General features: G+C 65.8%; 45 protein-coding genes and 1 other RNA gene. 22 read left to right on the plus strand and 24 right to left on the minus strand.

Features of this window, described 5'->3' with window-relative positions; translation table 11 throughout:
• Positions 1-399 precede the first annotated feature (399 nt).
• Positions 400-1,500 (minus strand): glycerophosphodiester phosphodiesterase, encoded by a 1,101-nt coding sequence (locus XcodCFBP4690_RS17640; RefSeq protein WP_146091950.1) that lies wholly within the window; start codon positions 1,498-1,500, stop codon positions 400-402.
• 242 nt (positions 1,501-1,742) lie between these two features.
• Positions 1,743-4,058: a TonB-dependent receptor gene (locus tag XcodCFBP4690_RS17645; RefSeq protein WP_104542969.1), complete on the minus strand. Its 2,316-nt coding sequence runs from the start codon at positions 4,056-4,058 to the stop codon at positions 1,743-1,745.
• A gap of 196 nt (positions 4,059-4,254) precedes the next feature.
• Here XcodCFBP4690_RS17645 and XcodCFBP4690_RS17650 point away from each other — a divergent pair, with 196 nt between their 5' ends.
• Positions 4,255-5,112 (plus strand): acid phosphatase, encoded by an 858-nt coding sequence (locus tag XcodCFBP4690_RS17650; RefSeq protein ID WP_104542971.1) that lies wholly within the window; start codon positions 4,255-4,257, stop codon positions 5,110-5,112.
• A 136-nt stretch (positions 5,113-5,248) separates the two neighbouring features.
• Here the strand turns inward: XcodCFBP4690_RS17650 and mnmE are convergent, their stop codons facing one another.
• The 5 genes from mnmE to rpmH form a co-directional block, all read right to left on the minus strand.
• Positions 5,249-6,589 (minus strand): tRNA uridine-5-carboxymethylaminomethyl(34) synthesis GTPase MnmE, encoded by a 1,341-nt coding sequence (gene mnmE / locus XcodCFBP4690_RS17655; protein ID WP_104542973.1) that lies wholly within the window; start codon positions 6,587-6,589, stop codon positions 5,249-5,251.
• 161 nt (positions 6,590-6,750) lie between these two features.
• On the minus strand, positions 6,751-9,450 hold the full coding sequence (locus tag XcodCFBP4690_RS17660; RefSeq protein WP_104542975.1) for a polysaccharide deacetylase family protein: 2,700 nt from the start codon (positions 9,448-9,450) through the stop codon (positions 6,751-6,753).
• 79 nt (positions 9,451-9,529) lie between these two features.
• The gene (gene yidC / locus XcodCFBP4690_RS17665; RefSeq protein ID WP_104542977.1) at positions 9,530-11,254 is read right to left on the minus strand and encodes a membrane protein insertase YidC; all 1,725 of its coding nucleotides are present in this window, start codon (positions 11,252-11,254) and stop codon (positions 9,530-9,532) included.
• Positions 11,255-11,279: 25 nt separating this feature from the next.
• Entirely contained in the window at positions 11,280-11,714 is a 435-nt protein-coding gene (gene rnpA / locus XcodCFBP4690_RS17670) for a ribonuclease P protein component (protein WP_104542979.1), read from the minus strand.
• A gap of 38 nt (positions 11,715-11,752) precedes the next feature.
• A complete protein-coding gene (rpmH, locus tag XcodCFBP4690_RS17675) occupies positions 11,753-11,893 on the minus strand; it encodes a 50S ribosomal protein L34 (RefSeq protein WP_002805908.1) in 141 nt (46 codons plus the stop codon).
• Positions 11,894-12,133: 240 nt separating this feature from the next.
• Here rpmH and dnaA point away from each other — a divergent pair, with 240 nt between their 5' ends.
• The 13 genes from dnaA to XcodCFBP4690_RS17745 all read left to right on the plus strand — a co-directional run bounded on the left by dnaA (position 12,134) and on the right by XcodCFBP4690_RS17745 (position 26,295).
• On the plus strand, positions 12,134-13,462 hold the full coding sequence (gene dnaA, locus XcodCFBP4690_RS17685) for a chromosomal replication initiator protein DnaA (protein ID WP_104542981.1): 1,329 nt from the start codon (positions 12,134-12,136) through the stop codon (positions 13,460-13,462).
• Between the two features lie 276 nt (positions 13,463-13,738).
• On the plus strand, positions 13,739-14,839 hold the full coding sequence (dnaN, locus tag XcodCFBP4690_RS17690; protein WP_104542983.1) for a DNA polymerase III subunit beta: 1,101 nt from the start codon (positions 13,739-13,741) through the stop codon (positions 14,837-14,839).
• Positions 14,840-15,816: 977 nt separating this feature from the next.
• Positions 15,817-16,923, plus strand: a complete 1,107-nt coding sequence (recF, locus tag XcodCFBP4690_RS17695) for a DNA replication/repair protein RecF (protein WP_104542985.1) — start codon at positions 15,817-15,819, stop codon at positions 16,921-16,923.
• Between the two features lie 114 nt (positions 16,924-17,037).
• On the plus strand, positions 17,038-19,482 hold the full coding sequence (gene gyrB, locus XcodCFBP4690_RS17700) for a DNA topoisomerase (ATP-hydrolyzing) subunit B (RefSeq protein WP_104542987.1): 2,445 nt from the start codon (positions 17,038-17,040) through the stop codon (positions 19,480-19,482).
• A 67-nt stretch (positions 19,483-19,549) separates the two neighbouring features.
• The gene (locus XcodCFBP4690_RS17705; protein ID WP_104542989.1) at positions 19,550-20,386 is read left to right on the plus strand and encodes a CPBP family intramembrane glutamic endopeptidase; all 837 of its coding nucleotides are present in this window, start codon (positions 19,550-19,552) and stop codon (positions 20,384-20,386) included.
• A 60-nt stretch (positions 20,387-20,446) separates the two neighbouring features.
• A non-coding RNA gene (locus XcodCFBP4690_RS17710) (sX9 sRNA) lies at positions 20,447-20,522 on the plus strand.
• A gap of 300 nt (positions 20,523-20,822) precedes the next feature.
• Positions 20,823-21,629 (plus strand): M48 family metallopeptidase, encoded by an 807-nt coding sequence (locus XcodCFBP4690_RS17715; protein ID WP_104542991.1) that lies wholly within the window; start codon positions 20,823-20,825, stop codon positions 21,627-21,629.
• Between the two features lie 277 nt (positions 21,630-21,906).
• The gene (locus tag XcodCFBP4690_RS17720) at positions 21,907-23,103 is read left to right on the plus strand and encodes a tetratricopeptide repeat protein (protein ID WP_104542993.1); all 1,197 of its coding nucleotides are present in this window, start codon (positions 21,907-21,909) and stop codon (positions 23,101-23,103) included.
• A 152-nt stretch (positions 23,104-23,255) separates the two neighbouring features.
• Positions 23,256-23,927, plus strand: coding sequence for an energy transducer TonB (locus XcodCFBP4690_RS17725; protein ID WP_046345197.1), 672 nt, complete (start codon positions 23,256-23,258; stop codon positions 23,925-23,927).
• A gap of 85 nt (positions 23,928-24,012) precedes the next feature.
• A complete protein-coding gene (gene exbB, locus XcodCFBP4690_RS17730; protein WP_029218134.1) occupies positions 24,013-24,774 on the plus strand; it encodes a TonB-system energizer ExbB in 762 nt (253 codons plus the stop codon).
• A 46-nt stretch (positions 24,775-24,820) separates the two neighbouring features.
• Positions 24,821-25,243: an ExbD/TolR family protein gene (locus tag XcodCFBP4690_RS17735; protein WP_005912447.1), complete on the plus strand. Its 423-nt coding sequence runs from the start codon at positions 24,821-24,823 to the stop codon at positions 25,241-25,243.
• A gap of 3 nt (positions 25,244-25,246) precedes the next feature.
• Positions 25,247-25,660 carry an ExbD/TolR family protein gene (locus XcodCFBP4690_RS17740; RefSeq protein ID WP_104542995.1) on the plus strand — a complete coding sequence of 138 codons (414 nt, stop codon included), beginning with the start codon at positions 25,247-25,249 and terminating at the stop codon, positions 25,658-25,660.
• Between the two features lie 227 nt (positions 25,661-25,887).
• Positions 25,888-26,295: an ExbD/TolR family protein gene (locus tag XcodCFBP4690_RS17745; RefSeq protein WP_104542997.1), complete on the plus strand. Its 408-nt coding sequence runs from the start codon at positions 25,888-25,890 to the stop codon at positions 26,293-26,295.
• A gap of 335 nt (positions 26,296-26,630) precedes the next feature.
• Here the strand turns inward: XcodCFBP4690_RS17745 and XcodCFBP4690_RS17750 are convergent, their stop codons facing one another.
• The 6 genes from XcodCFBP4690_RS17750 to XcodCFBP4690_RS17775 form a co-directional block, all read right to left on the minus strand.
• The gene (locus XcodCFBP4690_RS17750; RefSeq protein WP_104542999.1) at positions 26,631-27,398 is read right to left on the minus strand and encodes a pyridoxine 5'-phosphate synthase; all 768 of its coding nucleotides are present in this window, start codon (positions 27,396-27,398) and stop codon (positions 26,631-26,633) included.
• Between the two features lie 8 nt (positions 27,399-27,406).
• Positions 27,407-27,676, minus strand: coding sequence for a hypothetical protein (locus XcodCFBP4690_RS17755; RefSeq protein WP_029218131.1), 270 nt, complete (start codon positions 27,674-27,676; stop codon positions 27,407-27,409).
• Between the two features lie 70 nt (positions 27,677-27,746).
• Entirely contained in the window at positions 27,747-29,207 is a 1,461-nt protein-coding gene (gene cls / locus XcodCFBP4690_RS17760; RefSeq protein WP_104543001.1) for a cardiolipin synthase, read from the minus strand.
• 304 nt (positions 29,208-29,511) lie between these two features.
• A complete protein-coding gene (locus XcodCFBP4690_RS17765) occupies positions 29,512-30,642 on the minus strand; it encodes a PA0069 family radical SAM protein (RefSeq protein ID WP_104543003.1) in 1,131 nt (376 codons plus the stop codon).
• A 187-nt stretch (positions 30,643-30,829) separates the two neighbouring features.
• Positions 30,830-31,534, minus strand: coding sequence for a 2OG-Fe(II) oxygenase (locus tag XcodCFBP4690_RS17770; RefSeq protein WP_104543037.1), 705 nt, complete (start codon positions 31,532-31,534; stop codon positions 30,830-30,832).
• A 169-nt stretch (positions 31,535-31,703) separates the two neighbouring features.
• On the minus strand, positions 31,704-33,044 hold the full coding sequence (locus XcodCFBP4690_RS17775) for an outer membrane protein transport protein (protein ID WP_104543005.1): 1,341 nt from the start codon (positions 33,042-33,044) through the stop codon (positions 31,704-31,706).
• A gap of 218 nt (positions 33,045-33,262) precedes the next feature.
• Here XcodCFBP4690_RS17775 and XcodCFBP4690_RS17780 point away from each other — a divergent pair, with 218 nt between their 5' ends.
• Genes XcodCFBP4690_RS17780 through XcodCFBP4690_RS17790 form a run of 3 tightly spaced genes read left to right on the plus strand, consistent with a single transcriptional unit; the run spans position 33,263 to position 35,315 of the window.
• Positions 33,263-33,955: a rhomboid family intramembrane serine protease gene (locus XcodCFBP4690_RS17780; protein ID WP_024939139.1), complete on the plus strand. Its 693-nt coding sequence runs from the start codon at positions 33,263-33,265 to the stop codon at positions 33,953-33,955.
• 53 nt (positions 33,956-34,008) lie between these two features.
• On the plus strand, positions 34,009-34,329 hold the full coding sequence (locus XcodCFBP4690_RS17785) for a DUF1820 family protein (RefSeq protein WP_047697057.1): 321 nt from the start codon (positions 34,009-34,011) through the stop codon (positions 34,327-34,329).
• The gene (locus XcodCFBP4690_RS17790; RefSeq protein ID WP_104543007.1) at positions 34,329-35,315 is read left to right on the plus strand and encodes a D-2-hydroxyacid dehydrogenase family protein; all 987 of its coding nucleotides are present in this window, start codon (positions 34,329-34,331) and stop codon (positions 35,313-35,315) included. The genes XcodCFBP4690_RS17785 and XcodCFBP4690_RS17790 overlap by 1 nt, the downstream gene beginning before the upstream one ends.
• Before the next feature lie 208 nt (positions 35,316-35,523).
• Here the strand turns inward: XcodCFBP4690_RS17790 and XcodCFBP4690_RS17795 are convergent, their stop codons facing one another.
• Together XcodCFBP4690_RS17795 and XcodCFBP4690_RS17800 are read right to left on the minus strand one after the other, a co-directional pair.
• Positions 35,524-37,038, minus strand: a complete 1,515-nt coding sequence (locus XcodCFBP4690_RS17795) for a S41 family peptidase (protein WP_104543009.1) — start codon at positions 37,036-37,038, stop codon at positions 35,524-35,526.
• A 290-nt stretch (positions 37,039-37,328) separates the two neighbouring features.
• Positions 37,329-38,627 carry a murein hydrolase activator EnvC family protein gene (locus XcodCFBP4690_RS17800; RefSeq protein WP_208622763.1) on the minus strand — a complete coding sequence of 433 codons (1,299 nt, stop codon included), beginning with the start codon at positions 38,625-38,627 and terminating at the stop codon, positions 37,329-37,331.
• A gap of 97 nt (positions 38,628-38,724) precedes the next feature.
• On the opposite strand from XcodCFBP4690_RS17800, the gene XcodCFBP4690_RS17805 reads away from it, so the two are divergent.
• Both XcodCFBP4690_RS17805 and XcodCFBP4690_RS17810 read left to right on the plus strand, forming a co-directional pair.
• A complete protein-coding gene (locus XcodCFBP4690_RS17805) occupies positions 38,725-39,381 on the plus strand; it encodes a DUF4097 family beta strand repeat-containing protein (protein ID WP_104543011.1) in 657 nt (218 codons plus the stop codon).
• A gap of 55 nt (positions 39,382-39,436) precedes the next feature.
• Complete coding sequence (locus XcodCFBP4690_RS17810) at positions 39,437-41,248, plus strand: M28 family metallopeptidase (RefSeq protein ID WP_104543012.1); 1,812 nt, start codon at positions 39,437-39,439, stop codon at positions 41,246-41,248.
• 311 nt (positions 41,249-41,559) lie between these two features.
• Here the strand turns inward: XcodCFBP4690_RS17810 and XcodCFBP4690_RS17815 are convergent, their stop codons facing one another.
• From XcodCFBP4690_RS17815 to XcodCFBP4690_RS17830, 4 genes are all read right to left on the minus strand, one after another.
• Positions 41,560-42,003, minus strand: coding sequence for a PepSY domain-containing protein (locus tag XcodCFBP4690_RS17815; protein ID WP_146091951.1), 444 nt, complete (start codon positions 42,001-42,003; stop codon positions 41,560-41,562).
• A 230-nt stretch (positions 42,004-42,233) separates the two neighbouring features.
• Positions 42,234-43,334, minus strand: coding sequence for a glycoside hydrolase family 5 protein (locus XcodCFBP4690_RS17820; RefSeq protein ID WP_104543014.1), 1,101 nt, complete (start codon positions 43,332-43,334; stop codon positions 42,234-42,236).
• Between the two features lie 360 nt (positions 43,335-43,694).
• Positions 43,695-44,744, minus strand: coding sequence for a glycoside hydrolase family 5 protein (locus XcodCFBP4690_RS17825; RefSeq protein WP_104543016.1), 1,050 nt, complete (start codon positions 44,742-44,744; stop codon positions 43,695-43,697).
• A gap of 395 nt (positions 44,745-45,139) precedes the next feature.
• On the minus strand, positions 45,140-46,216 hold the full coding sequence (locus XcodCFBP4690_RS17830; protein ID WP_104543018.1) for a glycoside hydrolase family 5 protein: 1,077 nt from the start codon (positions 46,214-46,216) through the stop codon (positions 45,140-45,142).
• Between the two features lie 307 nt (positions 46,217-46,523).
• On the opposite strand from XcodCFBP4690_RS17830, the gene XcodCFBP4690_RS17835 reads away from it, so the two are divergent.
• Positions 46,524-47,582 carry an NAD(P)-dependent alcohol dehydrogenase gene (locus XcodCFBP4690_RS17835; protein WP_104543020.1) on the plus strand — a complete coding sequence of 353 codons (1,059 nt, stop codon included), beginning with the start codon at positions 46,524-46,526 and terminating at the stop codon, positions 47,580-47,582.
• A gap of 102 nt (positions 47,583-47,684) precedes the next feature.
• Here XcodCFBP4690_RS17835 and XcodCFBP4690_RS22530 read toward each other — a convergent pair whose 3' ends face one another.
• The 4 genes from XcodCFBP4690_RS22530 to XcodCFBP4690_RS17850 form a co-directional block, all read right to left on the minus strand.
• A complete protein-coding gene (locus tag XcodCFBP4690_RS22530) occupies positions 47,685-48,263 on the minus strand; it encodes a hypothetical protein (protein ID WP_146091952.1) in 579 nt (192 codons plus the stop codon).
• A complete protein-coding gene (locus XcodCFBP4690_RS17840; RefSeq protein WP_104543022.1) occupies positions 48,260-49,741 on the minus strand; it encodes an FAD-dependent oxidoreductase in 1,482 nt (493 codons plus the stop codon). Before XcodCFBP4690_RS17840 ends, XcodCFBP4690_RS22530 begins: the two co-directional genes overlap by 4 nt.
• A gap of 285 nt (positions 49,742-50,026) precedes the next feature.
• The gene (gene gltB, locus XcodCFBP4690_RS17845; RefSeq protein WP_104543025.1) at positions 50,027-54,499 is read right to left on the minus strand and encodes a glutamate synthase large subunit; all 4,473 of its coding nucleotides are present in this window, start codon (positions 54,497-54,499) and stop codon (positions 50,027-50,029) included.
• 202 nt (positions 54,500-54,701) lie between these two features.
• Entirely contained in the window at positions 54,702-55,082 is a 381-nt protein-coding gene (locus XcodCFBP4690_RS17850; RefSeq protein WP_104543027.1) for an I78 family peptidase inhibitor, read from the minus strand.
• A gap of 55 nt (positions 55,083-55,137) precedes the next feature.
• Here XcodCFBP4690_RS17850 and XcodCFBP4690_RS17855 point away from each other — a divergent pair, with 55 nt between their 5' ends.
• Positions 55,138-56,409 carry a DNA topoisomerase IB gene (locus XcodCFBP4690_RS17855; protein WP_208622764.1) on the plus strand — a complete coding sequence of 424 codons (1,272 nt, stop codon included), beginning with the start codon at positions 55,138-55,140 and terminating at the stop codon, positions 56,407-56,409.
• An 80-nt stretch (positions 56,410-56,489) separates the two neighbouring features.
• On the opposite strand, the gene XcodCFBP4690_RS17860 is transcribed toward XcodCFBP4690_RS17855, so the two are convergent.
• Positions 56,490-56,834 (minus strand): hypothetical protein, encoded by a 345-nt coding sequence (locus tag XcodCFBP4690_RS17860; RefSeq protein WP_104543031.1) that lies wholly within the window; start codon positions 56,832-56,834, stop codon positions 56,490-56,492.
• A gap of 396 nt (positions 56,835-57,230) precedes the next feature.
• On the opposite strand from XcodCFBP4690_RS17860, the gene XcodCFBP4690_RS22805 reads away from it, so the two are divergent.
• Positions 57,231-57,566 carry a hypothetical protein gene (locus XcodCFBP4690_RS22805; RefSeq protein WP_104543033.1) on the plus strand — a complete coding sequence of 112 codons (336 nt, stop codon included), beginning with the start codon at positions 57,231-57,233 and terminating at the stop codon, positions 57,564-57,566.
• Positions 57,567-57,671: the final 105 nt, after the last annotated feature.

Raw genomic sequence — 57,671 nt, forward strand, 5'->3', positions numbered from 1 at the left:
GGAGCGCATGGGCTTCTTGCATCTGCTCCGATGATCAGTCGGAAGACATAACGCTGTTAGGCGACCATGTCCAGATACAAGGAGCGTGCCTGCGCGCGACAGCGCATGACCAGGACGCCCAGCCGCGCCCAGGCCCACGCTTGTCGACGGGTGCCACACGTGCGCGCAAGCGATCGCCGGGTACGGTTGCTCTCTTCAGGCGAACATCAACCCCGTCGATGCTGTCTGCCGCCTCGCATGGCGGCGTGCCCAAGCGCTGGCGGGAGCGCCGAGGCGCCGCAACGAATGTGTGGTGGTGCATCGCCATCGGACCCGTGCCGTTGTACCGCGCGCGGCTGCGCGATGAAGCTCACTGGCAACGCCCCGTCGCGCTCAGGCGCGCTCCTACCAAAGCAATGCTTAGCGCGACGCTGTCCCGTTCAACGCACGCCGCGCCAGGCCCGGGTCGTCGGCGAAGAAGGCATCGATGCCGGTGTCCAGATACCGTTGCAGTTCCGCCAGCGCACCGGCCTCGTTGCGTGCGGTCGGCGCGTCGCCGCTGCGGTTGTCGGCGGCCAGGAAATAGTTCTCCGGCCGAAAGGTGTACGGCTGCACCTGCAATCCAGCTGCGTGCGCATCGCGCACCAGGCTGGTCGGTCGACCCAGGCGCTGCTGCGCGTCCAACGGAATGATGCTGCGCGTGTCCGGGCCGATCGCATCGGCATAGCCGGCAATCTGCTTCAACCCATCGGGCGTGAGCATCTGGCCATAGGTGGTCGGCGCGCCGCCCACCCCGGCATCGGGCAGCGGCATCTGCGGGCCGCCCAGCAGCTGCAGCAGGCGGATATTGCCGGCGCGCCCGATCTTGCCGCGCAGATAGCGCAGATTGCCGGTCTCGAACGACTGGATCACCACCGGTGCGGTCTGGGTATAGGTGTGCGCGTGCAGCGCGGCCAGCACCTTGTCTTCCATCGGCAGGCCGAGCGCGGCGAAATAGCTCGGATGCTTGATCTCCGGGATCAGCCCGACCGTGCGACCGGTCGCCGCCGATTCGGCCGCGACGAAATCGATGATCTCCTCGAAGGTCACGATCTGGAACTGGCCGTCCCAGCGCGTGCCACGCAATTGCGGCAATCGCTCGCGTGCACGCAAGGTCTTCAATTCGGCCAACGTGAAGTCTTCGGTGAACCAGCCGTCCATCGCCTGGCCATCGATGGTCTTGCGGGTCTTGCGTGCGGCGAACTCCGGATGGCTGGCCACATCGGTGGTGCCGCCGATCTCGTTCTCGTGACGCGCCACCAGCACCCCATCCTTGGTGGACACCAGATCCGGCTCGACGAAATCCGCGCCATCGACAATGGCTTTGGCATAGGACGCCAGGGTGTGTTCCGGGCGCAACGCGCTGGCACCACGGTGCGCAAGGATCTGCACCGTCTTGGCCAACGGTGCTTCGGCAAGCGCTGGGCCGCTCATGCCAACCATCATCGCCCCCACCAGCCAGATACGACCGAACTGCATCATGCCTATCTCCAACGAAAAACAGCGACCGAATCGACGCCGCCGAGCGGGACTGGCCAATGCGCGACGCAGCAGGTACGACTGTACATCCCACGTCCACACCCGCCCGACAACCGCGCAAGACGTCTTGTTGACCACTCTAGCCGGTCCGCATTGACGGACCTCGGAAATCAGAACTCAGTGAGCAACCGCAAACCCGCTCTTGCGATTCCCGGCTCCCGAATCCCGAATCCCGAATCCCATCCTCAGAACTTCGCATCCAGAGTCAGAAACACCTGCCGCGGCGCACTGGCGTGGAAGGCCAGCTGACGGCCATTGGGATCGCTGTTGGCGAACGCGGTGAGGTTGGAGGCGTAGCGCTTGTCGGTGAGGTTGGTGACATTGAGCGAGAGCTTGAGCCCCTGCAGCACACCGACCTGGCCGAATGCGTAGCCGGCACCGGCATCGAAGGAGGTGTAGCCGCCGAAGCCCTGGTCGTTGGTATAGGTGTAGAAGCGCTCGCCGGTGTACTTGCCGCGCAGGTTGAGATTCCACGGCCCGTGATTGAAGGCCAGCTCGCTGGCGAACATGCGCTTGGGAATATCCACCGTGTACTTGCCGGCAGTGGGAATCACCACGCCGTTCTGCACGTAGTTGTCGTCGTAGGTGGAGCGGTTGATCGAAGCCGAGTTGTACCACTGCAGGGAGCTGGTGGGCTTCCAGATCACCGTCAGCTCGCCACCGCGGCTGCTCACCGAGCCCACGTTGAAGAAGCGCGTGGTGCATGCCGGCGAGGTGCCCTGCTGGATGCTGGCGCAGGGGTTGAGCGAGAGCAGGCGATTGTCGAAGGTGACGTCGTAGCCCACCAGCGAGGCCTCGAAGCGGTCACGCACGAAGCGGTAGCCGGCCTCCAGCGTGCGCGACTTTTCCGGTTCCAGCGCGCCCACGCTGGCATCGAACGATGCCTGCGTCACCAGCAATGGGCCGCCGGCACCGCCGCCCTGGAACGCGGCGATGTTCTCCGCGTACGAGGCGAACACTTCCTGGCCCTCGGCAAGACGATAGCCCAGCCCGACCTGCGGCAACACCGATTCGCTGGCCTTGAGCGCGCCGGTCGCCACCGGCGCTTCCACCGCCACGCCCGGCGTCTCGCGCGCGGTCATTTCGGTACTCGGACTCTTGATGCCCAGGTCCACGCTCAGCCGCTCGTCCAGGAACTTGAAGTTGCCTTGCACATAGAACTGCCGCGTAGTGATCACGTAGTTCTGCGAGAACAGGCGGCGGTTGGGGTTCTGCAGGAACTTGTCGTCGTCCACCGGCCCGGTGATCCAGTAAAAATTGCGCTCCACATCGTGGTGGTTGCGCTCGTACCACAGCCCGGCTTCCAGATGGTGCGGACCCAGGTCCCAGCCCAGCGAGGCGATGCCGCCGGTGCGGTTGATCCAGTAGTTGGTGCTGCGGATGGAGATCGGCAGTGCCTGCGGCGTGCCCGGATTGGAGGCCTGGCCCGGCGACCACCAATGTCCCTGGCCCTTGTTTTCGTGGTGATAGACCTGGGTGTGCAGGCTGATCGCCTCGTTGGGCTGGAAGTCGCCGGCCACGTAGAACAGGTCGTCGTCGCGCAGCGCGCGGCTCTGGTAGTAGGCATCGTCGATGTTGTCCACGCCGCCGCTGAAGCCGCAGCGCGCCGGGTTGCGCGTGGCCGGCGCGCAGTACGCCGCCGCCAGGGCGCGGTTCCAGTCCGGCGCATACAGGTTCCAGTCCCACCCCAGGCCGCGCGCCATGCCGCTCTTGGACAGATAGGAGTAATCGGCCTGCGAGGTGCGCGAGGTATCGGCGAAGGCGGTCAGCTTGCCGCCGTCGAACTGATACACACCCTTGGCGTTGAACTGGCGCGTGGTGGTGGGCGATTCCGGACGCGCCCACATGTCCGCTTCTGCGTTGATGCCGGACAGGTACGCCGAAAAGCCGTTGTAGTCGCCGGTATCCACGCGCAGGAAGGTGCGCCGGTTGGCGTCCGAACCCACCGTCTGCGCCACCTGCCCACCGAACACGCTGGACGGATCGGCCGAGTAGTACTGGATGGTGCCGCCCAGGTTGCTGGTGGACGCGGTGCCAAGCGCACCGATGCCAGAGGCCAGCTCCACGCCACCGAAGTTTTCCGCGATCAACGCGCGGCTGATGTTGAGGCCGTTGTAGTTGCCATAGGCGTTGTCGCCCAGCGGCAGACCGTCCAGCGTGTAACCCAGACGCGTGCCGTTGAACCCGCGCAGGCTGATCGTCTGCGACTCCTCGTTGGCGCCGAAGGCATCGTTGGCTTGCACGTTCACGCCCGGCATGCGGTTGAGCAGCTTCTGGATGCTGGTGCCCGGCGGCAGCACCGGAACGTCCTGGGCAGTGATGCGCTGCACCTGGCGGGTTTCGCCCTGGCCGATCACCGACACCGCATCGAGCTGCTGCACGGTGTCCGCGGCGGCGGTGGCATCGGCCGACACGTCGGCCGGTGTGTCGGCCGCCTGCACCGCCGGCGACAACACGAGCGCGGTGAGCACGGCAGCACTGAGGAGATGGGTCTTGGGCATGGGAGGCGTGGGGGACGAGTCAAAAGATGGCGGCAAGCGTGCGACAGCTGTCTTGCGTCGATACGACGAGCAGATGACAGTGCCGCGACAGTCGGTGCGCATGCCTCGCCTCAGCTGCGTCGTGCCAGCATGCAGCTGTCATCTGCGCGTCGTAATCTGCGCGCTCTTGCAGCCGTGCCGTTCCGAGGAATTGCCCATGTCCCACCGCATCGCCCGCCGCTGGCCACCGACGCTGGCAGGCATCGCCCTCGCCGCGCTACTGTTCGGCAGCGACATGGCAGGTGCGCGGCAACCTGCCGCCCCGGCAGGCTCGGTGATCGCCACCGACGCCCGCGGTTACCTGGACACCTCACAGCTGCCCGACAGCCTGCGCCTGGTGCCAGCGCCACCGGCGGACGGCAGCGCTGCGCTCGCCAACGACGAGGCCGTCGCCAAGGCCATGCTCGCCCTGCGCGGCACACCGCGTTGGGATCTGGCCGCACGGGATGCCGTGCTGAGCTTTCCTGCCGCCGCAAACTCCTTCAGTTGCGCGCTCGGCGTGCAGGTCGACCAGACTGCCACCCCACACCTGCTGCGCCTGCTTGAGCGCAGCATGCGCGACGCCAGCACCAGCACCAGCGCTGCCAAGGCGCACTACCAGCGCCCGCGTCCGTTCATGCGCAACGCGCAGCCGATATGCACGCCCGACGACGATGCCGGCCTGCGCAAGAACGGCTCCTATCCGTCCGGCCACACCGCCATCGGCTGGGCCTGGGGATTGATCCTGTCGGAAATCGCCCCGGCCCAGCGCGATGCACTCCTGGCACGCGGCCGCGCCTTTGGCGACAGTCGCCTGGTCTGCAACGTGCATTGGCAAAGCGATGTCATCCAGGGCCGCATCATGGGCGCGGCCACCGTCGCCGCCTTGCATGGCGACCCAGCGTTCGAGAAAGACCTGGCGGCGGCCCGCAAGGAGATCGACAAGGCGCGTGCAACACCGTTGCCTTTCGCTGCCGCAACAACCTGTGCCGCAGAGAGTGCCGCGTTGCAGACCGTGTTACCCGGCGTGATGTAACGCACCCCGGCGTGGAGCGTCCAGGCATTGGGGCTCGCCTGTCGATGGATGCATGACGCCGATGCGCTTAATACTGGCAGGCCACGTCCCATGGGCAAGGTGGTCAGGATGGCGACATAGGCATCGCCATGCCGCGTCATTTGCCGATGCAGAAGCTCGAAAAGATCTGGCCCAGCAACTCGTCGGCGCTCATCTTGCCAGTGATCTCGCCCAGTGCTGCATGTGCCAGGCGCAGTTCTTCGGCGGCCAGTTCGAGTTGTTCGAAGCCTAGCTCCAGGTCGGCGGCATCGGCGTGTTGTTCGGCGCGGCGCAGCGCCTCCACATGGCGGGTGCGCGCGGAGAATTCGCCTTCGGCGCTGTCGCTTGCATCGCCAAGTGCCAGGTCGCGCAGCCGGGTGTGCAATTGCTCCAGGCCATGCCCGGTGATGGCCGAAACCGCAATCGCATCGCTGCCCAACGGCGTGCTGTCGGCCAGCAGGTCGCATTTGTTGTGGATCCACAGCTGGCGTGGCACCGCGTCGATGGCATCGCCGATGGCATCGCGCGCAGCCTGCGGGTCGCGCGCATCCAGCACCACCAGCGCCAGGTCGGCACGCTCGAGCTCGGCGCGCGCGCGGCGCATGCCTTCGCGCTCGATCGCATCGCCGCCGTCGCGCAGGCCGGCGGTATCGACCAGGGTCAGTTCGAAACCATCGAGCTGGATGGCTTCATGCAAGGTATCGCGGGTGGTGCCGGCGACATCGGTGACGATCGCACGGTCGCTGCCGGCCAATGCATTGAGCAGCGAACTCTTGCCGGCATTGGGTGGGCCGATCAACACCGCATGCAGGCCATCGCGCAGCTTGCGTCCGCGTTCTGCGTCGCGCAGCAGCTGTGCCAGCACTGTCCGCGCCTGCTGAAGCCCGTCGCGCACCTGCGAACCACCCAGGGTGTCGAGCGGCTCGTCGGCGAAATCGATCGCCGCCTCCACATGCACGCGCAGTCGCGTCAGCTGCTCGCTCACCGCCCCGATGCGGCGCGAAAACACGCCATCCAGCGAACGCCGCGCGGCACGTGCGGCGCGCACGTCGCCGGCGGCGATCAGGTCGGCGATGGCTTCTGCCTGGGCCAGGTCGAGCTTGCCGTTGAGGAAGGCGCGCTCGCTGAACTCACCCGCACGCGCCTGGCGTGCGCCCAGTGCAATGCAGCGCGCCACCAACTGGCGCAACACTACTGGGCTGCCGTGGCCCTGCAGCTCCACCACGTCGTCACCGGTAAAGCTGCGTGGTGCCTTGAACCACAGCGCGATGCCATCGTCGATGACCTCACCCTGCGCATCGCGAAAACGCGCGTACTGCGCCTGCCGTGGCTGCATCGCCGCAATGCCCAGTCCCGCCGCGATCTGCATCGCCTGCGGCCCGGACAGGCGCACGATGCCTACGCCACCGGCTCCGGCAGCACTGGCGATGGCAACGATGGTGGAGGTGGAAGACGACATGGGCACTGCTCTGGAATGGATTGAAGAAGACCGGCGCGGCGATGCAGCGGCCGCGCGGCAGGTGGTGGCATCCAGCCGATGTCCGTCCTTGGCGTATCACGCCTCCATCCCGCGGCGCCTTCTGCTGACAAGCTTTGCCGTGACGCGTCAGCCCTGTGGAATCACAGCGATTGCAGCTGGGTACGCGCCTGTTCCGCACCGCTGCCTTGCGGCTGCAGTTCCAGATATGTGGAGTACGCCTTGCGCGCCTTTTCGTGATCGCCGGCCTTGGCATAGGCATCGCCAAGATTGAGATAGGCCACTGCGCGCGAGGGGTCGATCTTCACTGTGTTTTCCAGCCACCGCGCCGCTTCGGCATAGCGCTGCTGACGGTAATACACAAAGCCCAGGTTGTTGGCGGCCAGCGCGAAGTCCGGACGCAGCTTCAGCGCTTCGGCGAATTGTTCGGCGGCATCGGCATAGCGCTTTTCCTTGTACAGCTGCAGGCCGCGCTCGTTGGCCAGCTGCGCGCGTTGGCGGTCGCTGCTCTTGACCGCCGTCGGCAGTACCAGCCTGGCTTCGCCGCCCTGCAGCGTCTTCACCGTGACCGGCGCCGCGGTGGCGGCGGTACCGGCCGGGGCCGGCGCAGGACGTGCAGCCTCCACACGCCCGTTGAGCGCAATGGCATCGGCCGACAGCTGCGCGGTGTCGGCAGTGAGGAATTCTTCACCGCTCGGCACCTGGAACACGAACTCACCGCCCTGGGATCCGGGCAGGCTGCCGAAGGCCGGCGTCTGCGCCGAGACCGCCGAGACCGCCGGTGCCACATACGCGGCCAGCTCGGTGCCGGTGATCAGGCCATCGCCATTGAAATCGCCCTTGCCGGCAAGCGCCTGCAGCAGCACCCAGGTAAACACCGAATGCCCGTTCGGCCCACTGTCGGCCACCTGCTGATCGGCGCCACCGGCGGTGAGCATCTGGCGCGCGATGCGGCGTGCGTTTTCGCGCAGATAGGCGCTTGACGTCGGCCCGCCGCGCGTCAGCCCCAGTCCGCTGTAGCAGGCATCCATCACGAACAATACGTGCTTGGCCTGCAGGCTCTCGGCGATGTTCTGCAGATCGCTCATCGCGATGGCGTCGCTGGCCAGGTGCTGCGGATCCGAATCGACCGGAATGATGTAGCCCAGGTCGCGCCCCGATGCGAGCCGACGCGTGGCGCCATGCCCGGCGAAGAACACGAACACCCGGTCGTTGGTCTGCGCACGGCCTTCGCCGAGGCGGTCGTGGAAGGCGGCAAGGATGTTGTTGCGCGTGGCCTGCGCATTCTTGAGCACGATCACCTGCGAGGACGGAAACCCCAGTGGCCCGGTCAAGGTACTGGCAATCGCCTGCGCATCGTTGGCCGCATATTCCAGCTTGGGCCAATGCGCGTAATCGTCGATGCCGATCACGATCGCCCAGGAGTTCGCGTAACCGGTGGTCACCGTGGCATCGGCCAGCGCGCTGGGCGCACGCGCCACCGAAAACTCGCGGCCATTCCACCCGGCGAACTGATAGCCGTCGGCAATCAATCGGTCCAGGATCTGCGGCAGTGCCTTCACCGCGCGGTCGTGGATGTCATGGAACAACACGATGCCGCGCTGCTCCTTGTTTACCTGCTCGAGCACGCGCTGCACGATCGATTCCGGCACCGGGTCGGCCCAGTCCAGCGAATCGATGTTCCACATGATCGATTTCAGGCCTGCTTCGCCCAGCAGCTGCAGGCCTTCGGCATTGCGCGCGCCATACGGAAACCGGAACAGCGGCGCGCGCTTGTCGTCCACCGCACGCAGCAAGGTGTCGGTATCCAGCACCTGGCTGCGCAGCGCATCGCCGGTGGTCTTGGACAGCTGCGCGTGGGTCAGACTGTGGTTGCCCACCGCATAGCCTTCTTCCATCAGCGAATGACTGATCTTCGACAGCGGCGCGAGTTGCGGCTTGCCGTTGGCATCCAGGCTGCCGAGGTTGCGCCCCACTTCGAAGAACACCCCAGGCACGTCGTAGCGTTTGAGGATCGCAACGATCTCTTCGGTGTAGGCCTTGTGCGGGCCATCGTCGAAGGTCAGCACCACCGTCTTGGGCGGCAGGTCGCGGCCGAACACTTCGCTGTCGCTGTCGCGCGCGGAGAACGGATATGGCTCCACCACACCGTGGTCGCGCAGGATGGTCTCGCGCGTGTACAGCGTGCGCAGATGCGCCACGTAGTCGTCCCACTTCTCGCGCTTGGGCACGATCGCGCGGCTACGGTCGAAGCGGCTGAAGATCTGGGTCAGCTCGGTGTTGTAGCTGCGCTCGATCTCATCCAGCGCCTCCAGATCCTCGCCGATGCGCTGGTGCAGCTTGACGGCCGGCAATGCCGAATCCTTGCCGATGCGCGCATGCAGATCGCGCAACACCTCGCCGAACGCCAGGCGGTCGGCATCGTACAGATCCGGTGCCGATTCCACCTCGTCCAGCACCGTGGCAATGGTGGTCAGGCGGGCTGGATCCCTGGATGCCAGCACCGTGTCGAAGCTGGCGGCGATGCGCTCGCGCTGCTGCAGGTTTTCATGGAACAACTGCTGCCCCACGCTGCTGGAGGTGGCGCGATCGCGCGGGCTTTGCCTGGCCTCATCGGCCAGCAGCACGATGATGCGGCGATGCCGGTCCAGCTGTTCGCGCAGCTGCGCAATCAGCGGCTGTGCATCGGCGCCATCGCTTTGCGCCGATGCGCTGGCGGTGCCCGCGGCCGCTGCCGGTGTGCCAACCTGGCTGCCGGTGTCCTGCTTGCCACAGCCGGCCAACGCCAGCAGTCCCGCGCAACTTGCGCACAGCAACAGGCGAAGCAACGGCGATGAGGTCACGACGGCGTCCTTGGCGATGGAGACGACATACTGCGGGGTGGCATGCAGAAAGCCCGCCTTGCGGCGGGCCTTGGTGAACTTACTTGGCGTTGGCCTGGATGATCTTGCTCGGCTTCTCGCCGTGCTGGCGGATCATCCACCACTGGATCAACAGACCCAGGCCGCCGTTGACCACCCAGTACAGCACCAGGCCGGCCGGCATGAAGGCCATCATGACGCCGAACACCAGCGGCATGAACTGCATCATCTTGGCCTGCATCGGGTCCATGCCCGGGGTCGGGGTCAGCTTCTGCGTCGCCCACATGATGGCGATGTTGAGCACCGGCAGGATGAAGTACGGGTCGCGCGCGGTCAGGTCCTGGATCCAGCCCAGCCACGGCGCTTGGCGCAATTCCACCGACTCCACCAGCACCCAGTACAGCGCGAAGAAGATCGGCATCTGGATCAGCAGCGGCAGGCAGCCGCCCATCGGGTTGATCTTTTCCTTCTTGAACAGCTCCATCGTCGCCTGCTGGTACTTGACGCGATCGTCGCCGTAACGCTCCTTCAGCTGCGCTAGGCGCGGCTGGAAGCGACGCATCTTGGCACCGGACTTGTACTGCGCGGCAGACAACGGATACAGCGCCAGACGCAGCAACACCACCAGGCCGATGATGGCCCAGCCCCAGTTGTGCAGGAAGCTGTGCAGGTGGCTCAGCACCCAGAACAGGCCCTGGCCGATGATGGCCATGATGGAGAAGCGGCTGTAGTCGACCACCCGGTCCAACCCCTTCACGTCTTCCTTGGCGATCTGGCTGACCAACTTCGGACCCACCCACAGGCGTGCCTCGGTGCTGGCGGTCTGGCCCGGCGCCACGGTGAAGGCCGGGCCACGCAGCTCGGCCACGTCGCGCGGGCCGTCCTGGGCCAGCACGTACAGCGAGGCCTGGTCCTTCTGCGGAATCCATGCGGTAAAGAAGTGGTGCTGCAGCAGCGCCACCCAGCCACCGGTGATCTGGCGATTCAGGCCGCCGTCGTCCATGTAGTCCTTGAACGCGCGGCGCTCATAGCCCTCCTGCGGGCTGTACCAGGTCGCCCCGTTGAAGCTGAAGGAGTCCGGGTTGGTCATGCCGCGGCTGAGGATGGTCGGCACCCGGCTCAGCTTGCGGAACACATAGCCGTTCCATGCCGCGCCGCTCTTGTTGATCACCTCGTCCTTGATCGAGATCGCATAGCGGCCGCGCTCCAGGGTGAAGGTGCGGCGGATCGACACACCGTTGGGGCCATTCCAGATAAACGGCACCACCAGGGTGTTCTGGCCCTTGGCCAGTTCGAACGTGGTGCCCGGCTGCTCGGCGCGGAAGCCACCCACGCCCGGCACCGGCGAGTGCTCGCTGGCCCAGCCGCTGGTGGCGTTATAGGGGTGCGCCGCATCTTCGGTCAGCAGGCTGACCGGCGCGGTGCCGTCCTTGGTCTGCGGGAACTGCAGCAGCTCGGCATCCAGCACGCTGCGGCCATCCAGCTTCAGGCGCAGCACGTCCGAGGTCAGCGTGATGACCGGCGCAGCGCCAGCCGCTGCCGGGGTCGCTGTCGTGGTGCTGGTGGCCGTCGGCGCTGCACCCGGCACCCCCGCCTGCGGGATCGCCTGGGCGGCAGGCACATTGGTCGCTGGCGCTGAGGCATCCGGATCGCGCGCCGCCGGCACCGCCTGGGTGGCCACCGCGGCCGGTGCATTGGCCGCCGCCTTGTCCTTGCCCCACTCCATCCACAGCAGCGCCGCGACCATCAGCCAGGCAAAAATCAGGAAAACACGGGTCTGGTTCATCGGGCAGCAACTCGCTCAGTCGGAACTACTGTTCCGGCTCTGTCGGGGAAAGGGAGGATGGGTGCATCCTGGCGGGCGGCATTGTGCCGGGCGCGGCAGGCAGGGGCAATGCGCCGGCACGGCGCAGCAGGCGCACGAAGGCGTCGCGAATCTGTGGATTGGTCGCCTTGGCAGCTGCCGAACGCGCCACAATCACATAGTCGCCACCGGCCAGCTCGGGCAGCAGGTGGCGCATGGCATCGCGCAGGACGCGCTTGATGCGGTTGCGACCGACCGCGCGGGTATCGACCTTGCGCGACACCGCCATGCCCAGGCGCGGCGGTGTGTCGCCGGTACGCCAATGCAGGCTGAGCAGCGGATCGGAGATCCGACGCGCGGTGTCGAAGACAATCGTATATTGCGCACGCGTACAAACCCGCGCAGAGCGAGGAAATCGCCTGCACGGGTTCGATACGTTCACGGTAGGAACTGCCTCGGCCGCAGGGAGCGGCGCGGCAATCAAGCGCTCAGGCGCTTGCGGCCCTTGGCGCGGCGGCGAGCCAGGATCTTGCGGCCGTCGGCGGTTGCCATACGTGCGCGGAAGCCATGGTCGCGTGCTCGCTTCAGGTTGCTGGGTTGGAAAGTACGCTTGGTGGCCATGGGGCCCTCTGCATGAATGGAAACGGTGAACCGGAGATTTTATAGGACCGCATGAGCGTGGGTCAACTCCCCTGCCGGCCGGACCGTGACCGACAGCGCTGCGTCCTGTGGATGGACCTGTGAATAAGTCTGGGAAAAGCGGGCCTGCGGTGCTAGGCTGGTCCATCCTCTTTTCACTTCCGGGCTGCGTGCACGGCGCCTTGCTGCGCGCCGCAGCCAGCAACAGATGATCACACTTTGATGGATGCTTGGCCCCGCTGTCTGGAACGTCTCGAAGCCGAATTCCCGCCCGAAGATGTCCACACCTGGTTGAAACCCCTGCAAGCCGAAGATCGCGGCGACAGCATCGTGCTGTACGCCCCAAACGCCTTCATCGTCGACCAGGTCCGCGAACGCTACCTGCCCCGCATCCGCGAGTTGCTGGCCTATTTCGCCGGAAACGGCGAGGTGGCGCTGGCGGTGGGATCGCGACCGCGTGCGCCGGAACCGCTGCCCACACCGGCGGCGGCGCCCAGTGCGCCGGTCGCCGCGCCGATCGTGCCGTTCGCCGGCAATCTCGATTCGCACTACACCTTCGCCAACTTCGTGGAAGGCCGCAGCAACCAGCTTGGGCTGGCGGCAGCGATCCAGGCCGCGCAAAAGCCCGGCGACCGTGCGCATAACCCGCTGCTGCTGTACGGCAGTACCGGCCTGGGCAAGACCCACTTGATGTTCGCGGCCGGCAACGCGCTGCGCCAGGCCAACCCGGCCGCCAAGGTGATGTACCTGCGCTCGGAGCAGTTCTTCAGTGCCATGATCCGGGCGCTGCAGGACAAGGCGATGGACCAGTTCAAGCGCCAGTTCCAGCAGATCGATGCGCTGCTGATCGACGACATCCAGTTCTTCGCGGGCAAGGACCGCACGCAGGAGGAGTTCTTCCACACCTTCAACGCGCTGTTCGACGGCCGCCAGCAGATCATCCTGACCTGCGACCGCTACCCGCGTGAGGTCGAGGGCCTGGAACCGCGGCTCAAGTCGCGCCTGGCCTGGGGCCTGTCGGTGGCGATCGACCCGCCGGATTTCGAGACCCGCGCGGCGATCGTGCTGGCCAAGGCACGCGAGCGCGGCGCCGATATTCCGGACGACGTCGCGTTCCTGATCGCCAAGAAGATGCGTTCGAACGTGCGCGACCTCGAAGGGGCGCTCAATACGCTGGTGGCGCGGGCCAATTTCACCGGGCGGGCGATCACGGTGGAATTCGCCCAGGAGACGCTGCGCGACCTGCTGCGCGCGCAGCAACAGGCCATCGGCATCCCCAACATCCAGAAGACCGTGGCCGACTACTACGGCTTGCAGATGAAGGACCTGCTCTCCAAGCGGCGCACCCGCTCGCTGGCGCGCCCGCGTCAGGTGGCGATGGCGCTGGCCAAGGAGCTCACCGAACACAGCCTGCCCGAGATCGGCGATGCCTTCGCCGGCCGCGACCACACCACCGTGCTGCATGCCTGTCGGCAGATCCGCACGCTGATGGAGGCCGACGGCAAGCTGCGCGAGGACTGGGAAAAGTTGATCCGCAAGCTCAGCGAATGAGGGTTCGAGGCCCTTTTCGGCACGCTTGGAAAAAAGCGTGGATCAGTTGGGGTCAAATGCGGGAGAATCTGTGGATAACGTTGCGCCGAGGTTGGTACGGAAAACTATCCACAGGTTTTACCGCGCCACCAGGGGCAGTAGTCCAACGGCTTTCGGGTGCTGAAATTCCTTTAAGAACAAGACGTTATGGTGGTTATCCGCTGAAAACGGCCCTACCATCACCACCAAGCTTTTGATTTATCCATTTATTTTTAAAGCATAGGGGCACGGAACCACATGCGTTTTACACTGCAGCGCGAAGCCTTCCTCAAACCGTTGGCCCAGGTGGTCAATGTGGTCGAACGCCGTCAAACCCTGCCGGTTCTGGCAAACCTGCTGGTGCAGGTGAAGGACGGCCAGGTGTCATTGACCGGTACCGATCTGGAAGTGGAAATGATCTCGCGCACGATGGTGGAAGATGCGCAAGATGGCGAAACCACGATCCCGGCGCGCAAGCTGTTCGATATCTTGCGTGCACTGCCAGACGGCAGCCGCGTCACCATCTCTCAGACCGGCGACAAGGTTACGGTGCAGGCAGGACGCAGCCGGTTCACGCTGGCCACCCTGCCCGCCAACGACTTCCCGTCTGTTGACGAAGTCGAAGCCACCGAACGCGTGGCTGTGCCGGAGGCAGGCCTGAAGGAACTGATCGAGCGCACGGCGTTCGCGATGGCGCAGCAAGACGTGCGCTATTACCTCAATGGCCTACTGTTCGACCTGCGCGATGGTCTGCTGCGTTGCGTGGCGACCGATGGCCACCGTCTGGCCCTGTGCGAAACCGAGCTGGAGAATTCCGGTGGTGCAAAGCGCCAGATCATCGTGCCGCGCAAGGGCGTGACCGAGTTGCTGCGCCTGCTGGAAGCGGCAGACCGTGAGGTCGAGCTGGAAGTCGGTCGTAGCCATATCCGCGTCAAGCGCGGCGATGTCACCTTCACTTCCAAGCTGATCGATGGCCGCTTCCCCGATTACGAGGCGGTGATTCCGATCGGCGCCGATCGTGAGGTCAAGGTGGATCGCGAAGCGCTGCGTGCCTCGCTGCAGCGTGCGGCGATTCTGTCGAACGAGAAGTACCGCGGCGTGCGCGTGGAGGTCTCGCCGGGTCAGCTGAAGATCAGCGCCCACAATCCCGAGCAGGAAGAGGCCCAGGAAGAGATCGAGGCAGACACCAAGGTCGACGACCTGGCCATAGGCTTCAACGTGAACTATCTGCTGGACGCCCTGTCCGCGCTGCGCGACGAGCACGTGGTCATCCAGCTGCGCGATGCGAATTCGTCTGCCTTGGTGCGTGAGGCCAGCAGCGAGAAATCGCGTCATGTGGTGATGCCGCTGCGCCTCTGACCTTGCGTTCCACGTGGAACACGGAAAGCCCGGCGAAAGCCGGGCTTTTTCGTGGGCGAAGTTCCACAGACAAAGCCGAGCCTTGGATAAGGCAGGACGTCCTGGCAACGAGAAGGGGGGCTGCAGTCGTGCATCGATGCTCCCAGGCGTCAGTGGCTCGATGTTGAGGCACACCCCGGGCATATCTCTTCGGACGATAAGCGTTCCCGATGCGCGGTGTCGACTGACGACAGGCAACAACGGTTGTCTGGGCGAGCTACCGCAGACAGATGCTTGGCTGCAGTACGGGGGATCGCCTTTGCGGTACGCAACGACGAGATACGCCGGCCGAAAGACCACGTTCCTCGGAGCAGTGATCTGCATTGAATGCGCTGGATGAATGGAGCTTCTCGCTACTACCCCACCCAATCGCATCGCACGCCTGGAAAGTTGCCAGTGAAAACGCACTGGAGAGACCAAGTCTCACCAGTTGGCTTCTGAGTACTAGATTGATCAACATCAAATGAGGTGGGGTGCTGGTCGAGCTCAACCAGCAGGTCTCATAAGTGCGAGAGACAAGTCCGCCGACCTCGTCTCTGCTCTCGCGGCTCCTGCGTCATGTTGAAGTCCCTGACTTGCAGCCTGCTCCACCCTCAAGGAGCTGCCGGTTTTGACTTATGCACATCTGCTTCTGCTTTTAAATCTATAAATAACTTAAGAGCTTTGTAGTGATGGTAGGAGCAGATTTCGCCGAAAAGTAGGTTAAGTGTCTGTTTTAGATCGACTTTAATGGCTCGAAACCCTGTGTTTTAAGGCCTGTTTTCAGCCTGATAGCTTGTGGACAAGTCTTTCCAGGGTCTCCATCCGCTTTTTTGTCCCCAAGTTATCCCCAGGCTACGGCCTGACAGGTTTCGAAGCTGACTGCGCGCACGCCGCTCAATCACGTATCCTCCGCTGCGACCGGAAACTCCGGATCACAGCCCGGAGTATTCCAATCGATGCACGTAGTGCGGTTGTCCATCCATCGACTGCGTCGATTCGAGACAGTGGAGCTCTACCCTGCCGGCGCGCTGAACCTGCTGACGGGTGACAACGGCGCAGGCAAGACCAGCGTGCTCGAGGCACTGCACCTGATGGCCTATGGCCGTAGCTTCCGCGGCCGGGTGCGCGATGGATTGATCCAGCAGGGCGCCAACGAGCTGGAGGTCTTCGTGGAATGGCGCGAGGGCAGCGGCACCGCACTGGCCCGCACGCGGCGCGCTGGCCTTCGCCATAGTGGGCAGGAATGGACGGGGCGGCTCGACGGAGAGGATGTCGCCCAGCTTGGGACCCTTTGCGCGGCGCTTGCCGTGGTGACATTCGAGCCCGGGAGCCATGTCCTGATCAGCGGTGGGGGCGAACCGCGTCGGCGCTTCCTGGATTGGGGCTTGTTCCACGTGGAACCTGACTTCTTGGCGCTATGGCGTCGCTATGCGCGTGCACTCAAGCAGCGCAATGCCCTGCTCAAGCAGGGGGCGCAGCCCAGGATGCTGGATGCCTGGGACCATGAGCTTGCCGAGTCGGGAGAAACACTTACCTCCAGGCGACTGCGCTACCTAGAACGACTGCAGGAGTGCCTGATCCCGGTCGCCACCGCCATCGCACCCTCCCTGGGGCTGTCTGCGTTGAGTTTTGCCCCGGGGTGGAAACGTCACGAGGTGTCGCTGGCAGATGCCTTGCTGCTGGCACGCGAGCGCGATCGCCAGAACGGCTATACCTCGCAGGGGCCGCACCGCGCCGACTGGGCGCCGCAGTTCGCTGTGCTTCCCGGCAAGGATGCGCTGTCGCGGGGCCAGGCCAAGCTCACTGCCCTGGCCTGCCTGCTCGCCCAGGCGGAAGACTTTGCCCGAGAGCGCGGCGAATGGCCGGTGATCGCGCTGGATGACCTTGGGTCCGAGCTGGACCGTCACCACCAGGCCAGTGTGCTGCAGCGACTGGCGCAGGCCCCGGCGCAGGTTCTGATCACGGCGACCGAGACGCCGCCAGGGCTGGCCGACGCCGGCGGGTTACTGCACCGGTTCCACGTGGAACACGGCGCGCTCATCCAGCAGGCGGCCTTGTCGTGAGCCCAACGGCCGATGCGGGCCGACTGGTATAATTTCAGCGCTAATCCCCCTTTTCCCACGGTGCGAAGCGGCTGCCGCCGTCTGCGCCCGTGTTGTGGAGCCAACGGCACGCGCATGACCGACGAACAGAACACCCCGACGACCCCCAACGGCACTTACGACTCCAGCAAGATCACCGTGCTGCGAGGCCTGGAAGCCGTCCGCAAGCGGCCCGGCATGTACATCGGCGATGTCCATGACGGCACCGGCCTGCACCATATGGTCTTCGAGGTGGTCGACAACTCGGTCGACGAGGCCCTGGCCGGCCACGCCGACGACATCGTAGTGAAGATCCTGGTCGACGGCTCGGTGTCGGTGTCCGACAACGGCCGCGGCGTGCCGGTCGACATCCACAAGGAAGAAGGCGTGTCCGCGGCCGAGGTCATCCTCACCGTGCTGCACGCCGGCGGCAAGTTCGACGACAACAGCTACAAGGTGTCCGGCGGCCTGCACGGCGTGGGCGTGTCGGTAGTCAACGCGTTGTCCGAACACCTGTGGCTGGATATCTGGCGCGACGGCTTCCACTACCAGCAGGAATACGCGCTGGGCGAGCCGCAGTACCCGCTCAAGCAGCTGGAGGCGTCGACCAAGCGCGGTACCACGCTGCGCTTCAAGCCCGCGGTGGAAATCTTCAGCGACGTCGAGTTCCACTACGACATCCTGGCCCGCCGCTTGCGCGAGCTGTCCTTCCTCAACTCAGGCGTCAGGATCACCCTGATCGACGAGCGTGGCGAAGGCCGGCGCGACGATTTCCACTACGAAGGCGGCATCCGCAGCTTCGTGGAGCATCTGGCCCAACTCAAGACCCCGCTGCACCCGAACGTGATTTCCGTGACCGGCGAGCACAACGGCATCGTGGTGGACGTGGCCCTGCAATGGACCGACGCCTACCAGGAAACCATGTACTGCTTCACCAACAACATCCCGCAAAAGGACGGCGGCACCCACCTGGCGGGCTTCCGTGGTGCGCTGACCCGGGTGTTGAGCACCTATATCGAGCAGAACGGCATCGCCAAGCAGGCCAAGGTGTCGCTGACCGGCGACGATATGCGCGAAGGCATGATCGCGGTGCTGTCGGTCAAGGTGCCCGACCCCAGCTTCTCCTCGCAGACCAAGGAAAAGCTGGTCAGCTCGGACGTGCGTCCGGCGGTGGAAAACGCCTTCGGCGCGCGCCTGCAGGAGTTCCTGCAGGAGAACCCGAACGAGGCCAAGGCCATCACCGGCAAGATCGTCGACGCGGCGCGCGCGCGCGAAGCCGCGCGCAAGGCGCGCGACCTGACCCGCCGCAAGGGCGCGCTGGACATCGCCGGCCTGCCCGGCAAGCTGGCCGACTGCCAGGAAAAGGATCCGGCGCTGTCGGAACTGTTCATCGTCGAGGGTGACTCGGCAGGCGGCTCGGCCAAGCAGGGCCGTAACCGCAAGAACCAGGCGGTGCTGCCGCTGCGCGGCAAGATCCTCAACGTCGAACGCGCCCGCTTCGATCGCATGCTCGCCTCCGACCAGGTCGGCACGCTGATCACCGCGCTGGGCACCGGTATCGGTCGCGACGAGTACAACCCGGACAAGCTGCGTTACCACCGCATCATCCTGATGACCGACGCCGACGTGGACGGCTCGCACATCCGTACCCTGCTGCTGACCTTCTTCTACCGGCAGATGCCGGAGCTGATCGAGCGCGGCTACATCTACATCGGTCTGCCGCCGCTGTACAAACTCAAGCAGGGCAAGAGCGAGCTGTACCTCAAGGACGATGCCGCGCTCAATGCCTACCTGGCCAGCAGTGCGGTGGAGGGTGCGGCGCTGATTCCGGCAGCCGACGAACCGCCGATCACCGGCGAGGCGCTGGAAAAACTGTTGCTGCTATTCGCTGGTGCCAACGATGCGATCGCCCGCAATGCGCACCGCTACGATCCCGCCCTGCTCACCGCGCTGATCGACCTGCCGCCACTGGACGTGGCCCAGCTGCAGGCCGAAGGCGACGTCCACCCCACCCTGGATGCGCTGCAGGCCGTGCTCAATCGCGGCACTCTGGGCACGGCGCGCTACCAGCTGCGCTTCGACCCGGCCACCGAGAACACCGCGGCGACGCTGGTGGCGATTCGTCGCCACATGGGCGAGGAATTCACCCAGGTGCTGCCGATGGGCGCATTCGAAAGCGGCGAGCTGCGTCCGCTGCGCGAGGTGGCGCTGGCGCTGCACGGTCTGGTCCGCGAGGGCGCGCAGATCGTGCGCGGCAACAAATCCCATACCATCACCAGCTTCGGCCAGGCTCATGCCTGGCTGCTGGAAGAGGCCAAGAAGGGCCGCCAGGTGCAGCGCTTCAAGGGCCTGGGCGAAATGAACGCCGAGCAGCTGTGGGAGACCACGGTCAACCCGGACACGCGCCGGCTGTTGCAGGTGCGCATCGAGGATGCGGTGGCCGCCGACCAGATCTTCAGCACCCTGATGGGCGATGTGGTGGAACCGCGCCGCGACTTCATCGAGGACAACGCGCTGAAGGTCTCCAACCTGGATATCTGAGCCGCCGTTGTCGGACCGGCGCAGCGCCATGGTGCTGTGTCGGCGATACGGCGTTCGCAGGACGACGATGCGCACAGATCTCCCCCATTCCCCGGCGCAGCCCGGTGCCGCTGGCAAGCCGCCGCTGCTGCCGGTGCTGCTCGCTTTCGGCATCGATGCACTGATCGCCATCGGTCTGTTGCTGAGCCTGAGCGTGGCCGGTTTCGCGTTATGGGGCGCGTTCCGCGGCATCGCCCACGTACAGGCGGCCAAGGCGCAGGGCCTGACGCCCTCGCCCGCCGAGGTCATGGCCGCGATCGGCCAACCCGGGGTGATGGTGCAATTGCTTACCGCCCTGGTCAGCACCGCCACCCCGGCAGTACTGCTGTATTACTGGCGCCGCCGCGCAAGCGCGCGCGAGCAGGCCGACTCGCGCGCGGCAGTGCGGCGGACTTCCACCTGGGGCTGGACAGCATTGGTCGCGGCGGCGGTCTTCCTGCTCAGCAACCTGGTCAGCGTGGCGGCCTCGGCGCTGGGCATCAAGCCGGTGCCGACCAACCTGCCGCTGATGGAAGAGGCCATCGAGCAATGGCCACTGGCGCTGACGATCTTTGCGGTGCTGATCGCGCCGGCGTACGAAGAACTGCTGTTCCGGCGGGTGCTGTTTGGCCGCCTGCTGGCCGCCGGCCGCCCCTGGCTGGGTGTGGTGCTCAGCGGCGTGTTGTTCGCGTTGGTGCATGAGGTGCCCGGCATCAGCGGCAATGGCCCGGCCGCCATCGTCCAGCTATGGCTGGTCTACGGCAGCATGGGTGCAGCATTTGCCTGGTTGTACTGGCGCACCGGCACCTTGTGGGCGCCCATCGCCGCCCATGGCATCAACAATGCCACCGCCCTGGCTGCGCTGTATTTCTTCGGCTTCGGCTAAGAGCGGCCAGCAAAACGACTGCGCGGCCCCCAGGCGGGCGCGGTCGTGACCGGAATAGGTATGTAGCACTCGTACATCCCGGTTCCTCCGCGCCATCTGCACCCACCTGACGACCGCTCGCCATGTTTTCTTGGGCGCTCCAAGCGTGGCGGACAGAATGGCCGCGCAACCGCCGCGCGGGTGCGGACGGGGCCCTGACATGCTGAGCACTGGTCGCCGTTACGGGCCCTGTGCGTCATCCACATGATCTCCGGCAATCGACCGCTGCGCTCTCCTCGCCAGCGGTCAGCCCGACATCGCCTGCGCGCGCCGCGTCCAGCGCGGCAATGGTATGCGCGGCCTACAGTTGGCTATGTTTTTACGGGCAATCCAGCTCGCTTGACGAAAAGTTAAGACGAGCCTGCCAAAATGGCCCACAGGGTTACAGGGGGATCCAATGAAAGCCAAGCGGTTGATCGTTATTGCCGTGCTCGCATTGACGGCGTGTGCCACCACGACCTCGCCGACCGGGCGTCGCCAGGTGGTGGGAGGCGTGTCGCAGGAACAGCTTGACCAGTTGGGTGCGCAGTCTTTTGCGCAGACCAAGGCCAAGGAGAAGGTCAGCACCGACGGCCGGCAGAACGCCTACGTCCAATGCGTGGTCAATGCGCTGGTGGCGCAATTGCCGCCGCAGTGGCGTGAGACCAAATGGGAGACCGCGCTGTTCGTCGACGACGAAGCCAATGCGTTCGCCCTGCCCGGCGGCAAGGTCGGCGTCAATACCGGCATCTTCACCGTGGCCAAGACCCAGGACCAACTGGCGGCCGTGCTGGGGCATGAAATCGGCCACGTGATTTCGCGGCATCACGAAGAACGCATCACCCGCCAGCTCGGCGCGCAGACCGGGCTTGGGATCATCGGTGCCCTGGCCGGTGCGGCGTACGGCGACGGGGCGGCCACTGCGGTCAACCAGGTCGGTGGCATGACGGCTCAGACAGTGTTCCTATTACCCGGCTCGCGCACCCAGGAAAGCGAGGCTGACGTCGTCGGGCAGCGATTGATGGCCCAGGCCGGGTTCGATCCGGCCCAGGCGGTCAACCTGTGGCAGAACATGATGGCCGCCAGTGGCAACCGTCAGCCGCAGTGGCTGTCCACGCATCCCGATCCGGCCAACCGCATCCGTGAGCTGCAGGCCGACGTCAATCAGCTAGAGCCCGTCTACCAGCAGGCCCAGCAAGCTGGGCGCAAGCCGAAGTGCGGCTGATCGCGCGACCCGGCCGGACGTCCCGGCAGGATCCATGCAATCAACGGTGCGAAGCGTGCCGCGTCGGGCCGAGCGCACTGCCGCAGCCATGCGCGCCCTGCCGATGACGTCGCGTTAGCCGCCCTAAGCAGAGGCCGTTCATCCGGTTTGTCGCAACACAGCATGGAAACCGTTTTCGGGAACTGGGACTTTCTGCTAAGTTTGCCGGCTCAGATTTTTCGTACAGCTTCCATTCCGCTTTTCGTACCGCCCGACGGCGGCTCGTCCGAGGTGAAACATGAAACTGCTCAACCGCAAGCAAGCCCTGTTGTCCCTGTTCATCGCAGCGTCCCTGGGCGGGGCTGTCATCACCGACGCGGTCGCACAGTCGGACCGCTCGTCCGAGCGCGCCAGCCGCAAATCCAAGAACAGCGGCAAGGCCGAAGAGCTGTACCCGCAGTCCACCCGCCAGGCGCCGACGATCAAGCCCTCGTCCAAGCTCAGCAGCAAGCTGCAGAAGCTGATCGAAACCTTCAACAAGGGCGAAGATTACGCCGCCGTGCGCAGCCAGGCCGATGAAATCCTCGCCAATGGCGCGGCAAACGAAGCCGACAAGGCGCTCGCTGCGCAGCTCGCTGCGCAGGCCGCCTACAACCTGGACGACACCGCAGGCGCCAAGAATTACCTGCAGCAGGCCATCGGCCTGAACGCGCTGGACAACAACGGCCAGTTCCAGTCGATGCTGATGCTGGCCCAGCTGCAGATGCAGGACGACCAGCAGGTCGAAGGTCTGGCCACGCTGGACAAGTATCTGGAAGAGAGCAAGTCGCAGCGCCCGGAAGACCTGATCCTCAAGGGCCAGGCGCTGTACCAGGCCGAGCGCTACAAGGAAGCGATCCCGGTCCTGAAGCAGGCCATCGCCGCCTCGCCCGAGCCCAAGGACAGCTGGAACCAGCTGCTGATGGCGTCCTACGCCGAAGCCGGCCAGACCGGCGAAGCGGTCGCCGCCGCCGAAGCCCTGGCCGCCAAGACGCCCAACGACAAGAAGGCCCAGCTCAACCTGGCCAGCATGTACATGCAGGCCGACCAGATGGACAAGGCCGCGGGCGTGATGGACAAGCTGCGCGCCGCCGGGCAGTTGACCGAGGAGAAGGAATACAAGCAGCTGTATTCGATCTACGCCAACACCGAGAACAAGGAAAAGGACGTCATCGCGGTGATCAATGAGGGTATGCAAAAAGGCATCCTCAAGCCCGATTATCAGACATACCTCGCACTGGCGCAGTCGTACTACTACAGCGAGGACGTGCCGAAGGCGATCGAGAACTGGCAGAAGGCCGCACCGCTTTCCAAGGACGGCGAGACCTACCTGAATCTGGCCAAGGTGCTGCATTCGGAAGGTCGCATCCCGGAGGCCAAGCAGGCCGCCCAGCAGGCGATCGCCAAGGGCGTCAAGAAACCCGAAGACGCCAAGAAGATCATCAACCTGAAGTAAAAAAGAAAATAAACCCCCGAAATCCCTGTGTTTTTAGTGGTTACAGGACTCGGGATTGGTATAAGCTTGGGAGTTCCTGCGGTGTCAAAGCCGTCCGAAAACCTGGGGATCATCACAGTGATCCGGGCCCCCACTGAAAGAGCCATTGGCGCATGACGGAACAACTCGTTATCCACAGGCATGACTATGATGCCGGGAACCAGGGTCTGAGCTGGGCCCGCATTATCGGTATTGCTTTTGTAATTGCCCTGCACCTCACTGCACTGATGATGTTGCTGATCCCTGCAGTGGCGCCGAAGGCTCCGGCAGAGAAGGAGCGCACCACCATGGTCACCCTGGTGGATGCACCGCCTCCTCCCCCGCCGCCGCCGCCGCCGCCGCCGCCGGAAGACAAGCCGCCACCGCCGGTCAAGAATCTGTCGCCGCCGAAGCCGTCACCGGTTCCGCCGCCGCCGGAAGCCCCGGTCGTCGATGTTCCCGAACCGCGTCCCAGCGATATCGTCACGCCGCCGAGCCCTCCGGCTCCGCCGCAACCGCCGAGTGACATCGGCGCCAGTGTCGATATCTCGTCCAAGAACATGAACCCGCCGAAGTACCCGCCGGCAGCATTCCGTGCCGGCGTCCAGGGCGAGGTCATCCTGATCGTGGATGTGGACGCCAACGGCAACGTGACCAACGTGTCGGTCGAAAAGTCCAGCCGCAACCGCGACCTTGACCGTGCCGCGATGGACGCAGCACGCAAGTGGAAGTTCAACGCCTCCACCGTCAACGGGCAGAAAGCCGCCGGACGCGTCCGCGTCCCGGTCAACTTTGCTCTGAACTGATCCCACGGGCCGGCTTCGGCTGGCCCAGGATCCTGTCTTCCTTTCGCTCCACCCTTCATCACCACACACAACAAAGGTAAGCGTCATGCTGCAGGAATTCTTTATCGCCGCCGCTGCAGGGGGCTCCAATCCGTCGGCCGCTCTGTCGCAGATGGGCTTCGAGCACTTGATCACCGAAATGACCTCCAGCCCCGGCGACTTCGCCGTGTCCTGGGTCGTGTTGATCACCCTGATCGCCATGTCCGCTGCCTCCTGGTACTGGACCGTCATCAACATCTTCCGCGCCACCCGCCTGAAGAGCGCGGCTGACCGCGTGACCACCGCGTTCTGGGATGCCCCGAATGCACAGGACGCCATCCGCGCCATGGAAGAACAGCCGGCTTCCGAGCCGTTCTCCAAGATCGCACTGGACGCTGCCCAGGCAGCTGCCCACCACCAGCGCGCCGAAGGCAACACCGGTGGCCTGGGCGAGAGCCTGAGCCGTTCGGAATTCGTCGACCGCGCCCTGCGTCAGGCCGTGACCCGCGAAAGCACCAAGCTGCAGTCGGGCATGACCCTGCTGGCCACCGTCGGTGCGACCGCTCCGTTCGTCGGCCTGCTCGGTACGGTGTGGGGCATCTACGGCGCGCTGATCAAGATCGGTGCGACCGGTTCGGCCTCGATCGACGCCGTTGCCGGCCCGGTGGGTGAAGCGCTGATCATGACCGCGATCGGTCTGTTCGTCGCCATCCCGGCCGTGTTCGCGTTCAACTTCTTCTCCAAGGTCAACAGCTCGGTGATCGCCAAGTTCGACACCTTTGCCCATGACCTGCACGACTTCTTCGCCACCGGTTCGCGCGTTCGCTAATCCGGTCGTCAAGAACGCCTTCGCAACGATTTAGACGGAGCCCGTTATGGCCTTCAGTAGTGGAAACAGCGGCGGCCCGATGGCCGACATCAATGTGACGCCCCTGGTGGACGTCATGCTGGTGCTGCTGATCATCTTCATCATTACGGCGCCGCTGATGTCCCACAAGGTCAAGGTGGAGCTGCCAGAGGCCAACTTGATTCAGAAGGAAGATGCGGAGAAACGCGCCGCGCCGATCACCCTGGCCGTCAAGGAAGACGGGTCGCTGTACTGGAACGACGAGCCGATTTCCAAGGAAGCCCTGGAGTCGCGCCTGTCCACCGCCGCACAGCAGACCCCGCAACCGCCGCTCAACCTGCGCGGCGACCGCACCACCAAGATGCGTACGATCAACGAGATCACCAAGATCGCGCAGGGTCAGGGCATGCTGGACGTCGGTTTCGTTGCAACCAAAGTCAAGGGGCAATAAGCCATGGCATTTAGTACTGGTGGAGGCCGTGGGCCGATGGCCGACATCAACGTCACGCCCCTGGTGGACGTGATGTTGGTGCTGCTGATCATCTTCATCGTGACCGCGCCGATCATGACGTATCCGATCGCCGTGGACCTGCCGCAGCGGGTACTCAACCCGCCACCGCAGACGACCGAACCGCCGCCGCCGATCGAGCTGCGTATCGACGCCAGCAACCAGGTGTTCTGGAACAACAGTCCGACACCGGTCGATCAGCTGCAGCAGAAGATGGAAGAAGTGGTCCAGGCCGATCCGACCAATCAGCCGGAACTGCGCATCGACGCCAACGAAGATGCCGAGTACGACGTGATGGCCAAGGTGCTGGCCGCTGCGAAGAACTCGCAGATGAAGAAAATCGGCTTCATGCAGCAGTAAACGTAGTTGCAAGACCGCAACACCACAGTCATGACGCGACTGCAACGCCACCGGAAACGGTGGCGTTTTTTTTTATGCGTGCCACGGTCCGCTGACGCGCTTTCGATCGCACTAAAGCACGTCAGCACCGCGCCTCTTCGACCTACCGACAAGCCGCTCTACCGAGTGGTTATGGCAGGTGTATGCTCGGTCGTGCAGTACCCACGATCACAGAACCGGAGGCAGTCATGGCTTTCAGTACGACAGGGAATCGGGGACCATTGGCCGACATCAACGTCACGCCGCTGGTGGATGTCATGTTGGTGCTGTTGATCATCTTCATCGTCACCGCGCCGGTGGTGACGCGTACGATCACGCTGGATCTTCCGCAGTCCAGCACTCAGCCCCGCACACAGCTGGAACCGCCTGCACCCATCGCCTTGCGCCTGGATGCCGATGGCCAGCTGTTCTGGAACGCTAGTCCGATCAGCTTGCAGGAGCTGCAGCCACGCCTGAGCGATACGATGCGCGAAGCGGCCAGCCGTCAGCCCGAGCTGCGCATCAGCGCCAACCCGGATGCCGAGTATGCAACCCTGGCAAAGGTGCTCGCCGCGGCCAAGAACGCCCAGGTGCAACGCATCGCGTTCGTGCAATAGTCCCGCAGTTGCAGCGCGGTCGCTGCGTCACGGCAGCGACTGCGTTGGTCGTAGGCGTCGCAGCGGCCGTGGCCGCGGGCCGGGCCACCGCCATCTGGCCGCAACCTGCAGCTGATCTCCAGGCCTGCGGATCCGGGTGCTGCCGTTCGCTCATCTGTGCCGCACTGATGCCCGCTGCGAGCGCCGCTGCACGCGACACCGCGGCGCGACCAGGCGAGGCATGCGCTGCATTGTCCGTCGACCTAGGTGGCGCGATGACGGCTGCCGCGCGGAGCGCTGCGTTGGCCTGCCGCGATGGCTGGCCGGGCGTCAGCACTCGTGCCCGGGCACGGTTGCTATGCCGGCGCGCCTGCCGTGTGCAGCAGGTGCACGTAGGCGCGGACTGTCGCGTCCAATCCCTGGTAGAGCGCTTCTCCGATCAAGGCGTGGCCGATCGAGACTTCCAGCACGCCCGGCACGCTGGCGAGAAAATCGCCAAGGTTGGCCTGCGACAGGTCATGGCCTGCATTGATCCCAAGGCCATGCGCTGCGGCGCGACGTGCGGCGTCCGCGAACCCGGCCAACGCATCGGCTGGCTGTCCGTCGGCATGCGCTTGTGCGTAGGGGCCGGTGTACAACTCGATGCGGTCCGCGCCCAGCACCGCCGCCTCGCCGATCCGGGCATTGCCGGCATCGACGAACAGGCTGACGCGGCTGCCCAGTGCCTTGAAGGCGGCGATCACGTCGCCCAGCCGGGCGGTGTCGTGCGCGAAATCGAAGCCATGGTCGGAGGTGAGCTGGCCGTCGCTGTCGGGGACCAACGTTACCTGCTCCGGACGCGTGGCGCGGCAGAGATCCAGCAGGCCAGGATAGCCGGGGCGTGGCGGCGCGAACGGGTTGCCTTCGATATTGAATTCGACGCCGTGCCCGCGGGTCAGCGCACTCAGCGCCAGCACGTCGTCGTCGCGAATATGCCGCTGGTCCGGGCGCGGATGCACGGTGATGCCGTGCGCACCGGCGGCGATGCAGGCGCGTGCAGCCTCCACCACATCCGGGTCGCGGCCGCCGCGCGAATTGCGCAGCACGGCGATCTTGTTGACGTTGACGCTGAGCCGGGTGGTCACGGGTGCACTCAGGCCTGCGGCTCGCCGTCGCGCGCCGCGGCCAGTGCCGCCGCCTTGCGGGCCTCGGCCACTTCGCGCAGGCGGCGCAGCTCGGCCGGGTCGATCATGCTGCTGGTGTCGCGCTGGGTGTCGCCCATGCGCGAGGCAAACCAGCCGCGTGTCCACAGCAGCAACAGCACCAGCGCCACCAGCAGCGAGACCACCAGCAACCACACGTGCGGCGTGCTGAAGGCCAGCACCAGCGCACCCAGTGCCATAAGCAGAAACAGCCAGTGCATGACGAGCTCCCCATTGAGTGGCGGCAGTGTAGCGCTGCGCCCGGTCCGGTTCCACGTGGGGCGGGCGGTGTCAGAGCAGCGGCGACAATAGCCGCGCGAAGGCCTCGGGCAGGCGCGAGCGCCACAACGGGCGCAGGCGCACGAAGCGGACCTCCTGCGCGTGCTGCAGGTCGGTACCGATCATGCCGGCCAGCTCGGCGGCCAACGCCTGGTCGCGGAACAGCATCGACAGTTCGAAATTGAGGCGGAAGCTGCGGCTGTCGAAATTGGCGCTGCCGACGATGCAGACCTGGTCGTCGGCCAGCAGTGCCTTGGTATGCAGCATGCGCGGGCCGTACTCGTAGATGCGCACGCCGGCCTCCAGCAGCTCGTCGAAATACGAGCGTGCCGCGTAGGTGACCAGACGCGAATCACTGACCCGCGGCACCAGCAGGCGCACGTCCAGCCCGCCCAGCGCGGCCGAGGTCAGCGCCATCCGTGCGGCTTCGCCGGGTACGAAGTACGGGGTGACCAGCCAGACGCGATGCTTGGCCTCATGGATGGCGGCCACCATCAGCCGGTGGATCGCCTCCCATGACGAATCCGGCCCGGACACCAGCACCTGCGCATCGACCGTGCCCTGCGCGCGGGTGGGCACATCCTCCGGCCACAGCTGCTGGCCGTGGAAGGCAGCGCGGCCCTGGCCGGTCGCATACAGCCAGTCTTCCAGGAACACCAGCTGCAGGCTGCGCACCACGTGGCCCTGCAGGCGCACATGCAGGTCGCGGTAGGCATCGGCGCGCACCTGCTCGTTTTCCTCGTCGGTGACGTTGATGCCGCCGGTGAAACCGACCCGGCCGTCGACCACCACCAACTTGCGGTGAGTGCGCAGGTTGAGCCAGGGCCGCTTGAACGGCTTGAGGAACTGGGAGGGGTGAAACCAGGCGGTTTCCACGCCGGCCTCGCGCAGCGTGCGCAGGGCGCGCCGGGTCATCGCCGAGGAGCCGATCGCATCCATCAACAAGCGCACCTTGACCCCGGCGCGCGCGCGTTCCATCAGCGCATCGCAGATCGCGGTGCCGCTGTGGTCGGGCTGGAAGATGTAGTACTCCAGATGGATGTGGTCGCGCGCTTTGCCGATGGCCTCGATGATGGCGGCGTAGGTGGCCGCGCCATCCACCAGCCAATGGACTTCGGTGGCGGTGCTGGGCGCCAGGCCGGTGGTGGATTGGCCGATCTTGGCCAGCTCGGTGCAATCGGCATCCGGCGGGCACACGCTGCTGTAGCTCTCCATGCCCGAGCGCGAGCGGCCGCGGCGTAGACGCTGCCGCTTCACCTTCTGCGGGCCCAGCCAGTAATAGATCAGCAGCCCCAGGTACGGCAGTGCCGCCAGCGACAACACCCAGCTCAGCGTGGCCACTGGCTCGCGCTTCTGCAGCACGATCCAGCTGGCGATCCACAGCAGGTAGAGCACGTAGGCGGCCAGAAGGAGCGCTTCGAGATGGGGAAGGTTGGCCAGCCAATCCCAAGCGCCCTGTGCAAGTGCGGGCATGCGCGGATTCTACGGGGCGCACACGGTGTTGCGATGACCGTTGGCGCCGACCTGGCGCCAGCAACGGTGCGAGCCAGGCTGCTGGCCTGTGCGCTGCTGGGCGTCATCCGGTACCGCCGATGTCGACCCGGGAGGCGATTGCCCACAGCGTGCTTTGGCACCCGCCTAGCCCTGGTCGCGCGTTGCTGCGCAGTCATTGCCGGCGAGCGGGCACCACGCGCTGGTCACCGGATGCGCCGCACACCCGAGTCAGAGCCGACGCCGGTGCCGGCATCGCGGGTGGGCAGAACCCTACCCAGCAGGATCAGAACAGGGCCAGCTGCGGTGTCTGCGGCCTGGGTGCACGGAACTGGCTGGTATCGAGCCGTGGCAGCCGCCCGAAGCCAAGGCGCCGATACGCAATCGAAAAGCGTTGCGCGATCAGCTCCGCAAACGGGCCTTCGCCGACCATGCGCCGACCGAAGCGGCTGTCGTAGTCCTTGCCGCCACGCATCTGCTGGATCAGGCTCATGACGTGCCTGGCGCGATCCGGATAATGCAGCTCGAGCCATTCGCGCCACAGCTGGGTCAGCTCGTGTGGCAGGCGCAGCACCACATAGCCGGCCGAGCGCGCGCCATGCGCCCTGGCCGCTTCCAGAATGCGCTCAAGTTCGGTGTCGTTGATCATCGGAATCACTGGAGCCACCAGCACGCCCACCGGGATGCCGGCCTCGTGCAAGGCCCGCATTGCGCGCAGCCGTGCATGCGGCGCCGCGGCGCGCGGCTCCATCTTCGCCGCGAGGCGATTGTCGAGCGTGGTCACCGAGAAATACACCGACACCAGGTTGTGCTGGGCCATCTCGGCCAGCACATCGATGTCGCGTTCGATCAAGGCCGCCTTGGTCACGAAGCTGACCGGGTGCCGCGCCTCGGCCAGCACCTCCAGGCATTGCCGGGAAATCCCGTGGCGCCGTTCGGCCGGTTGATACGCGTCGGTATTGATGCCCAGCGCGATCGGCGAGCACTGGTAGGAGGGGCGCGCGATCTCTGCGCGCAGCAGCGCCGCGGCATTGGGCTTGGCGAAGATCCGCGTCTCGAAATCCAGGCCGGGCGACAGATCCAGATAGGCGTGCGAGGGCCTGGCAAAGCAGTACACACAGCCATGCTCACAGCCGCGATAAGGGTTCACCGACTGCGAGAAGCCGATGTCGGGCGAGTTGTTGCGGCTGATGATGCTGCGCGCAACCTCTTCCGTCACCACCGTCCTGGGACGTACGACGGTCTCGGCTTCCGCCTCCACCGTGCCCCAGCCATCATCGATCTCGGTGGCAGTGGTGACCGAGAAGCGACCGGGCACATAGGACGTGGTGCCGCGTCCCTTGATCACCGTCCGCGCGCTGCGCACATCCCGATCGGCCCCGTCGCTCGCGCTCACTTGGAAGTGGTTGGTAGGCATGGCGTTAGTATTAATGCTAATAACCCGCGCAGCAAGCAGGGCGGCTGAAATGCCGCCACCGGCACAGAAGCGCGCGACCAAGCCCGCCGCCGCTGAAGCCTGCCTACAAAACACAGCCAACCCGCACCGCCGATCAACCAGCCTTTAACCAATCCCCAATCCCCAATCCCCAATCCCGACTCCCGAATCACGGCCCAGCTCCATACAACGCCTGCGCCGACTGGAACAAAATCCAGCTGGTGGCGATGAACTTGTCGCCGCCCACCGGGCGGTTGCCGCGGTGGGTATGGGTGAAGGCGGTGGGCGCGATCAGCAGGCTGCCGGTGCGCGGGCGCGCCTTGCGTTGCTGGAACAGGAATTCGGTTTCGCCTTGCGCGAAATCGTCGTTGAGGTACAGCGTCCACAGCAGGTGCCGGTGAAGCGTGTCGGCGCTGGCATCGCGGGGATACAGCTCGCAATGCCAGTACGGGTAGCCGCCCTGATCGGCGGCGTACCACTGCAGATTGATCGCGCCCGGTCGCAGGCAGGTGCGTGCCAGATCGCCCAGCGCCTGGTCGCTCATCTGCACGACGTCCTCGGCCACCAGCCGGTGCGGCGTGCCGTCGGCCGTGGTCACCTGCAGCATCAACGGCGAGATCAGCGCTTGTGGATAGGTGCGCAGATAGGTCAGCACACCGTCGAACACGGCTTGTTGCAGGCGACTCTCCACCGCGGCCCATGCGTCCACGCCGCTGATGCGCAGATCGCGGCTGTGTTTGAGCTCGGGAAACACGCCGCCACCAATGCGGCCCGGATGCAGCTGCTGGCTCTCGCGCATGCGCTGCACGATGGCCGCGCAGTCGTCGGCCGCAATGGCGTTGTCGGTGATCTGGATGAAGTCGGGTTGGCTCATGCGCACGACCATAGCAACCCACGCCGCCGCCTGCACCGGTCCCCTTGCCTGCCGCACGTCGGGCAAGCGCGTCGCAAGCCTCGCTCCCGTGCGGCGCATGCATCCAGCAGCGCAAAGAAAAACCCCGCCGAAGCGGGGTTTTTCCGGGACGCGTTGCCTGCTGCGACGATCAGAACTTGTAGTTGATCGAAGCGGCCAGGATGTTGCCCTGCACGTCGTAGCTGCCGGCCAGACGATCGCCGGTGGCGCTGCGGGTGTCGCTGGTCGGGTCGCTGACGAACAGGTGGGTGTAACCGAAGTTGTATTCGGCCTGCTGCGACGGACGCCAGCTCAGACCCAGCGAGACCCACTTGCGGCTGGCATCGGGTACGCGCACGTCGCGGTGCTCGGCGGTGGTCGGGGTCTGATCGTAGGCCAGGCCGCCACGCAGGGTCAGCGTGTCGCTCACGCGGTAGTCGGCACCGATCGAGGCGAAGGTGGTGTCGCGGTAGGAGAAGTCCAGCAGGCTGTCGGGCTGGTTGGAGGCGAAGTCCACCGTCACCTGGTCGAACTTGCTCCAGGCAGTGCGGGTCACGTCGGCCATGATCGACCACTGCTCGTTCACGTTGTGAGTGAAGCTGGCGGTGGCACTGGCCGGCAGCTTGACGGTGGCGCGGCCCTTGGTGTCGACGAAGGTACCCGGCGCGGCGATACCCAGCACGGCAGCGGCGTTAGGCGGGGTGGTGAAGTCGGCATCGCCGTCGGTGATCTTGTGCTCCACTTGCGAGCGGTAGCTGAAACCGATGTGGGTGTTCTCGTCGATGCTGAACAAGCCACCCAGGGTGAAGCCCACTTCGGTGCTGTCGCCCTTGATGCGCGAGTAGCCATCGGCGCTGCCCGGCGCGAAGCCCGGCACGCGACGCGCAGCCAGGATGCTGCCGAAGTCCACTGCATTGGCCAGATCGATATCCAGACGCTCGGCGAACACCGAGGCACCGAAGGACACGTACGGGTTCACGTCGTAGGAGAACGCGACGTTGAAGTCCAGCGCCTGCAGCTCGGTCTTGGTGCCGTGGTAGCGGCCCACCCAGTCGCGGTCGTAGTCGGTCTTGAAGCCGAACGGCACGGTCAGCGAGGTGCCTAGGTGCATGTTGTCGTTCTCGCCGAACGGCACGTGGAAGTACATCGCCGGCACCGGAGCGATCATGCCGGCGTCGCCGCCGTTGCCGCCGGAGACCGGCGCGCCGTTGGCGTAGTTGGCGGTCTCGGGATCGAACTTGGCCGAGAAGTGGATGGCGCTGACGTCGGCCTGGAACATGCGGCCGTCCAGCTGGCGCATGCCGGCCGGGTTGTTGACGATGATCGAGGCGTCATCCGGGGCGCTGCCCGAGCCTGCGAACGCGCGGCCGAGGCCCTTGGCGCTGTTTTCCTTCAGCTGGAATGCGGCGCCGTGCGCCTGGCCAACGGCCAGTACACCGGCGATACCAACGGCCAGCAGGGTGGCGCGGCTGAGAGTGGAAGCGGTAGACATAAGTTGTAGCTCTCCGGATAAAGACTGCAATGGTCGGTTCAGCGCCCGCGCCCAGCACCAATCCAGTGCCTGGAGCGCGCCGGAGACCCCCCCCCGACATACGACGCCGTACGCAGTATACCCACGACGATTAACCGAACAATAACGGCTTTAGTCCTGAACGCGCGGCTGGGTTGGGGCTGGGTTCAGGCCCGTGGACCGGCTATTGTGCCAATCCGATGTTCGTCTCCCTCCCCTCCCGCAAGAAGCCCACCCCGCGCTGGGCGGTGCCGCTGCTGTTCGCCGCGGTATGGCTGGCGTATCTGTGGTCGATCAGCCGGCCGGGCGAGGCGCGCAATACGCTGTGGCTGGACTGGGGCGCGCTGTCCAGCGGCGTGTCCAACCTGGGCGACTGGTGGGCGACGCTGCGCGACGGCAGCGTGCTGCGGCTGTTCACTGCGCTGTTCCTGCATGCCGACTGGTCGCACCTGCTGGGCAACCTGGTGTTCCTGCTGATCTTCGGGCTGCCGGCTGAACGCATCCTGGGGCCGTGGCGACTGTTGCTGCTGTTCCTGGTGGGCGGCGCGGCATCCAACCTGGCGGCGATCTTCGCCATCGGCACGCCGGATCGGGTGATCATCGGCGCCTCGGGCGCGGTGTCGGCCCTGATCGGCACCTACCTGGCGCTGTTTCCCGGTGCCAAGCTGGGCGTGGTGCTGCCGCTGGGGCTGTTCCTGGAATTCATCCGGGTGCCGGCGCCGCTGCTGATCGGCGCATGGGCGCTGCTGCAGGTGGTGTTCGCCTATATCGGCCCGGCGTTCGGCATGGTGGCGTGGTCGGCGCATATCGCCGGCTTCGTGTTCGGCATCGTCTACGGGCTGTATGTGCGCGCGGCCATCGCCCGGCGCCTGCGCAAGCGTCACGGGTTCTAGCGCGTCACGCGGCTCGACTGCGTCCACTGCATTGGCGCGCCTATAATCGGGGCATGTCCAAGCCTCTGTACAAGGTCACCTTCCTCAATCACGGCAAGGTGTATGAGCTCTACGCACGCGAGGTGACCGGCAGCCATCTGTGGGGCTTCAACCAGATCGGCGAGCTGGTCTTCGACGTGCACGACGGGCTGGTGGTGGATCCCACCGAAGAACGCCTGCGCGAAGAATTCGGCAACACCAAGACCTTGCACCTGCCGATGCAGAGCATCGTGCGCATCGAAGAAGTGGAAAAGAAAGGCCAGTCGGTGATCCGCGATGCCGCCACCGGCGACAAGGTGGTCACGCCCTTCCCGCTGCCGGGCAAGCCACGCTGATGCGCATCGTGGTGCCCGATGATGACCAGGGCGCCGTGCGTCAGCTGCACTGCCTGCAGCGCTTGCAGGGGCATGACGTGCAGGTCCTCGGCGCGCTCGCCACCGACACCGAGGTATGCGCCGAGCGTCTGGTGGAAGCCGATGCGCTGGTGCTGATCCGTGAGCGCACGCGCGTGGATGCCACGCTGCTGCGGCGGCTGCCACGGCTCAGGTTGATCAGCCAGACCGGGCGCGTCGGCGTGCATGTGGACGTGGCCGCCTGCACCCAGTTCGGCGTGGCGGTGGCCGAAGGCGTCGGCTCGCCGGTGGCGCCGGCCGAACTGACCTGGGCCTTGATCCTGTCGGCCAGCCGTCGCCTGAGCGATTACCAGCGGGCCCTGCATCAGGGCCGCTGGCAGGCGCTTGGCGATCCCGGGCTGGGCCGCATGCTGCATGGGCGCACGTTGGGCATCTGGAGCTACGGACGCATCGGCCAACGTGTGGCGCACTTCGGGCGCGCATTCGGCATGCAGGTGCTGGTGTGGGGCGGCAAAGAATCGTGCGCACAGGCGGCGCGCGATGGCTTCGCCATCGCCGACAGCCGCCAGGCGCTGTTCGAACGCAGCGATGTGCTGTCGCTGCATCGCCGGCTGACCGCGCAGACCCGCCACCAGGTCACCGCGCAGGATCTGACGCGCATGCGCACCGATGCCTTGCTGGTCAACACCAGCCGCGCCGAGCTGATCGCCCCCGGTGCCTTACTGGCCGCGCTGGAGACCAGCCGGCCTGCGCAGGCGGCGGTGGATGTATTCGAGCGTGAGCCGGTATTCGATGCGCACGACGCCCTGCTGCAGCATCCGCGCGTGCTGGCCACGCCGCATCTCGGCTATGTGGAGTGCGACAGCTACGAGCAGTATTTCGAGGCCGCATTCGACAACGTACTGGCGTTTGCCGCCGGTGCACCGCGCAATCTGGTCAATCCAGAGGCGTTGGCAACAGCGCGATAGCGCATGTTTGAAAATGGGGCGATCGGGCAGGCGTGTCGCGGCCAGGGTCGCTCCTGCAAGCGCCTCGGGGCCGATTGCTGATGTTGGATCTGACCAGCGCCGTGGCGCTGGGTATCGGCCACTGCATGTAGTGGCGCGGCAGTGCCGTCGCACATCGCCTGCGCCCGGCGCGCAGCGGGGGTGATTCCCTCGCTGCGCTATGGCCGGCTTACTTGACCGGTTCGGCTGGCGCAGGCGCGGCCGGTTCCACTGGCGCCGCTGGCTTGGCCTTCTCGGCCGGTGCGCTCGGCGTGTCGGCGGGCTTGGGCTTGTCGGTCGCTGCCGTCCGCGCTGCCGCCGGCTTGGGCTCGGCCGCGGTCTTGGCGGCCTTTGCCTTTTGCGCCGCCTGGGACTTGGCCTTGCGCGCGGCCTGCGCCTTGGCGGCCGAGCCGGGCTGCTTGAGTTCGGACAGGGCCGCGGCGATCGGGCCGTCGCCCGGCAGCACGTCGCCGGCGCTGTAGCCCTCCTCGCCTTCGTCGTCGCCACGCAGATGGCCCGGCAAGGTGGCTTCGCTGTAGTCGGCCAGGCTGGCCGGCACATCGGCGTCGCCCGGCTGCGGTTCGGGCGTCAGCTGCACTTCCGGCACGATGCCGCTGGCCTGGATCGACTTGCCGCTGGGCGTGTAATAGCGCGCAGTGGTGAGCTTGACCGAGTCGCCGTTATCCAGCGGCAGCACGGTCTGCACCGAGCCCTTGCCGAAGGTGCGGCTGCCGATGATGCGCGCGCGCTGGTTGTCGCGCAGCGCACCGGCCAGCACTTCGGACGCACTGGCCGAGCCGGCGTCCACCAGCACCACCACCGGTGCGCCGCCGAGCAGGTCGCCCGGGGTGGCATCGAACTTGGCGTCGCTGATGGAGATGCGCCCGCGGGTGCTGACGATGTTGCCCTTGTCGAGCAGGTCGTCGGCCACCTGCACCGCCGAGGTCAGCAGGCCGCCCGGGTTGCTGCGCAGGTCCAGCACCAGGCCGCGCAGCTTGCCGCCGGCCTGCAGCTGCTTGAGGTTCTTCTGGAAATCCGCGCCGGTGTCGGCCTGGAAGGTGCTGATGCGGATGTAGCCGTAACCCGGCTCCAGCAACTTGCTGCGCACGCTGGCCACGCGGATGGTCTGGCGTTGCAGGGTCACATCGAACGGCTTGGGCGCCTTGTCGCGCACGATGGTCAAGGTGACCTTGCTGCCGGATTCGCCGCGTAGCGGTTCCATCGCCTTGCTGGCATCGATCGGCTTGCCGTCGATGGCCACGATCACGTCGCCGGCGCGGATGCCGGCACGCGCGGCCGGGGTGTCGTCGATCGGCGCGATCACCTTGAGCGTGTTGTCCTGCTGCTGCAGCAATTCCACGCCGATGCCGTCGTAGGCGCCGCTGGCCTGTTCGTCGAAGGCTTCGGCGTCTTCCTTGTCGAAATAGGTGCTGTGCGGATCCAGGTCCGAGAGCAGGCCGCGCACGGCTGCGTGCATCAGCTTCTTGTCTTCGACCGGGTCGACGTAGGCCTGCTTGACCGCGTTGTACACCGCCACGAAGCGGCGGATCTCGTCCAGCGGAACCTTGGAGCCGGCGGCTTCATCGGCTTCCGGGTCGTCCGCGGTGGCCTGGGCGGCAGCGGCGGCGGGACGGGCGGTCTGCGCCCAACCAGGCGACGCGAACAAGGCCAGCGACAGGGCAACGGACAGGACGGCTACGCGCATGAAGCACTCCGACAAAGAGATAAGACGCCCCGCAACGCGGGGCTGACCGGATTATGCGCGAAGCAGCGGTAAATCCGCGTTGAATTGCGCAGGCAGCGCGCAGGCGGTTGCAGGGCAGCCAGCAGGAAGGCCGGTAGCGGACGGGGCGCCCTGTGTCGTGGTGTTGGCTTCGGCGCGGAGCATTGCATCTGGCAGGCAAGGCGCCCGGCGGCCACACCGCCTGCAGCATCGACACGGTGCCCTGCTGGAAGGCTGCAAGCGCCCCCCTTCACCGTCGTTGCGCGCAGCGACTAACGCCGCTGCAACCAGCTCGAGGGATCGACCGGCTGGCCGTTGCGACGCAGCTCGAAATACAGTGCTGGCACGCCCTGCCCGCCCGAGCTACCGACCTTGGCCACCGCGTCGCCGCGCTTGATCGCCGCACCGGCATCGCGCAGCAAGGTGTCGTTGTGCGCATACAGGCTCATGTAGCCGTTGCCGTGGTCCACGATCAGGATCATGCCGTAGCCGGTCATCCAGTCGGAAAACACCACCGTGCCATCAGCCACTGCGGTGACGGTGGTGCCCTTGGGCGCACCGATCAACACGCCCTTGCTGGTGTGGCCATCGGGCAAGGTGGCATTGAAGCGGGCCAGCAGGTTGCCCGACACCGGCCAACTGAGCCCCCCCACCTTGGGCGCTGGCGCGCTGGCCACGACCTTGGGTGGCGTCTTGCCGGCACGTTCGGGGCGCTCGGACTTGCCGCGTTTGGCCTGCGCGGCGGCTTCGGCGGCGGCGCGTTTGGCCGCGGCGCGTCGTTCGGCTTCGGCCTTGGCGGCAGCGGCACGCAGATTGGCGAGCAGCTGCTCCAGCGCCTTGGCGTCCTGGCCCAGGGCCTTTTCGCGTTCGGCGCGCTGTTTGTAGCGGTCGTCCAGCTGCGCAACGGTGGCAGCCTGTTGCGAGCGATCCTTCTGCAGGGCTGCAGCCTGCGCCTTCTGCTGCGCGTGCGCAGCGTCCAGTGCCTGGCGACGGCTGGCGATGTCCTGTTCCACCTTGGCCAATGCGTCCAGCTGGGTGGTCAGTGCCTGGATCTGCTGCGCGCGCGCATTCTGCACATAGCGGTGGTCGGCCAGCATGCGCGTGGCATCGCCCACGGTGTCCTGCGACAGCAAGACCTTCAGTGGCGCGTTGCGACCCACCTGGTCGGCAGCGCGCAGCAACGCGGCCAGCTGCGCGCGCTGGCCCTGCAGACCACGCTGCAGGCGCGCGCGGTCTTGCTGCAGCGTGGACAGGTGCTGCTGCTGCGTCTGCATCGCCGCTTCGGTTTCGCTGAGCGCGCGCGCGGTTTTGGCGACCTTTTCGTCGGCCTGGCGCAGCTGTTGGGCGGCGGTGCCGCGCTTGCCTTCCAGGTCGCGCCGATCGGCGCTGATGGTCTTGAGTTCATCGCGCAGCTGCTGCAGTTTGCGCTCGGTCTCGCGCTGGCTCTGCGCCGCCACGCCGGCGCTGCCCAGCAGCAAGCACGCCAACGCGGCAGCGGCCAGCCACGCGCGGCCACGCCCCGTGGCGAAGGCGAATGGCGGGCGCGGCAGCAGGGCGGGCGAAGAGGCCAACGAACGATCCAGTGACTTCAGGCAGGTGCGCGATTGTAGCCACCCATGGTGTGATCGCCGCCACGTCCCAGACTGCCGCCACCGCGCGAGGTTCAGTATGAAGCCCCAAGTTCTTCTCCTGGCGTTGTCCCTGGTCTGCGCAAGCGCCTGGGCCGACGACGACATCAGCAAGGTCAATGGCCGCATCAGCGCCGAAGCCGGCAAGGTGTATGGCGGCCTGGAGACCGTCAACGGCTCCATCGAGGTCGGCGCCGGCGCGCAGACCAAGGACGTGGAAACCGTCAACGGCGGTATCCAGATCGGCAACGGCGCACGCACCGGCGGTGTGTCCACGGTCAACGGCGCGATCTCCCTGGGCCAGAAGGTGACCGTGTCCGGCGGGCTGGAAACCGTCAACGGCAGCGTGCTGGTGGAGCGCGGCAGCCAGGTCAGCGGCGGCGTGGAAACCGTCAACGGCAGTGTCGGCCTGGTGGAAACCGAGCTCGGCAAAGGCATCGAGACGGTCAATGGCGACATCACCGTCGGGGTGGGCTCGCACGTGCATGGCGGCATCACGGTGACCAAGCCGAACTTCGGTTTCTCCTTCAAGCCGGCGCGCAAGCCGCGCGTGGTGATCGGCCCCAAGGCCGTGATCGACGGGCCGCTGCGTTTCGAACGCGAGGTGGACCTGTACGTGCACCGCAGCGCCAAGATCGGTGCGGTCAGCGGAGCCACCGCCCGCAGCTTCGACAGCGACGTGGCGCCCAAGGACTGACGCGCTCACCACACGGACGCTCTAAGATCGGAACTCCGTTGCACGAGGAGTTCCGATGCCCCGCAAGATCCTGTTGTGCCTGGCTGCGACCCTGGCCGTGGCCGGTTGCAAGCGCGAATCGGCCGAGGCGCCGGCCACCCCGGTGACGCAGACGCCCGCCGATGCCGCGCCCAACGCTCCGGTCAGCCGGCACGCGTTCTCGCCGGAGCTGACCAGCGGCGACTTCGCCGAGCTGGTCAAGACGCTGGCCTCCGATGCGTTCGAAGGGCGCGGCCCGGGCACGCCCGGCGAGGAGAAGACCGTTACCTACATCCGCGACCAGATGCAGCGCATCGGCTTGCAGCCGGGCAATGGCGACAGCTGGTTCCAGGACGTGCCGATGGTGGAAACCACCGCCGATGCCGCCACCGCGCCCAGCCTGCGTAGCGGCGAGCAGACCCGCACCCTCGCCTTCGGCACCGACATCGTGGTGGGCACGCGCACCGGCCAGCCGGAGGTCAAGCTGGACAACAGCGAGCTGGTGTTCGTCGGCTACGGCGTGGATGCGCCGGAGCAGCAGTGGAACGATTACGCCGGCCAGGACTGGAAGGGCAAGACGGTGGTGATGTTCGTCAACGACCCCGGCTTCCACAGCAATGACCCCAAACTGTTCGACGGCAAGCGCATGACCTACTACGGGCGCTGGACCTACAAGTTCGAGGAAGCCGCGCGCAAGGGTGCAGCCGCGGCGTTGATCGTGCACGACACCCCTGGCGCCAGCTATGGGTGGGATGTGGTCAAGAACTCCTGGTCCGGCCCGCAATACGACCTGCCGGCCAAGGACGACCCGGATCCGCGCGTGCCGGTGCAGGGCTGGATCAGCGCCGACACCGCCAAGCAGCTGTTTGCCAATGCCGGGCTGGACCTGGCGCAGGCGTACAAGGATGCCGGCAAGCGCGGCTTCAAGCCGGTGCCGTTGAAGGCCAGCTGGTCGGTGGACCTGAAGAGCAGCATCGCCGAAAAGACCTCGCGCAACGTGGTCGGCGTGCTGCCGGGCACCAGCCATGCCGACGAGGCGGTGCTGTACATGGCGCACTGGGATCACCTGGGCAAGCACTCGGGCGAGAGCGGCGACAACATCTACAACGGCGCCGTGGACAACGCCACCGGCGTGGCCGGCATCCTGGAAATCGCCGATGCGTTCGCGCATCAGGACCCCAAGCCGGAGCGGTCGGTGGTGTTCGTGGCGGTGACCCTGGAAGAATCCGGCCTGCTCGGCTCCAAGTATTACGTCGCCAACCCGAGCTTCCCGCTGGACAAGATCGCTGCGGTGATCAACATCGATGCGATGTCGGTGGCCGGACGCGCGCGCGACATGACCGTGGTCGGCATGGGCAGCTCGGAGCTGGAGGACATCCTCAAGCCGCTCGCCGCGATGCAGGGCCGCAGCCTGCATGCCGAAGCCACGCCGGAAAGCGGCTCGTATTTCCGCTCGGATCACTTCAACTTCGCCAAGGCCGGCGTGCCGGCGCTGTATGCCGACGGCGGGGAAGACCTGCGCGAAGGCGGTACCGCGGCCGGGCGTGCGGCGGCCGAGGACTACGGCCGCCATCGCTACCATGCACCCGGCGACCAATACGATGCGGCCACCTGGAAACTGGACGGCACCATCGAAGACCTGCAGGCGATGTACGGCGTGGGCAAGGAGGTGGCGGTGGGTGGACGCTGGCCGAACTGGTACGCCGGCAACCCGTTCAAGGCCGCGCGCGACCGCATGATGGCCGGCAAGCCGGCCGCCAGTGCGAGCACGGCGCAGCCAGCCGGCGGCGAGCCTGGCGCAACCAGCGGCAAGACTGTGGAAACGAACAAGGCCTCATCCGCGCGCTGACGCTTGCGGCTGCGCCGCCGCCGCGACTGTGGCGGCGCAGCCACGAAAGAGTCGCGCGCGGTGGGTGGTGAGACGTGGAATGCATCACGCAAAGGGCCTCCGCTGGGAGGCCCTTTGCGTTGCCGGGGTAGTGTGATGCATTGGCTGCTGGCCAAGCGATGCGGTGAGACGCCACGCCGCCGGGCTAGGAATGCGTAGCTGCCGCGGCAGACACGCATGTATCGATCGCATCGTGGCAGGTCGGTCGCAGCGCCTGCAGCACGAGCAGCAACGCCTCACGCACTCAGCGTGCTGGCATGAAGCCGCCGCACTCAATCGCCGTCGACGCTGACAACATGGCCGTCGTCCGGATCGACATGCAGCTCGACCTCCTGCCCGTTGCGCTTGGCATCGGCTTTCCACAATCCGTCCTTGAACTTGAGGTCGTGCACATCGCTGTAGCCGCCGGTGGACAGCGCTGCGCGTACATCGGCCTCGCTCAGGCGCGAGGTGGTCTGATCGCCGTACACGCGGCCGGTCACCGGATCGATGTGCACGTCCACATCCTTGCCGTCGCCACTGCGGGCATCTGCGGTCCACACGCCATGCTCGAACTTGACGTCGTGCACCTTGGTGTAGCCCTTGGCGGTCAGCATGCTGGTGACTTCGGTGGAGGTCAGCGCCTTGGCCGGCTTGGCGGCGTCCTGTGCAAACGCGCCCTGCGAGGCCAGGGTCAATGCGCCGATCAATGCGGTGGTCATCATGCGATGTGCCATGAGAGGCTCCTGCTGTTGAAGTGGAGCCATGCTGGCCGCGCCGATATCGTGAAAGGGTGAAGAGATCGCCAAGGCGGCAAGCAAAGTTCAGTTAACTGAAGGCGCTGTGCATCCGGCCCACGCTGTCATCGCTGAGTCACGACGTGCACCGCTTGGATTGCCACTTCGGCGTGCGCATCGCGCATGGCCGGCTGCAACCAGGCCGCCCTTCGGCGGCCTGGTCGATGCGCTCAGCGGGCTTTTTTTGCAGCGGCCGGCGCGCGCGCCGCAGCGGCCGGTGCGCGTGTTGCGCGCGCTGCCTGCGGTGACAGGATGGTCATCTGTGGCTTGTCGGTGCCGTCCTTGTTCGGATGCACGTTGTAGGCATACGACAGGTTCCACCATGAACCCGCCGCCCACCATGTCCAGCCCATCCACACATCGGCATTGCTTTCCATGTAGCCCAGCATGCCTTGCAGCGCGGTATTGCAGACCGCGTTGTGCGCGGTGCCGAACTCACCCAGAAAGCCACGCTTGCGATTGGTGCGCAGCCATTCGGTGAAGTTGCGCAGACGCTCCGCGCCGATCGTGGCGCTGACGCAGACGCTGCTGGTACCGCTGGAATCGGCATCCAGATACTGATGCACCTCGAACGCGTAACGGTTGAGCGGGTCGTAGATCGATGCCAGCGCCGTGGCGTTGGACTGACCGTCGCTGGTGGGCGAATACCAACTGTGCGCACCGGTCCACAGCGCGCCCGGCACGAGGATCAGATTGTTGGCACCGGTCCTGCGGATCGCATCGATGGCGGCCTGCGCCGTTGCGGCCCATTCGCTGGACGAGATGTTGTTGGGCTCATTCATCAGCCCGAAAATCACTGCGTTGTCGCTATTGAATGCCAGCGCCAGGCGACGCCAGAGATCGGTAAACGTGGCGACCGGCACTTCCGGCCCGCCGATCCTGTAGCCGTAGTACTTGGCATAGTTATGGATATCGATCACCAGATACATGCCGGAGGCCTTGGCACGCGCCACCGCCTGTTGCAGCAATGCCAGCTGCGCAGGATCCAGCTCGCCACGCGCGCTGGGTTGCAGACGCTCCCAGAGGATGGGCAGGCGGATGGTATTCATGCCAACGCCGGCGAAATAGGCGTAATCGCTCGCCGAGGCGTACATGTAATCCTTGTTGAGCACGCCGGGTTTTTTCGAGGATGCGAATTCGGCACCGGAGAGATTGACGCCGGCGTAGGTGAGCGCGCGCGTCTGTGCGTGGGCGGGCGACTGCCCGGCCAGCAACAGGACACACAAGGCGCATGCGGCGAGATGGCGCAGTGAGATTGAGAGACGTGACATGAAGCGACTCCTGGACGGGCAAGATGCATCGCCGCCCCGTTGGCGTGCGATCGGCGCAAGCTGCGCTGCATCTGCCTGTTGCAATGCATCACGTGTGCCAAAGGGCGCCACCGCGATGCACCGCGCCAGAAGTGCAATCCACCGCACACTTACGGCGGTTGAGCACGTTCATTTCGGCCTATCACGTCTTTCTCAAAGGCTGTGTGATTCCAACAGCATGCCGACTGCGCCGACATGCTGGCGTCGCCGGGCGCTGTGCCGGTTGCGTGGCGCCATTCCAGTGGCGCATCGGTCGCGCGCTCTCATAAAGAGCGATGCCGTCGCAAGACGGCATCGCTGGGACATCTGGAGTTGTGTGGGTCAGCGCGTGATACGGCGCGCGTGCGCACTCAGGATGGACAGCTGCGGTTTGTCGCGCCCGTTTGCATCGGGCTGTAGCGTGAATGGGTAATCCGCACGCCACCACGCACCGGCCGCCCACACGCTGGAGCCTATCCAGACATCGCGATTGGCTTCCAGGTAGCGCAGCATGTCGTCCAGTGCACGCATGCATGTCGGGTTGCTGGAGGCGCCGAATTCACCGAGAAATCCACGCTTGCGCTGGCTACGCAGCCAGCCGGTAAAACTGCGCAGACGTTCCGAGCCGATGGTGGCACTGACGCACGCGGCGCTGGTACCGCTGGAGTCGGTATCCAGGTACTGGTGCACTTCGATGGCGTAGCGGTTGAGCGGATCTCGAATGGTGGCCAGCGCAACGGCGTTGGATTGACCGGCAATGGTGGAGTACCAACTATGTGCGCCGGACCAGAGCGCGCCGGGCACCAGGATGACGTTGTTGGCACCGGTGGCGCGGATGCTGTCGATCGACGCTTGCGCGGCGGCGGCCCAGTTCTGCGGAGCGATGTCGTAGGGCTCGTTCATCAGCCCGAACATCACCGCGTTATCGCTCTTGAAGGCCACCGCCAGGCGCCGCCAGAGATCGGTCAAGGTCTTGATCGGCACGCGCGCGGTGCCGATCTTCTGGCCGTAGTACTTCGCGTAGTTATGGATGTCCAGGATCAACACCATGTTGGCGGCCTTGGCATTGGCCACTGCCTGTCGAATCAGTGCCAGCTGTGCGGGATCGAGTTCGCCCTGGGCCTTGGGTTGCAGGCGTTCCCAGGCGATGGGCAAACGTACGACGTTCATGCCGGTATCGGCGAAGTGCTGGTACTCGCTGGCGGCGGGATAGCGATAGTCGACATTGATGATGCCAGGGCGTTTGGCCGAGGCGATTTCTGCGCCGGAAAGATTGATGCCTGCATAGCGCAGTGCACCGCTTTGGGCCTGCGCCTGCGGAAGCGCGGCCACCAACAACAGCAATAGCGCACAGCACAGCAGCTGGCGCGGCCAGGTGGGGGAGGGGAACATGGGGGAACTCCTAAAGCATCTGCGGGGGAGATGCGTTGCAGCTACTTTTCGCTCGGCAACACAACGCATCGCCATCAGCGTATGCGCATATGTCACGCACAACTACGCATTCGAGGTATCACTGGATCAAGCTGTGCCCGACTTCGCAGTCCTGATTGGCCGTGGTCGATGCAATGCGCTCATCGCAAACGACGGATACCTCGACGTTGCGCGTTGCCACTATCGCAACATCCATCGCTTGCACTGCATGGCGGGTGCAAGGCGGTGGGCAGTGGCGAAGGCGAATGGATACGCGCTTACGTCACGCCGCATGCTTGTCTACAAGCTGCATGGCGCGTCACGGTGCAGGCTTTTTCCGGCGTAATGCCTGCATCGTGTTTGCTAGCCGATGCGAGTCAGCGCTTGCCGGCGCGCCGCGCGTACTTGCTCAGGATGCGCATTTGCGGCTTGTCGCTGCCATCCTTGCCCGGCTGCACGGTGAAGAAGTAATCCGGCTTCCACCATGCGCCAGCCGCCCACCAGGTCCAGCCCAGCCAGACGTCGCTGTTCTTTTCCATGTACGTCAGCATGCCTTCCAGAGCCTTGTCGCAGACCGGATTATTGGCAGTGCCGAATTCGCCCAGGAAGCCCTTCTGCTTATTCTCGCGCAGCCAGTCGGTGAACCCGCGCAGCTTCTCTGCGCCTACGCTGTCGCTGGTGCACTGCGGCTTGGTGCCGCTGTAGTCGTTGTCCAGGTACTGGTGCGCTTCGAACGCCAGGTGGTTGCCGGGATCCTTGAGGATGGCTAGCGCCTTGGCGTTGGACACGCCATAGCTGGCGCTGCGCCAACTGTGCGCACCGGTATACGCGGTGCCCGGCACCAGGATGAGGTTCTTCGCACCGGTCTTGCGGATCGCATTGATCGCACCTTGCGCGGCGGCTGCCCAATCCGGCGCGGAGATGCCATTGGGCTCGTTCATCAATCCGAAGATCACCGACTTGTCGTCCTTGAACTCCAGCGCCAGCCGGCGCCACAGGTCGGCCAGGGCGCCGGCGGGAACCTCGTCGGTGCCGATGCGCTTGCCGTTGTACTTGGCGTAGTTGTGCAGATCCAGGATCAGGAACTGTTTGTTGGCCTTGGCCGCTGCCAGCGATTTCTTGATCAGACCGAGCTGAGTCGCATCCAGATCGCCATTGAGCGGGGGCTGCAGGCGCTCCCACAGGAACGGCAGCCGCACCGTGTTCATGCCCTTGCCGGCGAAATAGCTGAAGTCCGAGGCGGCAGGATAGGTGTAGTCCTTGAACAGCACGCCCGGCTTCTTGCGCGAATTGAATTCCGCGCCGGACAGATTGACGCCAACGTACTTCAGGCCGGTGGGCGCGGTGTGCGGGCCGCCCGGCTCCTTGGCGTGGGCCAGCGGTACCGCTGCAAGCAGGGAAAGCGCCAGCGCTGCGATATGCAGGCGGACAGGGCGTGGGGGAGCGCGGAACATGGAAGCCTCCTTCGGCATCGACGTGGTGGCCGCGGGGGGAGGGCACGGCCAGGTGGGATGGTGCAGGGTGATGGGTGCCCCGACGAGACTAGAAGCTCGCGCGTTAGCGCGTCATTCACGCATGCAACGTGGATTTGATCGCGCAAAAACACCTGCACGGCGCATGCTATGCCAACGGTCGCGTTCGCAAGAGGACAGGTAAGACGCACTGTCGCACGAGCGCGACCGGCCGCTGTCTTAAGCTATCAGGCCTGTTTTCCCGTCGTTCGCACCTCGTGCGCACGGCCCAATGCCCCCGGAGTTTCCCATGAGCCAAGCCCACGCCTTTGCCGCCCAAGCCGCCGACCAGCCGCTCGCACCGTTCGTGTTCGAACGGCGCGCGCCTGGCCCCAACGATGTGCAGATCGACATCGCCTACTGCGGTGTCTGCCACTCCGACCTGCACACCGCGCGCAACGAATGGCACAACACGCTGTACCCGTCGGTTCCTGGCCACGAGATCGTTGGCCGTGTCACCGCCGTCGGTGACGCGGTGACTGGCTTCAAGGTCGGCGACCTGGCCGGCGTCGGCTGCATGGTCGACAGTTGCCGCAGCTGCGCGTCCTGCCAGGAGGGTGAAGAGCAGTACTGCGAAGCCGGCTTCACCGGCACCTACAACGGCCCGATGTTCGGCGGCGGCGAGAACACCTACGGCGGCTACTCCGACCATATCGTGGTCGACCAGAAATACGTGTTGCGCATTTCCCACACCGACAACCTGGCCGCGGTGGCGCCGCTGCTGTGCGCCGGCATCACCACCTACTCGCCGCTGGCGCACTGGAAGGTGGGTCCGGGCCACAAGGTGGGCGTGGTCGGCCTGGGTGGCCTGGGCCACATGGCGGTGAAGATCGCCAAGGCGATGGGCGCCACCGTGGTGCTGTTCACGACCTCCGAGGGCAAGCGCGCCGATGCGCTGCGCCTGGGCGCCAGCGAAGTGGTGATCTCCAAGGACGAGGCGCAGATGGCTGCCCAATACAACACCCTGGATTTCATCCTCAACACCGTGGCCGCCCCGCACAACCTGGACCCGTTCCTCAATGCGCTCAAGCGCGACGGCGCCATGGTGCTGGTGGGCGTGCCGGAGCAGTCGCACCCGTCGCCGGCGGTGTTCAACCTGGTGATGAAGCGCCGCACTCTGGCCGGCTCGCTGATCGGTGGCATCCGCCAGACCCAGGAAATGCTGGACTTCTGCGCCAAGCACAACATCGTCTCGGACATCGAAACCATCCGCGCCGACGAAATCAACACCGCCTATGAGCGCATGCTCAAGGGTGAAGTGAAGTATCGCTTCGTGATCGACATGGCCTCGCTGGATAAGGCGGCCTGATTCGGGACTGCGCCACAGCCGAACGAGACCACTGCTTGCGTTTCCATAAACGCAGGCAGTGGCGTATTGCGATACGTAGCGGGCCGAAAGAATCTCTGCTGGTCAACGGCGATCTGATGCTTGCTTGATGACATCCTTACAAAGCAGCACCCATTGCCCAGAGAATTTTGCGTAGTTGGTTAAGACATCATAGAAGCCATCTGCATCCATCTCCGAGAAGGCATGCAGATGCACAACGAAAGACGGGTCATAGTGATGACCAACCTTGTTTCGGAAGTTTGAAAAAGCGTCGATGCCAGCCAGTGGATAGCGCTTTTTAAGTTCTTTCAGCCTAGCCTGAATTGCGGATACGTCGTTCCCGTTTTCGGATGCGATAGTTTGCAAGTTCATATGGCCAGTTTCATAGAACCATATCCTGGCTTCATAAAGCATGGAGACGATATCACCCATCCAAAGTAAACGAACCAGTCCTTCTCTGGTTGAGTTTTCGAAAGTAACAACGTACCGAAGAATGTCGCAGTGAAGGATGGCAGCAGCGGCCCACGTATATCGCTGCACTTCTGGATAGTGAAGATTTTCGGAAGATGTCGCAGCCTTAAAAGCTCGTTCGGCGTTGATTGAGGCTGTCGTAAGTCCCTCAAGGTGGCGAGGTGCTTGATTCAGTGGCATAACATCGCTCACGCCGCAGCCGGCTCCTTGACCTGCGCGTTAACCCCCAGCATCTGCACGATGCTTCCTGCCGCATCGCGGCCTTCGGCCACTGCGGTGACCACCAGATCTGCACCACGCACGCAGTCGCCGCCGGCGAACAGGCGGGGGTTGCTGGTCTGGTAGGGCAGGCGGCCGTGGCCGTCGGACGGGGCGACGATGCGGCCGTTGCTGCCGGCTTCCACGCCTTGCGAGGCCAGCCAGTCGGGCAGGGTGGGCGAGAAGCCGAAGGCGATGATCACCACGTCCGCTTCCAGCAGCGATTCGCTGCCTTCCACCGGCACCGCGTTGCGGCGGCCACTGGCATCGGGCTCGCCGAGTCTGGTTTCCACCACGGTCACGCCGATGGCTTCGTCGTCGGCGCCGGATTCGATCGAAAGCGGCTGACGGTTGAACAGGAAGCGCACGCCTTCTTCGCGTGCGTTGGCCACCTCGCGTGCCGAGCCGGGCATGCTGGCCTCGTCGCGGCGGTAGGCGCAGGTGACCTTGGCCGCGCCCAGGCGAATCGCGCTGCGCACGCAGTCCATGCCGGTATCGCCACCGCCGAGCACCACCACGCGCTTGCCGGTGAGGTCGGGCAGGGCGAGCTGGTCTTCCCAGCCGGCGATCGGCCGGCCGTGCGGGTCGTTGCCGCCGACGATGCGGCTGTTCTGCACCAGGAACGGCAGCGCCGGCAGCACGTTCTTCAGGTCCTGCCCGGGCAGGCCGCCGTCGGTGTAGCGGTAGGCACCGGTGCCCAGGAACACCGCATCGTATTCGCTCAGCAACTGCTCGATGCCGATGTCGCGACCGATCTCCACGCCCAGGCGGAACTGCACGCCCATACCTTCGAGGATCTCGCGGCGCTTGCCGATCACCGACTTGTCCAGCTTGAAGCTGGGGATGCCGAATTGCAGCAGCCCGCCGATCTGCTCGTAGCGGTCGTAGACCACGGCCGCGATGCCGGCACGTGCCAGCCGGTCGGCGCAGGCCAGGCCGGCCGGGCCGGCGCCGATCACCGCCACGCGGTGGCCGCTGGGCTGCACGTTGCCCAGGTCCGGGCGCCAGCCCATCTTGAAGGCGGTATCGACGATGTATTTTTCCACCGCGCCGATGGTGACCGCGCCGAACTCCTCCAGCGTGCAGCTGCCTTCGCACAGGCGGTCCTGCGGACACACGCGCCCGCACACTTCCGGCAGCGGATTGGTGGAATGGCACAGCGCAGCGGCTTCCTCGATGCGGTTTTCCTGCACCAGCTGCAGCCACTGCGGGATGGCGTTGTGCACCGGGCACTTCCAGCTGCAGTACGGGTTGCCGCAGTCCAGGCAGCGGCCGGACTGGTACTGCGCATCGGCCTTGTCGAACTTGCCGTAGAGCTCGCCCCAGTCGCCGGAGGTGCGCAGCTCCACCGGAATGCGCGTGGGCATGGTCCGCGGCAGGTCGAGGAATTGGAAGGCTTGTTTGCGGCTCATAAGAAAATCCGTGGCTGATTCCCTTCTCCCGCGTGCGGGAGAAGGTGCCCCGAAGGGGCGGATGAGGGTGATGGCAGGCCACCGGCCCTCACCTCCGACCCCTCTCCCGCGGGCGGGAGAGGGGAGCACTGCGATGACTCTGACGATGTGCTGTCAGCATTGCGACTGCGCTGTCCTTCTCCCGCCTGCGGGAGGAGGTGCCCCGACGGGGCGAATGAGGGTGATGGCAGGCCACCGGCCCTCACCCCCAACCCCTCTCCCACGCGCGGGAGAAGGGAGCACAACTCAGGCGGCGCGGCGCAGCGACTCCGTCAGCGACTCGATGCTGGCGGCCTTGGGTTTGACCAGCCAGAACTTGCCGATGTAGTCGCGGAATTCGTCCAGGATCTGCTGTGCCCAGATGCTGCCTGTCAGTTCGCGGTGGCGGCTGATCAGGGTGTGCAGATGCTGGCGATGGTTCTCGAAGCCTTCGGCCGAGACGCGGTGGATGTCGATCAGCTCGTGGTTGTAGCGGTCCACGAAGTCGCGCTCGATATCCAGCACGTAGGCCAGCCCGCCGGTGAAGCCGGCGCCGAAGTTCAGGCCCACCTTGCCCAGCACCAGCACCACGCCGTCGGTCATGTACTCGCAGCAGTGATCGCCGGCGCCTTCCACCACCGCCAGTGCGCCGGAGTTGCGCACCGCAAAGCGCTCGCCCGCGCGGCCGGCCGCGAACAGCTCGCCGCCGGTGGCGCCGTACAGGCAGGTGTTGCCCACGATCGGCGTGTTGCGCGCCTCGAAGCGCGCTCCGCGCGGCGGGCGCACCACCAGCCGGCCGCCGGCCATGCCCTTGCCGACGTAGTCGTTGGCTTCGCCTTCCAGCTCCAGCTGCAGGCCACCGGCGTTGAACGCGCCGAAGCTCTGCCCGGCCGTGCCGCGGAAGCGCAGGTTCAACGGCGCATCGCTCATGCCGTGGTTGCCGTGCGCGCGCGCGATGGCACCGGACAGGCGCGCACCGATCGAGCGGTCGGTGTTGTGGATCAGGAAACGATGGTCGCCGCCGCTCTTGCGGGCGATGGCGTCGGCCAGCAGGCCGTCCATCTGGGTAGCGAGGCTGTCCGGCGATTCGTACAGGCGCTGGGCGGCGCAATGGCTGCCGTCGTACTGCGCATGGGTGAGCAGGCGCGAGAGGTCGACCTTGACGCCCGGGCGCGGCGAGACTTCCAGCTGCTCCAGCAGGTCGGTGCGGCCGACGATCTCGTCCAGCGAACGCACGCCCAGGTACGACAACCACTGCCGCACTTCCTCGGCCAGCAGGCGGAAGAAGTGCTCCACGCGCTCGGGCAGGCCGGTGAAGTAGCCGGCGCGCAGGCGCTCGTCCTGGGTGGCCACGCCGGTGGCGCAGTTGTTGAGGTGGCAGATGCGCAGGTACTTGCAGCCCAGCACGATCATCGGCGCGGTGCCGAAGCCGAAGCTGTCGGCGCCCAGCAGCGCGGCCTTGACCACGTCCAGGCCGGTCTTCAGGCCGCCGTCGGTCTGCAGGATGGTGCGTTCGCGCAGGTCGTTGGCCACCAGCGCCTGGTGCGATTCGGCCACGCCCAGTTCCCACGGCACGCCGGCGTAACGGATCGAGCTGACCGGGCTGGCACCGGTGCCGCCGTCATGGCCGGACACGGTGATCAGGTCGGCGCCGGCCTTGACCACGCCAGCAGCGATCGTGCCGACGCCGGCATGCGCTACCAGCTTCACCGACACCAGCGCAGTGGGATTGACCTGCTTGAGGTCGTAGATCAGCTGTGCCAGGTCTTCGATCGAATAGATGTCGTGATGCGGCGGCGGCGAAATCAGGCCGATGCCGGGCTTGGCGTAGCGCAGCCGTGCGATCAGCTCGTTGACCTTGTGGCCGGGCAGCTGGCCGCCTTCGCCGGGCTTGGCGCCCTGGGCGACCTTGATCTGCAACACCTCGGCGTTGACCAGATATTCCGGGGTCACGCCGAAGCGGCCGGAGGCCACCTGCTTGATCTTGGAGCGCTTCTCGGTGCCGTAGCGGGCCGGGTCTTCGCCGCCTTCGCCGGAGTTGCTGCGCCCGCCCAGGCGGTTCATTGCGATGGCCAGCGCTTCGTGCGCCTCGGGCGACAACGCGCCCAGGCTGATCGCGGCGCTGTCGAAGCGGCGCAGCACATCCGATGCCGGCGCCACCTCGTCCAGCGGGGTCGGGGTGGCGGCACGCTTGAGCTGTACCAGATCGCGCAGCGTGGAGGCCGGGCGCGCATGCACCGCATCGACGTACTTCTGCCAGTCGCCGGCATCGCCGGTGCGGGTGGCGCGCTGCAGCGTCATGACCACGTCCGGGTTGTACATGTGGTACTCGCCGCCGTGCACGTACTTGAGCAGGCCACCCACTTCCGGCTTGAGCTGGTCGTTCCAGGCGCGCGCCGTCAATTCGCGCGCTTCGGTATCCAGCCGCGACAGGCCCACCCCGCCGATGCGCGCGGGCGTGTCGGCAAAGCACAGGTCCACCACATCCGGGTCCAGCCCGACGATCTCGAACAACTGCGCGCCGCGATAGCTGGCGATGGTGCAGATGCCCATCTTGGAGATGATCTTGGACAGGCCCTTGTAGATGCCCTTGCGGTAGCGGCGGCCGATCTGCGACTGCTCGCCGCCCTTGCTCAGCTGCAGGATGCCGCGCCGGCCCAGGTCGAACAGGGTCTGGTAGGCCAGGTACGGATACACCGCGGTGGCGCCGAAGCCGAGCAGGCAGGCCATGTGGTGCGCATCGCGCGCAGTGCCGGTTTCGATGATCAGGTTGACGTCGCAGCGCAGGCCCACCTTGCACAGATGGTGGTGCACCGCGCCGGTGGCCAGCAGCGCGTGCGCCATCGGCCGGTCCGGCACCGGGTAGCGGTCGGACAGCAGCAGCATCACCGCACCGTCGCGCGCGGCCGCTTCCACTTCCTGGCAGATGCGCTCCAGGCCGGCCTTCAGGCCTTCCTCCAGGCTGTAGGACAGGTCGATCAGGCGGTTGCGCTCGACGTACTGCTCCATCTTGAGCAGCTGGCGCAGCTTGCGCTGGCTGAGCACCGGCGAGTTGAGGATGACGTGGTTCACCGTCTCCGCACCGGCGTGGAAGATGTTGGTCTCCTTGCCGAGCTGGGTGGTGAGCGACATCGCGATGCCTTCGCGCAGCGGGTCGATCGGCGGGTTGGTGACCTGCGCGAAGGCTTGGCGGAAGTAGTCGTACAGCGGCCGAGTCTGGCGGCTGAGCACCGCCATCGGGGTGTCGTCGCCCATCGAGCCGGTGGCTTCCTGCTCGGTCTCGGCCAGCGGGCGTAGGATCTGCTCCACTTCCTCGGTGCTGAGCTGGAACAGCTTGTGGTAGCTGCGCAGGGTCTGCTCGCTGAAGGGTTCTTCCACCAGCGAGGGGTCGATCAGCTCGGTCTGCAGATAGGTCACGCCCTGCTGCAGCCATTGCTTGTATGGGGCACGCGCACGGTTGATGCGGTCGATGGCATCCGAATCGAGCAGGTCGCCGCGCTTGAGATCGATGGCCATCATCTCGCCCGGGCCCAGCTTGCCCTTGCGGGTGATGCGCTCGGCCGGCAGTTCCCACACGCCGGCTTCGGAGGCCACCAGGAAATGGCGGTCGGAGGTCAGCATCCAGCGCGCCGGGCGCAGGCCATTGCGGTCGAGCATGCAGGCCGCATAGCGGCTGTCGCAGGCCACGATGCCGGCCGGGCCGTCCCACGGCTCGGTGTTCAGGCCGTAGAACTCGTAGAACGCGGCCAGGTCGGCGTCCTTGAACTCCAGCGACTGGGTGGCCGGCGGCACCAGGATGCGCAACGCCTGCAGCAGGTCCATGCCACCGGCGATCAGCAGCTCCAGCATGTTGTCCAGGCTCTGCGAGTCCGAGCCGTGCATGGAGATCACCGGATCGAACTGCGCGATATCGAAGCGCGGGGTCTGCCAGACCTTGCTGCGCGCCTGCGCCCAGCGGCGGTTGCCTTCGATGGTGTTGATCTCGCCGTTATGGGCGAGCAGGCGGAACGGGTGCGCCAGCGGCCAGCGCGGCAGCGTATTGGTGGAAAAGCGCTGGTGAAACACGATCGCGCTGGAGGACAGGTCGCTGCGCTGCAGGTCCGGGTAGAACGTGCTCAGCTTGTCCGGCAGCACCATGCCCTTGTAGCTGATGCCGTTGGGCGAGAGCGTGGTGACATAGAAGTCCTGCACGCCCTGCAGCTGCTGCTCGGCGCGGCGGCGCGCCAGGAACAGCGCCAGGGTGAAGGCGTCTTCGCTCTGCTCGGCACCGGCATCGACGAATACCTGCTCGATGCGCGGCAACGTATCGCGCGCCAGCTGGCCGCACACGCTGTCGTCGGTGGGCACCACGCGCCAGCCACGCAGCTGCACGCCGGCGCCGAGCAACTGGCGCTCCAGTTCCGCGCGGCACCGCGCCGCATCGTTCTCGTCCAGCGGCAGGAACACCACACCGGCCGCATAGCGCGTGCCCAGGGCAATGCCGGCATCGCGCGCCAGCCCGCGCAGGAACGCGTCGGGTTTGCGGATCAGCAGGCCGCAGCCATCGCCGGTGAGCCCGTCGGCAGCCACGCCGCCACGGTGAGTCATGCGCGATAGCGCCGCAATCGCGGTATCCACCAGCGAACGGGAAGGCTGGTCGTCCAACTGGGCGACCATGCCGAACCCACAGGCGTCGCGTTCGTCGCGCACGCCGTTGTAGAGACCGTGGTCGTTAAGCCCTTGGCGAGTGCGGGGGGCCATGTCTGCCTCTTTGCGATCTTGGGAGAGCGGCGACGACGTTGCACCGCTCGATCCGTGGAGCGTTCGAAGAGGTCACCGGATGATCGACTAGACCACAGTTGATGCGGTGCCGCAATACACCGTTACAGCTGCAACGAGAACCGTGCAAATCCCTTGCGGCAGCTGGCCTGGCGCCGCTCCGGCGAGCAGCGCCACACGCCGCTCAGCCGCAGCGCACCGAGGTGACGACGTTCTTGGCATCCACTTCCAGATTCAGCCGCTCGCCATTGAATTCCATGGTCACCATCTGGCCGGGTTTCAGGACGCGCACCGACTTGGCGCCGGCATCGCTGCGCGCCTGCTCGCTCGCCGCATCGGTCACCGGCTGGCCCACCAGCGACTGCACCTGGGTGGCATCGCAGCTGCCGATCGGCGGCGCTTCGGGGGCCGCGTCGGGGGCAGGCGCCGAGGCCTGTTCGGCCGCGTGCTGGGCCTTGGCGGCGACGGCTTCCTGCTCGTCGGGTTGCGGCTTGTTGCAGGCGCTCAATGCAGCCAGCACGACCAGGGTGCAAGTCAGGCGGGCAATAGGCAGGACAGCGCGCATCGATGACTCCAGCAAAGGGGGATGCCCAAGCATAAGCACAATTTGCAGAACCGGCATGGCTTGCGCACACGCCGTTGTCATTGCGTTGACGTGGCCTAGTCCGGCGCGCCCCAACAATCGGCCGACCACCTTCGATGTGCATGCAATGAAAGCCAAACGCGTCCTTCGCAATGCCGCCGTCGCGGCCACTACCGCCGGCAAGCTCGCCACCGTCGCTACCGGTGCGGCCGTAGCCACGGCGGCGGCTGCCACCGCTGCCGCCGTCGCACAGGCCAAGGCCACCGCGCGCGCGGCCGGGCTGACCTATGTCAACGACCAGCAACCCGGCATCAGCCGGCGCAGGGCCGGCAAGAGCTTCAGCTACCGCAGTGCGGACGGGCAGCGCATTGCCGATGCCGATACCTTGCAGCGCATCCGCGCGCTGGCCATTCCACCGGCCTACACCGAAGTGTGGATCTGCGCCAAGCCCAATGGCCACCTGCAGGCCACCGGGCGCGATGCCCGGCGGCGTAAGCAATACCGCTATCACGCCGACTGGGCGCAGGTGCGCGGCGAAGGTAAGTTCGAGCGCGTGATCGCCTTCGGCACCGCATTGCCGAAACTGCGCCGCCGGCTGCGTCGCGATCTCGGTCTGCCGGGCTTCCCGCGCGAAAAGGTGCTGGCCATCGTGGTGGCACTGCTGGCCGATACGCTGGTGCGCGTGGGCAACGCCGAATATGCGCGCAGCAATCGCTCGTATGGGCTTACTACGCTGCGCAACCGGCACATGGAATTTCTCAAGGGCGGGCGCGCGCGGCTCAAGTTCCGCGGCAAGAGCGGGCAGGAGCACGATATCGAGGTGGACGACAAGCAGCTGGTCAAGCTGATTCGGCAGTGCCAGCAACTGCCGGGGCAGTCGTTGTTCCAGTACCTCGACGACGATGGCCAGCTGCAGCCGGTGGATTCGGGGCAGGTCAACGACTACCTGCGCGAGGCGATGGGCGAAGACTTCACCGCCAAGGATTTCCGTACCTGGGGCGGTACGTTGGCCGCCTTGCAACGCCTGGCCCGGCTGCCATTGCCCGAGCGCAGCAGTGAACGTGCGCTCAAGCAGGTGCAGAACGATGTCATCCGCGAAGTGGCCGATGCCCTGGGCAATACGCCCTCGGTCTGCCGCAAGGCCTACATCGACCCCTGCGTGTTCGAAGGCTGGCGCGCCGGCGAGTTGCAGGCCATGGCGACCGGCGTGCGCGGCGAGCGGCAGTGGGAAGCAGCCACGCTGAAGTTCCTCACCGCCTCGCGCGCCAAGCTGAAGACACCAGCAAAGAGCACTTCGAAACGCAAATGAATGGGCTGGAGCGGGAACCGAAAAGCCGCGATGCTTTTCGAATCCCGAATCCCGAATCCCGAATCCCGAATCCCGAATCTTCAGCCGCAATAGACCGCGGTGATGTTGTTGTTCGGCCCGGTCTCGATGGTGAGGTGGTCGCCGCCGCTGGCACTGGCGCCTTGCGCCGGATCGGCCAGACCGCTGGCGGTGGTGCCGCCGGTGGCGCGCTCGCCCGAGCGCACGCTTACCTGCAGGCTGTCGCTGTCCACGCGCGCGCGCTCCACGGTCTGCCTGGCTGCAGCCAGACCCACGATGCCGCGCACGCTATCGATGTGGCATTGGCCGGAGATCACCCCATCGATCGGCTGCACCTGTGCCACCTGGTTGGAGGCGCAGGCCGAAAGCAGCAGAACGGCGGCCAGCGGGGCAAGAGCACGGATCATGGGGGCAACTCCAGGCGGGGGACGTGGATGCCAGCGTGAATGGGCCACCGTCGCGGTGACATGAAGGCGTCTTTGGCGAGGGCGGCGCAATCTGCATAAGCGGCGGGCGAACGCGCGCTGATCCTGCGCTGCAGCCGCTGTGACCGTGCGTGCCGGCACTGCGCCGTCATTGGGATGGGGCAGGCGTCGGCGTGCGGTTGCGATCGGGTAACCGTCGCTGCTGGCGCCTGTTGCGAAGCAACTGCGGCACGCGACGGCACCGCTACGCATTCGCAGGGGCAAGTTCGTTCCGGGCCGTTTGCAGAGTCTGGCCGCTGCGCACACTCGGTGGCCTGCCTGGAGCGATGCCAGATGACCACACCCCAGCGGCACGACAGATTCCAACGTTTACCGGCAGTGCCCGCCGAGCGGCCGATCGGAGTCAGGCGCACTGCCCACACGCGCAGCGGCGAGCCTGCGTCCGGGCCGGGGCTGATCGCCTGTCTGGCACTGGCCTTGGTGGGTTGCATGGTGCTCATGTTCGCGCCCTGGAAACAGCGCGAGATGTCGGCATTGGTCGGCTTGCATCCCCAGCCGCACGCACGCCGGTGCGATGTAGGCGCAAGCGCGGCCACCGCCACGACTGCAGCGGCCACGGCCGGGAAAAACGATGCGGCCGATGAAAGCAACCTGCCAAGCTGGCGCCAACTCATGCGCGCGCTGCAGGCGTGGCTGCACACCGACTGCCACTGATGCGATCGGCGGGCCGCGAAACACGCCGGCTGACGCATCCACCACGACGTCAGCAGACGCCCAGCCCGGGCACCTCACCGCAGTGGTGCGACGTGGGCGCGGAAC

The sequence above is a fragment of the Xanthomonas codiaei genome (genome assembly GCF_002939785.1).
Lineage (GTDB): Bacteria > Pseudomonadota > Gammaproteobacteria > Xanthomonadales > Xanthomonadaceae > Xanthomonas > Xanthomonas codiaei.

What these genes read in the sequence shown, in the direction of transcription:
- XcodCFBP4690_RS17640 (WP_146091950.1), bottom strand. Translation starts at nt 1,500, where the DNA reads ATGATGCAGTTCGGTCGTATCTGGCTGGTGGGGGCGATGATGGTTGGC.
- XcodCFBP4690_RS17645 (WP_104542969.1), bottom strand. Translation starts at nt 4,058, where the DNA reads ATGCCCAAGACCCATCTCCTCAGTGCTGCCGTGCTCACCGCGCTCGTG.
- XcodCFBP4690_RS17650 (WP_104542971.1), top strand. Translation starts at nt 4,255, where the DNA reads ATGTCCCACCGCATCGCCCGCCGCTGGCCACCGACGCTGGCAGGCATC.
- mnmE (WP_104542973.1), bottom strand. Translation starts at nt 6,589, where the DNA reads ATGTCGTCTTCCACCTCCACCATCGTTGCCATCGCCAGTGCTGCCGGA.
- yidC (WP_104542977.1), bottom strand. Translation starts at nt 11,254, where the DNA reads ATGAACCAGACCCGTGTTTTCCTGATTTTTGCCTGGCTGATGGTCGCG.
- rpmH (WP_002805908.1), bottom strand. Translation starts at nt 11,893, where the DNA reads ATGGCCACCAAGCGTACTTTCCAACCCAGCAACCTGAAGCGAGCACGC.
- dnaA (WP_104542981.1), top strand. Translation starts at nt 12,134, where the DNA reads ATGGATGCTTGGCCCCGCTGTCTGGAACGTCTCGAAGCCGAATTCCCG.
- dnaN (WP_104542983.1), top strand. Translation starts at nt 13,739, where the DNA reads ATGCGTTTTACACTGCAGCGCGAAGCCTTCCTCAAACCGTTGGCCCAG.
- recF (WP_104542985.1), top strand. Translation starts at nt 15,817, where the DNA reads ATGCACGTAGTGCGGTTGTCCATCCATCGACTGCGTCGATTCGAGACA.
- gyrB (WP_104542987.1), top strand. Translation starts at nt 17,038, where the DNA reads ATGACCGACGAACAGAACACCCCGACGACCCCCAACGGCACTTACGAC.
- XcodCFBP4690_RS17705 (WP_104542989.1), top strand. Translation starts at nt 19,550, where the DNA reads ATGCGCACAGATCTCCCCCATTCCCCGGCGCAGCCCGGTGCCGCTGGC.
- XcodCFBP4690_RS17715 (WP_104542991.1), top strand. Translation starts at nt 20,823, where the DNA reads ATGAAAGCCAAGCGGTTGATCGTTATTGCCGTGCTCGCATTGACGGCG.
- XcodCFBP4690_RS17720 (WP_104542993.1), top strand. Translation starts at nt 21,907, where the DNA reads ATGAAACTGCTCAACCGCAAGCAAGCCCTGTTGTCCCTGTTCATCGCA.
- XcodCFBP4690_RS17725 (WP_046345197.1), top strand. Translation starts at nt 23,256, where the DNA reads ATGACGGAACAACTCGTTATCCACAGGCATGACTATGATGCCGGGAAC.
- exbB (WP_029218134.1), top strand. Translation starts at nt 24,013, where the DNA reads ATGCTGCAGGAATTCTTTATCGCCGCCGCTGCAGGGGGCTCCAATCCG.
- XcodCFBP4690_RS17735 (WP_005912447.1), top strand. Translation starts at nt 24,821, where the DNA reads ATGGCCTTCAGTAGTGGAAACAGCGGCGGCCCGATGGCCGACATCAAT.
- XcodCFBP4690_RS17740 (WP_104542995.1), top strand. Translation starts at nt 25,247, where the DNA reads ATGGCATTTAGTACTGGTGGAGGCCGTGGGCCGATGGCCGACATCAAC.
- XcodCFBP4690_RS17745 (WP_104542997.1), top strand. Translation starts at nt 25,888, where the DNA reads ATGGCTTTCAGTACGACAGGGAATCGGGGACCATTGGCCGACATCAAC.
- XcodCFBP4690_RS17755 (WP_029218131.1), bottom strand. Translation starts at nt 27,676, where the DNA reads ATGCACTGGCTGTTTCTGCTTATGGCACTGGGTGCGCTGGTGCTGGCC.
- cls (WP_104543001.1), bottom strand. Translation starts at nt 29,207, where the DNA reads ATGCCCGCACTTGCACAGGGCGCTTGGGATTGGCTGGCCAACCTTCCC.
- XcodCFBP4690_RS17765 (WP_104543003.1), bottom strand. Translation starts at nt 30,642, where the DNA reads ATGCCTACCAACCACTTCCAAGTGAGCGCGAGCGACGGGGCCGATCGG.
- XcodCFBP4690_RS17770 (WP_104543037.1), bottom strand. Translation starts at nt 31,534, where the DNA reads ATGAGCCAACCCGACTTCATCCAGATCACCGACAACGCCATTGCGGCC.
- XcodCFBP4690_RS17775 (WP_104543005.1), bottom strand. Translation starts at nt 33,044, where the DNA reads ATGTCTACCGCTTCCACTCTCAGCCGCGCCACCCTGCTGGCCGTTGGT.
- XcodCFBP4690_RS17780 (WP_024939139.1), top strand. Translation starts at nt 33,263, where the DNA reads ATGTTCGTCTCCCTCCCCTCCCGCAAGAAGCCCACCCCGCGCTGGGCG.
- XcodCFBP4690_RS17785 (WP_047697057.1), top strand. Translation starts at nt 34,009, where the DNA reads ATGTCCAAGCCTCTGTACAAGGTCACCTTCCTCAATCACGGCAAGGTG.
- XcodCFBP4690_RS17790 (WP_104543007.1), top strand. Translation starts at nt 34,329, where the DNA reads ATGCGCATCGTGGTGCCCGATGATGACCAGGGCGCCGTGCGTCAGCTG.
- XcodCFBP4690_RS17795 (WP_104543009.1), bottom strand. Translation starts at nt 37,038, where the DNA reads ATGCGCGTAGCCGTCCTGTCCGTTGCCCTGTCGCTGGCCTTGTTCGCG.
- XcodCFBP4690_RS17805 (WP_104543011.1), top strand. Translation starts at nt 38,725, where the DNA reads ATGAAGCCCCAAGTTCTTCTCCTGGCGTTGTCCCTGGTCTGCGCAAGC.
- XcodCFBP4690_RS17810 (WP_104543012.1), top strand. Translation starts at nt 39,437, where the DNA reads ATGCCCCGCAAGATCCTGTTGTGCCTGGCTGCGACCCTGGCCGTGGCC.
- XcodCFBP4690_RS17815 (WP_146091951.1), bottom strand. Translation starts at nt 42,003, where the DNA reads ATGGCACATCGCATGATGACCACCGCATTGATCGGCGCATTGACCCTG.
- XcodCFBP4690_RS17820 (WP_104543014.1), bottom strand. Translation starts at nt 43,334, where the DNA reads ATGTCACGTCTCTCAATCTCACTGCGCCATCTCGCCGCATGCGCCTTG.
- XcodCFBP4690_RS17825 (WP_104543016.1), bottom strand. Translation starts at nt 44,744, where the DNA reads ATGTTCCCCTCCCCCACCTGGCCGCGCCAGCTGCTGTGCTGTGCGCTA.
- XcodCFBP4690_RS17830 (WP_104543018.1), bottom strand. Translation starts at nt 46,216, where the DNA reads ATGTTCCGCGCTCCCCCACGCCCTGTCCGCCTGCATATCGCAGCGCTG.
- XcodCFBP4690_RS17835 (WP_104543020.1), top strand. Translation starts at nt 46,524, where the DNA reads ATGAGCCAAGCCCACGCCTTTGCCGCCCAAGCCGCCGACCAGCCGCTC.
- XcodCFBP4690_RS17840 (WP_104543022.1), bottom strand. Translation starts at nt 49,741, where the DNA reads ATGAGCCGCAAACAAGCCTTCCAATTCCTCGACCTGCCGCGGACCATG.
- gltB (WP_104543025.1), bottom strand. Translation starts at nt 54,499, where the DNA reads ATGGCCCCCCGCACTCGCCAAGGGCTTAACGACCACGGTCTCTACAAC.
- XcodCFBP4690_RS17850 (WP_104543027.1), bottom strand. Translation starts at nt 55,082, where the DNA reads ATGCGCGCTGTCCTGCCTATTGCCCGCCTGACTTGCACCCTGGTCGTG.
- XcodCFBP4690_RS17855 (WP_208622764.1), top strand. Translation starts at nt 55,138, where the DNA reads ATGGCTTGCGCACACGCCGTTGTCATTGCGTTGACGTGGCCTAGTCCG.
- XcodCFBP4690_RS17860 (WP_104543031.1), bottom strand. Translation starts at nt 56,834, where the DNA reads ATGATCCGTGCTCTTGCCCCGCTGGCCGCCGTTCTGCTGCTTTCGGCC.